We start from the raw sequence: 57671 nt of genomic DNA on the forward strand, positions 1-57671 counted from the left end.
ATATTATTGTTTTTAATTAAACGTTTATATTTAACTTATATTAAATCCCATATTATACTTTTTAAATATAGCCTGTTAAATTATTAATACATGCTCCCTGGTTTATATAGGTTTTTAATTTAAATTAGGATGGTATTTCCATCTGTTAATACTCTATATCAGGCATGAAAACGTTGCTATTAGTTCCTTTTTAGGGTTATTTGACATCTAAATATGAGATTTAAGAGAAGGTTAAACAGCATTCTCATGCTAAGCAGGTTAAGTTTTCTTTTACCTGTTTAATTAACTATAAACAAGGAAACAAGATGAAAAAAACGTTATTAACAATAGTATTATCCGCTAGTGCTTTCTCCGTGTTTGCTCAAGATAGTAACACTAATGGCAGTCTCTTTGTCCAAGAAAAGTGGATTAACTTACAAACCAATGATACAGATTTAACCAAAGTGCAAGCCGCTTGTCAGGCTCATGGCAGTAATTATCATGTACCAACTTGGTCACAGGTCAATGCATTTAAACGTGAATTCAATAATGCCAATCAAGAAAGGCTTCGTGAGAAAGATTCAACCAAATATGATCAGCTACGACAATTTTTATTTGATACATTATTAGCTGAGCAAGTTGGCTATAGCCATCAGAGAAAATTCGCTACCCCATACTTTTTAGTTAACAATTTCAACACACCACATGAAATGAATATTGAGCTCAACCGGAGTCGAGCGAAAGTTAATTATGCTTCTTTAGACCCTGAACCTGCGGTGAATCCTTTTACATTCGAGCCTGATAGTTCTGAAGATTCACTCAATAATGCACTCAATGCGTTTCTTGTTGAATTGGGCCGCAATAAGTGGGAAGAAGATCAGAGGGAATTGGAAAAGAACCGCAATAAAAATTCTGTGTTAAATATGTGTGTACGCATTGATGCTTAATAGATGATTTAAAATCTATTAGGCAAGTATTAAGGCTATTGGTGCAGGTTATGTACTGATAGCCTTGATATAAGTGAATCTGTAAGTTTATATATCATTACTAATGTCTATTAGATAATTATTTTCTGTTTAAGAATCATGGCAGCTGGTACCTTTTTATGATCCGTCAGTCTACTCCTTACTTTTCTGTACTTAGCCTCTTGACTGGTTGACGCTTTAATGTTTAATAAATATCATGAAAGTGAATATGATCATTGGAAATGATAATTTGCCGATATTTATTGCTCCTACTGGCCTACCGCGCTGTACCACACATATGACGAATGACGACTTAAAAGACTCTCAGCCATTTCAGGTTAAGACGGTATCTAATAAGACTAATCAGCTATCTTCACCGCATCCTCTAATGGAAAAGCCAAATAGAGATCCATCTAAACCTCTGATCAAGGCTTGTGGTTCTTTCTCGTCGATCGAGACTGGCGCAGCCATTTTAGATCAGTTGGTCAACAAAGTAGCAAGTAAAACAGGTATAGTTAAACGGCATTTTATCCCCATCCAAGCAGTTGCCCGAAAGACTCAGCAGATCATCGCTTTTCGTCCCGTCGACCCTATGTCAACAGGACTTATTGAAGAGGGTTATCCAACCAAAGGATTTGCAATCAAAGGAAAATCTTCCAATCATGGCCCTCAAGCGGGGCTTATTTGTGTCGATCAGAGGTTTAGTAAGCTTCATATTACGTTACGAGATGACGATGATATGCGTCGAAATCAGATCATTAAATATAATGAGAGCGTAGAAGAATGTTTAGAAAGCGGAGACGCTGTTTCTGTGAGTTTGACTCTTTCTCAAAAACGTTTTGATTGGTTAGAAAATAACAGAGTGTTCAAAGTTGAACAAGAGAATAATGAGAGTGGTGTTTTCACATTAATCTCTGAAGGCCTAAACTATAAGGCAGAGAAAAAGGGTGACTATTTTGAGGTTTCTTATAAAGGTGAGCCTCTTAAAGTGCTTGCCGATCCTGTAACCAGACAGCCACTGACTGCCGATTATGATCTTATGTTTATTGCGCCAAAAGCAGAAAATCTTGATTTGGCAAAAGACGACAATTTACCCGTTAAGCGGGTGCATTTTTCTGATGTATCTACAATGTACAAAGCTAGGTTTAAAGAGAAAGAGGGTGAAGACTTTACTCCCAAACAGTTTTTTGCCAAAGAGGACGAAACTAAAGGGAGTTTTGGCCAAGCAATTGGAAATGCGACGCCCAGAATAGCTAAGATGATCGATATGCTCAATGCGGCAACTGTTGGCAAAAAAGGTAATCCTGTTGTCCATCACAGCACGGACTCAGCCAACCCATATACAGATACGAATTCTAACTACCCAATTACTGTATTTATGCCTAAAGGGTTTGCAGGTTACGACTCTATCCACATAATAGAAAGTGCCGAAGAGTTTGCTGAGTTTGTAAAGCAGGCAAAAACTCATGGTTTTGCAGTACCAAATAATCCGAAATGGGAGCGTAAGGTCTCTCAAGCGAGAAGCTCAAGCTTTGAACAGGCATCGCAAGCTATCAGTCAACTTTTACAAACCCGTAAAAAAAGTAGCACCTAAGAGCTTCTTATACTGATCAAATGACCTATTATTTCTAAGCCAAACGACCCCGCCATAACGACTTTAATCTTAGTTCCAGCTATAGTAATGAAATAGCAAGATGCTGTGAGAGATAAAATGAAAATATGGCTTTTAGGGTTACTTTCTACCTTGATGATTATGCCTGGTATTGCCTTGGCTCAAAAAGATAATTTAGTTAAAGTTGCGATTGGTGATATTTATAAAGGGTCACCGCTGGAAGCGGATCTCAAAAACATATATCAAGCTGCTGGTATTGAAGCTGACTTTACATATTTACCTAATGAGCGAGCTATTCAATCGGTTATATCTGGCCAATATGATGCTCTTGGTCTTCGTATCGATACGTTAGATAAAGAAGAAAGTCTCATTAGAGTCAATGTGCCTTTGCAAGCGATGAGCGTTCATTTACTCTCTGTGAATGGAGATTTTTACCAAAGCTTAGATAACGTAAGCGATAAAACCTTAGTCTCTATTTTAGGAGCTCGTTATTCAGATATGGCTAAGAGCTACAAAAAGCTTCATCTTGTCCAATCGGAACAACAGGCGGCGTTAATGCTCACTAAAAAGCGAGCAGATGTGTGGTTAGCTGCCTATTGGAGTTACCTTAACATAAAGGACGAATTTCCAGATATCAAAGTGGCCAGCCCCTCTATCCACAAACAATACTTATACCATTATCTGAATGTCTCAAAATCGCATCTTATCGAGCCACTTGAAGTATCTGCTAATGCTTTTAACCAGGCCAGATCATTTGATAAATAAAAATTATTGTATCAGCAGTTAAATGTGTTGAACTAGATAGTTGGCAGTCTGATATCTTTTGATCTAACGCAACCTATAGTGTTAGAAAGACAAATTTTTCTGGAGTAGTGGATGAAAATACCGTTCCTAAGGTTATTGTTTACCGCGTTATTGTTCTCAAGTGCTGTGTTGGCAAATACAGGAGATTCGGTCAAAGTCGCGATGGGAGATATATACAAAGGTTCCACACTAGAACGTGATTTGAGAATTATATACAAAGCTGCAGATATTGACGTTGAGTTTATATATTTACCTACTGAGAGAGCAATCCAAGCTGCGGCATCAGGTCAATATGATGCGCTTGATCTTCGTATTGATACATTAGATGAAGAAGAAACGCTTGTTAAAGTTGACGTACCAATCGTTGTGATTGATGTCTATTTACTCTCTATTAATGATGACTTTTACCCGAGTTTAGATGACGTTAAGGGCAAAACCTTGGTCTCTATCTTAGGAGCCCGTTACTCGGATATTGCAAAAGTTTATAGGAAGCGTCATCTGGTAAAATCAGAAAAACAAGCGGCCTTAATGCTTACTTCTGGAAGAGCGGATCTATGGTTAGCACCCCACAGAACTTATCTAAAAGCAAAAGAAGAATTTCCTAATATTAAGATCGCGAGTCCGTCAGTATACAAACAATACTTATATCATTATGTTCATGATTCAAAGTCACATCTTGTCGAGCGGCTTGAAATGTCGGTAAAAGCATTTAACCAAACGAGATCGGTCAATTAAGATTAACGGTATACTAAAGCTTTCCATATGAGCAGAATTTGGTCAGTAGCTATACTTGCTATTATCAGTTTTGACCTATGGATATAATGATGAAAGTCTTAGTTGTTTTATTTGTCATTAATGCATTGTTTCCAATAAATAATGCCTTTGCTCAAGACATAGAGGTTATCAATATTGCGATTGGAGAGAGCTATAAAGGGGAGAGTAAAACGACAAAGTATGGCATGACGGTGGAAGATGTCATTACTGCTGTGTACAAGGGGGCGGGCATTCCTTATACAGTGACTTACCTACCTGACGAAAGAGCAATCCAATCGATAATAACGGGTCAATATGATGCTTTAGACTTACGAATTGGCCAGCTAGATAATGAAGCGGGCTTGGTAAAGGTGAATGTTCCGCTAGAGCAAATCAAAGTACACTTATTTGCCAAAGATGGAAGTTATTACCAAACACTAAATGATGCCAAAGATAAGATAATCGTGACTATGCATGGCACCAAGTATATTGAAGTTCTTAAGGATTATAGACGTTTACATCGGGTGTATTCTGTTGACCAAGCCGCTCTTATGCTCATGGCCGGTAGGGCTGACGTCTGGCTAGCTCCTTTGCAAAGTTATGCGTTTCTTTCAAAGCAATATCCTGACATCAAAATTGCCAGCCCCCCGGTAGACACGGAAGATTTATATCATTATATTCGTTTGACCAAATCACACCTCTTGCAGCCACTAGAAGACTCAGCAAGAGAGTTCATCCAACTTCATTCAGCGGAATCAAATTGATATTCTCTGAATAAAAACGGATGAATCTAATTTAATGTAAGAGAAGTTCGAGTTCTTTATGTATCCTTTAATCGATATGTTCGCTTATCTTCAGACCACAATGGCCCATACGATAACGTTGCTTTATGCCAGAATCATAGACAAAGTCATTATCATGGCTGACTAATAAAAAACCGCCCTGATAATGACGTAATGCGTCGGCTAACATTGTTTTTGAATCTACATCGAGATGGTTGTCGGGTTCATCTAATAATAGGAAAGGGTGATTAGTTTGATGACTGACAATCAACATGCTCAGTTTCATCTTTTCGCCGCCACTTAATACCTTTGAGCTTTTAAATACATTGTCGCCTCGAAAGCCAATCCCAGCTAATAGTGTACGTGCTTCACATTGGTTAATCCCTTCAACTTGCGAACATAAATTATCTAAAACTGATAATGTTTGGTTAATGTTATTTAAGTGTTGATCTAAATAATAAAAGCCACCGCTCGTGTTTATCTCTCCCTCAGAGAGAGGAACCTCACCTAATAGTGTTTTTAGTAAAGTGGATTTACCACAACCATTACATCCTTGGAGGTAGACTTTATCCCCATGAAAAAGTTGTAGGGTTAACTTTGCAGTGTTACCAAATGCGAGTTTACCGTCTAGAAATAAAATCCTAGTTTTCAAAGTTTCAGAGTATTTGATTACATTGAATCTCTGGTTTTTCCATTTATCTTGTTTGGCGGAGATTTGTAGTTCTTGACTTCGAAACTGTTCTTTTCTGAGTTGCGTTAATTTGCTGCGGTTTGATGCACTATTTTCTGCCTTTTCTTTCATACCATTAAGTAGCATTTTGGCTTGGCTGCCACTTTTACGTAACTTATTGCTTTTGGATGCCCTTTGTTGTGCTTTCTCAACGTTTCGTTGAGCTTGGGCAGTAAGGTGTTTTTTTTGTCGGTCAATGTTAGTTAGCTGTCTCTCAATAGCTTTTTGCTCACATTGCTTCTTTTCTTCAAAGAAATGGTAGTTACCTCCAAATACTTGTAAACCAGTATTTGATAGTTCCCATATTTCGTCCACTTCGCTGAGCAGTTTTTTGTCATGACTAATGAGTAGGATGGCGCCTGGAAATCTTTGCATGGAATCGATAAGCCATTGTTTAGACTGTTTGTCTAAATGATTTGATGGCTCATCTAAGATAAGAAATGCATTATTTTGTTCAAATAGTTTCCACAGCATTAGGCGGTTGAGTTGACCTCCGCTAAGCTCACTGCAAAGGAAATTAGGGTCGGGTGGAAGCCCAAGTTCAATTAATTGTTGATTAAGCTGTAACTCTAGCTCCCAGTTCGGCCCAATTAAATCAAACCATTTTTGCAAGCAACTACCCATTTCAACATGTTTGAGTGCTTCTAAAACGTGCTGTTTATCTAAGTACTGGGCGATGGATATACCACCATTTGACTTGATTGATGGCTGCTGGTGGTACATCGAACAATTCGAAGGTGCTATTAGGGTACCACTTGATGGTGCCATTTTTTTTGACAGAATTGATGCGAGAATTGATTTTCCAATACCATTACGTCCAACAAGACCAACTCTGTGTTTGTCCATAGTGCATGAAATGTTTTTAAACAGATTGTCGCCATTGGCGAATGTATAACTAATATTGTGAGCGTGAAAAATGGCCATAAATTGCCTCCTGTAAAACAGGAAAAGCATGCATAGCGACATATTTTAAGCACCTATCGTAGACTCGTTTTATCCGTTGGAAAGATAAAATTGCTGTCACAGACAAGTAAGAAGCAAAGAAAAGTATATACGTGAGCTACGCCTACTAATTCCTGTAAATCCAATAGTTAAATGAAATGGATAACAGGCTTAGTTGTTCATTGGCGTGGCTCTTTTTTTGGAATGATGCCGTAATTGTACCCATCTATTGGATTTGAGGTCAATAGTTTGAGTTATACATAGTTGGCTTGGTTACGCAACTATGCTGAACTACGACTAAACTCATATTTCAGATCACTGCGATTTATATGAGGGAGAAATGGGCAAGCAATGCAATGATTCTGATGAGTTACTGCCTATTATCGAAGATGTGTCTGAAGCGGATGTTGACACTACACAGACTCGATATTGGAGAGTGCTGATCGTTGATGATGATGAAGAAGTTCATCATGCGACAGAGCTAGCTTTAAAGGATCTCATTGTCGAAGACCGTCCCCTTGAGTTACTTCACGCTTACTCTGCCAAACATGCGAAATCTATTCTCTGTGATGAAGCTGATATCGGGGTGATTTTACTCGATGTGGTCATGGAAACTGAGCATGCTGGTCTAGAGCTCGTTGAAATGATTCGTGATGAGTTAGACATGCATGCTTTGCGGATAATATTGCGGACTGGGCAGCCAGGCTATGCTCCTGAAATGGAAACCATCCAGCGTTACGATATTAACGATTACCGAACCAAACCAGAGCTGACTCGCATCCGGCTCTTTACTATTTTAACTAGTTCCATCAGAGCCTATAACCAAATACGCAGCCAGCAAATCATGCGTCAAGGGCTTGAAAAGGTAGTTAAGGCGAGCACGGAATTGGCCCATTTACACGGAATGCAAATGTTTGCTGAAGGTGCCGTTAAGCAAATTAGTGCGATTATGCAGATAGAGCCTGATGGTTTGATTTGTGCGCAAGAAACTCAGGACGATAAGGTTGTAGGGCCGATCATTATTGCTGCATCAGGTCGATACAGTAATTTTGTACAAACTTCGTTGGACACACTTGATTCTGAGCATATCAGAAAGTCAATCATACAGTGTTTAGAGACCAAAACGAGCCTGTTAGAGCAAGGTTTAACCTTATACTTTTCCACTGAACGTGGTCGAGGTGTTGCAGCTTACGTTGACGTTAGAAGACCGCTGGAGAACATCGACAAGCACTTACTTGAAGTCTTTTGCGCTAACCTATCGGTTGGCTTTGATAATGTCATTTTGTATAACCGTTTGGAGGAGCAGGCGTTTAAAGATCCGCTGCTTGATATCGCTAACCTAAACAGTTTGCGAAGGTATCATTACACTGGAGTTTCTCGCGATGACTTTGCCCGTTTGGCGCTTATCGATATTGATGATTTTTCATCGTTTAACGATAGTTTTGGTCATTCTGCGGGTGACGGCCTTTTAGTCAGAGTTTCAATACGTTTACAGAAACATTTCCCTTATTGCTTTTTAGCTCGTGTTGGCAGTGATGTTTTTGCTTTACTTGGTTCGCATAGAGATATTATCAGCGACCGAATTATGTCACTGTTTGAATCTAGTTTCACTGTTGACGAGCAGCCTTTCAAGATCACCGCAAGTATTGGTATTGTTGACATGATGGATCAAGACTTTGATCCGTCAGTGCATTACAAAGATGCCCAAGTCGCACTAAAACAAGCCAAGTTGTACAGCAGAGGTGGTGCGGTGAGTTTTTCTGCTGATATGGGACAAGATGCTCGCGATAGAATGCATTTACTCGCCGAGCTAAAGCAGGCGCTTAACGACAATGCTTTGTTTATGACTTATCAGCCCAAATACAAATTAGCAACATTAGAGCTTTCAGGTGTTGAAGCTTTATTACGTTGGCGAAATAAAGAAGGGGTGCTTGTTCCACCAGACCAATTTATTCCATTAGCAGAGCAATCAGGTTTGATGGTTAGTATTGGAGCTTTTGTTCTCGAACATTGTTGTTTGCAATTTCAAATGCTTAAGCAAGCTGGTCACACACAACTCACCATGGCGATTAATGTTTCCCCAACTCAAATAGAAGGACCGGGGTTTGTCCAGCAATTACGGCAGACGATGAAGCGTTATAATATCGAGCCTGAGACGGTCGAGTTAGAAGTCACAGAAACGGTTGTAGCAAAAAACATTTCTGAGCTTTGTAAGGTATTGAATAAAGTTCGTCAGTTAGGATGTAAGATAGCTATTGATGATTTTGGTACGGGTTTTTCTTCGTTGAGTGTATTGCACACTTTACCTGCTACTCGCTTGAAAATTGATCGCGCTTTTGTGGAGGGAATGTTACAGGATGACAGTATTGCTAAAATGATAGTGAATCTTGGGCAAACTTTGGGCATGGAGATCACTGCAGAAGGTATTGAAAATAAATCACAGCTTGAGAGGCTAAAAGGTTTTGGCTGTGAAGAGGGACAAGGTTGGCTATTTTCTAAAGCAATGATTATGGAAGAGCTACTCAATTTTGCTCGCCAAGTAGAAAAGTAGAATAACCATTGGATAAAGACATGAAGGATCTGGCCCCAAATAATGATCAAATGAGTGCTGATGGATTAATTCGTCGTCATAAATACATGCTTTATGGAGTTCTGGTCTTAATACTATTCCTCACATTAGGTAATGCACTCTATTTGAGTAAAGAAGTTCGCATTCAGGAAATCGATAAGTTGGAACATAAAGCGCTTGAAATTATGGTTGCGCTTAATAAGACGCTTTCGGTTTCTTTTGACCATGTCGATAAAATGCAAAATGGTATTCAAAGTGCATATCAGTATCCAGCACTTATTCCAAGTCAGTCTGCACTCAGTTTCCTTGAGCAAAGTACTAGAGGGTCAGTAAAAAATGCTCCTTGGGAAAACCTGCCTTTAAAAATGAGAAAAGAACTTGGCCAACTGTACGTTCGAACCAATATTCGTGACTATTCTTTTGATTTACGTGCACTTTTAATGATTGTTCCTGAAATCGTTTCGACACACTCTCAACATAAAGATTTTCAGTGGAGCTATTATTATGATGGTGAACAAGCTCTTACTTACCTATACCCTTGGTTGAGTTATAGAGATCTTATCGCAGCCACTGAAACTGAAAATATGGACCAGGCGATAGATGTTATCTACCAAGCAGGTGGAACGTTCCCGCTCGATCTGGTTCATCCGGACGAAAACCCAGAGAGAGCGAATGTATGGACGACGCCCTATATGGATGCTGGTGGCAAGGGAATGATGGTGTCATTATTAGCGCCAGTATACGTTCAAGAACGATTTATTGGAGCGGTCGGTACAGACATCACTCTTAAATTATTAGATACCATCTTGACTAAGCAGCCGATTAGTATTGCTCGTTTGGTGGTTATAGATGAACAAGGGTTGGTCATTGCTGATAGTGGCGGTTCATTACTTAGTTCGACGGAAGTAGTGACGCAAGAGGGAGTCTTGAAATTAGTGTCTGAAGGTGAGGCGCATCAAGTGAGGCATGGTTACCTCCACAATAGAGACAAAGGGTATTGGAGCTCTTACCTCTTGCCTAATACACCGTGGAGACTGGTGCTTGAAATCAGTGAGGATGAATTGAGTGGTCATATCTTTGAGGTTGTCAGTCCTCATTTGATTATGGCTACCATCTTTACGGCGCTATTGCTATTTGTGGTTTTGTATCAACATTGGCATTTTAGCCAGCCAGCAATGCGTTTAGCACAGTTTGTAGAAGGTTTACCTGATAACCATAATTTATCCATACCTAGGATTCCGGAGCGTTGGCATTACTGGTTTGAACGTGCAGCGACTACGGAGAATGATCGTCGTGAATATTTGCAAAAGACTAAGCAGCAAACCATTGAGCTTGAACATAGAGTTGATGAGCGTACCGAAGAACTCCAGAAAGCCCTTGAAGTTTTGAAAGCGACTCAAGAGGAGTTGGTAAGGTCAGAAAAACTCTCTGGTCTTGGATCCTTGGTGGCTGGTATTGCTCACGAACTTAATACACCTATTGGTAATGCTATTGTGGTGGCCAGTAGCTTAAAAGAGTTCAATCATATATTTATCCAATCAACCAAGGAGGGAATTAGGCGTTCGGCTCTTGACACCTATATTGAACAAAGCGGCCAATCAGCAGACAGCATCGAACGCAACTTGAAACGTGCTGCCGAGCTTATTTCAAGCTTTAAGCAAGTGGCCGTCGATCAATCCAGTTACCAACGTCGCAGATTTGAATTAGACGAAGTCCTTCATGAATTAAGAATTACCATGTCTCCAAGTTTATCTCGAAGCCAAATTATATTAAGTGAAGAATGCCCTCAAGAGATTAATATGGATAGCTATCCTGGGCCGCTTACACAAATCTTGATGAACCTATTGTCAAACGCTTTGGTTCATGCATTTACAGACCATGATCATCGAATAATTGAAATTAAAGGTCAGAAAATTGAAGAAAATGCGGTTATTACTGTGACGGACAATGGCCAAGGTATTGCACCTGAGCATATTGGCAAAGTCTTCGATCCATTTTTCACTACACGGTTAGGGCAAGGTGGCTCAGGGCTGGGCTTGAATATTGTTTACAACTTGGTGACTGACTTGTTGGGCGGAGATATCAAGGTCACTAGTGAGTTGGGGCAAGGGTGCTGCTTTATCTTGACTTTACCGCTGGCGGCACCAGAAAAGCATGACCCTGAGGTGACGAATGAGAATTTGGTTTAGATGGAGTAGGTTTACTTCTTCTGATATGAAAGAGAAAGGCCTATTGTTCAAATAGGCCTTAGCTTGTTTAAGTTTGTTCGGATCGATACTGCGAACGACTGGTCAGGCGAATCCATAGTCTTTTGTAGGTTGGATAAGTTCCGAGGTTCTCGTTTAGATGTCGGTAGTTGACAATCTCACCGAGTTTAATTCGGTTTAGGTAATCTTCTACTTCACGCTTGACTAATGGTGCGAACAAATACAGGCCAAGTACGTTTGGTACAGCAATTAAGAATACCAATGCATCAGAGAACTGAAGTACAGCATCAAGATGGATCATACTTCCAAGAGCGACAAAGCTACAAAACATTAGCTTAAATAAAAGCTTCGTAGACGTTTTTTCACCAAATAGATAGGTCCAACCTTTTAGTCCATAGTAAGACCAAGCAATAGTGGTTGAAAAAGCGAACAACAAGGCAGCAATGGCAAGTGGGTAGGGAGCCCAGTGAATATGATGAGCAAATACGGCTGAGGTAAGCTCAATACCTACAAGATCGCCGTGGATTAACCCTGTTGGATAAGCTGTTGAGATGACAACCAGTGCACTCAAAGTACAGATAAAAACAGTATCAATTAACGGTTCAAATAATGAGACTAACCCTTCTGAAGCTGGCTCATCAGTTTGTACTGCTGAATGGGCAATAGACGATGAACCTATACCAGCTTCATTGGAGAATACTGCTCTTTGGAAACCGACAATGAGTGCTCCAACCGCACCGCCTGTGGCACTTTCCAAGGAAAAAGCGCTGGAGAATATGAGAGCAATAGCGTCAGGTAAGTGCTCCACACTCATGGTGAGAATAACACAAGCTGAAACCACATATAGGATTGCCATAATCGGGACAAGCTTAGCGGTTACTTTCGCAATTGAGCTGATACCTCCAAGGATAACCAAAGCCACTAAAACAGCCATGATAACTCCAAATAGCCACCCTTTGTCGGCAAAGAAACTTTGGCTTTCGCCAGTGACAACCAGCAATTGCGCATAAGCTTGATTTGATTGGAACATGTTACCAATTCCCAAACATCCTATTACCAATGCAAGAGCATAAAATCCACCTAAACATTTACCCAAGGTCGGATAATTTCGGCTTTTTAAGTAATGCTCAAGGTAATACATTGGGCCACCTGAAATACTTCCATCAGGATTTACTTTACGATATTTGACCCCTAGGGTGCATTCGACGAGCTTGGTAGACATACTTAGAAAACCAGCCAAAATGAGCCAAAATGTTGCGCCTGGTCCGCCGATAGTAATCGCAACGGCGACGCCACCAATATTACCTATCCCCACAGTACCAGAAATAGCCGTTGCTACAGCTTGAAAGTGGGAAATTTCACCTTCTGCTTTTGGGTTAGTATAGTCTCCACGTATTAACCGAAATGCAGTCCCTAGACCTCTTAAATTGACAAAATTTAGATAGAAGGTAAAAAAGACAGCGGCCAAACTTAGCCAGAGAACAATGATGGGTACGGAATAGCTAAATATGCTGATTTTGTAAAAAACAATCGAAGAAAGTTGTTCAGCAATAGGGGAAATAAAGGAATTAACGTGCTGGTCGAAATTAGGAGTCTGCTCGGAATTAGTTGCAAAAGATGGAAAAGAAAAGAGAGACAATATTATCCAGAATAGTGCCCGAAGGCCGTGATTGGGTGGATGTACGTGCATAGCTTAAAATCCTAGCGTTACTGAACGGCATAAGAATACATCATAGATAAAAGGTCGGATTACTATTAGAGCCAGAAGTATGTTAAAAATGGTGCCAATAAATTAACAAGTTGTTGATAATTATAACAAAATGAAGCATCTATTTTACATTAAGTTTGGCAAGGGTTCCAGTCTACAAACCCAGATTAAAAATATGATAACTACCAGTATTCTCGATGGTCATATTACGTCTGGTGAAGCTTTGCCTTCGTGCCGAGAGTTGGCGAAAGCCCTTGCAGTTTCACGAAATACCGTTGTTCTTGCTTATGAAAAATTAATTGAGGAAGGTTACGTAATTGCGATAGAGAGAAGGGGTTTTTTTGTTCACCATACCTATGGTGAAAATTCAGTAGCAACACACTCTGCTTTACCATCAAATGCGAATGATGTTGATTGGTCGAGTAAATTTCGTTTAGTGCCTTCTGCGCAGGGACTTATGCATAAACCTGATATCTGGAGGCAATGCGAATATCCATTTATCTATGGGCAACCCGATCCGCAGTTTTTTCCTGTAAGAGAGTGGCGAGAATGTACTCAGCGAGCGACACAAAGTTTGCAAGCTAAAGAGTGGTTGCAAGACCGCGTGGATGAGGACGATCCTTTGCTCATCGATCAACTAAGGACCCGAATTCTTGCTCGTCGTGGGGTGCGCTGTAATAAGAATGAGATTTTACTGACAGTAGGAACGCAACATTCCCTTTATTTATTGAGCCAACTTCTCGGCGGGCAGGGGGTTCGTCTAGGCATAGAAAATCCAGGATACCCTGATGTTCGCCATATATTTGAGCTTAACCAAACGGAACTTCAAGAATTGGATATAGATAAAGAAGGTTTGGTTATAGATAAGGCAATTGATAGCTGTGATTATATCTTTGTCACGCCCAGCCATCAGTCACCATCAACGGTGACATTACCATTGGAACGGCGACTTAGTTTATTACAAAAAGCAGCGGATAATGATCTGGTGCTGATTGAAGATGACTATGAATGCGAGCTTAATTTTTATTCTACCCCTACCCCTGCTTTGAAAAGCCTAGATAATGATGGTAGGGTAATTTATGTAGGCAGTTTGTCAAAAACACTAGCCCCTGGATTAAGAGTTGGCTATTTAGTTGGTTCAGAGTCACTTATTCGGGAAGCTCGTGCGCTTAGGCGTTTAATGATGCGTCATACCCCAGCTAACAACCAGAGGACTTTGGCGCTTTTCCTTGCTGGTGGATACCACGATACATTGGTCCACAGGCTGAGGGTACGATATTCTGAGCGTTATGAAGTGCTAAAAAGCGCTTTACAGGAATTTTTGCCTCAGGTTTCTATTGCTCCTTCAGTTGGAGGAAGTGCTATGTGGCTCAAAGGACCAAAAGGATTAGACTGTGTTTACTTGCAACAAGAAGCGATTAAACTAGGTGTTTATATTGAGACAGGAACACAGCATTTCCATAATCTTTCCCACAGAGACTACGAATCAAATCGTTTTTTTCGTTTAGGTTTTTCATTGATAAAGACGGACCGCATACGCGATGGGGTCCGTCTTTTAGCTCAAGCGGTGGAGAGGGCGTTAATTATGACGACAACGCTGGCATAAAGAGGCTCTCTTCGACCTCAGTTAGCGCTTTATCAATGCTTTGTGCGATGAGGTCGATTTCGTATTGTTGAGTGACTAAAGCAGGGCTTAAACACAGTGTATTATTGAGTGTTTGGAACGAACGATTTGTTCTACCAATAATCACCCCCTGTTTTAGGCAACTTACCGCTACAGCGGTACTGATGCTTTCATCGACGGGCTGTTTTGTGTCTCTATCTTGGACCAGCTCTATACCAACAAATAGGCCTTTACCACGTACGTCGCCAATAATTTGATGTTTTTTCTTCAACTCCAGCATTTTTTCTTTTAAGTATTCACCTTGAATATACGCGTTGTCGATTAAGTTTTCTTTCTCAATTATTTCTAGGTTAGCAAGGGCAGCAACAGGGCCTGCTGTACATCCACCGAAGGTAGAAATATCGCGGAAATAATCCATGCGGTTAGTGGTATCTTCATCATGGATCATTTGGTAGACCTGTTCAGTGGTTACTGTACATGAGATAGCCGCGTAACCTGACGCCACACCCTTAGCCATAGTTACGATATCAGGTTGAATATCATAGTGTTGATAGCCAAACCATTTACCAGTACGCCCTAAACCACATACGACTTCATCGATATGAAGTAGGACGTTGTACTTACGACATATTTCTTGGACTCGTTGCCAGTATCCTGCTGGTGGCTCAATAACGCCCCCTCCAGCGGTAATAGGTTCGAGACAAATAGCACCAATAGTCTCTGGCCCTTCACGAAGTATTACTTGCTCGATCTCATTAGCTGCTTTGAGACCATAATCTTCAACATCTCCCCATTGTGAGCGATATTCACAGCAGTGAGGTACGCTGACGAACCCAGGTACAAACGGGCCATATTGATCGCGCCTCTCTTCTTGCCCTGTTGCGCTCAGGCAAGCGATAGTTGTACCATGGTAATCGCGCTCTCGGTAAAGTATTTTATGTTTTTTACCACCGTATTTTTTAGCGGCGATTTGTCTTACCAACTTAAACGCTTTTTCGTTAGCTTCAGAGCCTGAATTAGAATAGTAAACACGGCTGAGTCCCGGCATTTTCTCAAGGAGTTTTTCAGCAAATAACGTAGCGGGAATATTACCTGCGGTTTGTGCAAAGTAATTCATTTTGACCAATTGATCGCGCACCGCATTGGCGATCTCTTCACGACCGTAGCCAACGTTAACAGACCAAACGCCACCCGAAACTGCATCTAGATACTGTTTGCCATGAATATCCCAGACATACATACCTTGACCTTTTTCGATCATCATAGGCGTTGCTTGGTGAGGTTTCATGTGGTGCCAGACGTGTTCAGTATTACTGTTAATCAGTGATTGGATATCTATGTCTTTCATCATCAGCCTCTTAAGGTTATCACTTTCGTTATTGCTAAACTTTGGTGGTTGATAAAATTATTATTCATGTTTATTCATCACACCGCAGCGAAAGTTGTATATTGTGGTCAAGTTTACTGACCGATAGTGTGTGATGAATAGAGCCAGATATAGGCATATTTTAAGTCCAGCCCTGGTACCAAAAAAAACATCTACTGGCTCTACGTTCGTTCTCTTATGTCACATAGAGTTACCTTTCTGTTAATGGCTAGGCAGCTAAAGAAGTTATGGACATTATTTCTTTATCAACCACAACGCTAATTCTTGCTACCTTAGTGGTAGTGATTGCTTCGGTGTTATCCAGTTTGACTGGCAGTGCTGGTGGGATCTTGATGTTCTCAGGTATGAGCGTATTCATCCCAGTTAGGCCTTTGATTGCTATTCATGCTTCAATTCAAATTGTCGGTAATGGGATTAGAGCTTGGCTACTTCGGGGTGAAATCTCAGCCAAAATGTGTGTGCCGTTTTGTGCTGGGGCTTTGTTTGGAGCAGCACTCACTACGCGACTTCTTGTCGAATTAGTGAGTGATTTATTTGCTCTATATCTTTTGTTAGCACTGATTGCATACACTTTATTCAAACCTCAAAAATTGCCAATGTTAAAAATTAAGGACAAGCATTTTTTTTGGGTTGGCTTAGCTGCTGGTAGTTTAGGAATTATAGCGGGTGCGGTTGATCCTTTACTCACGGCATTTTTTATGCGTGATGATTTGTCCAAAGAGAGTATTGTTGCCAACAAATCTGTGATGCAACTATTTGTACATTTGACAAAAATCCCCGCATTTCTTTACCTAGGATTTTCATTTTTTGATAATGCGGGACTTATTGTAATTTTTGCTTTGGCTGCCTTTTTGGCGACAAAGCTGGGAGTGTATCTACTAAAGAAAGTAAATACCGCCTTATTTTTGAGATTGATGTGGTGGGCGCTTTTTGTGTCTGGTGGACAGCTCACTTACCAAATTATCTCCATACACCTTAACTAGAACATAGGAAAGACTTATGACATTGGCTTATCAGGTAAAAAACCCCTACACCCAAGAAAGCATTGGTCAATTTCACTTTAGTACAAAAGATGATATTGAAAACTGTCTGACCATCCTTCGTAAAGGACGTAAAACGCAGTCAAATCTAAGAGCTTTTCAACGTTCGGACATACTGCGTAAACTTGCTGGATTATTAGAGAGTAATGCTGAATCTTTAGCAAAAATAATCACGCAAGAAACGGGGAAAACTATTGCAGATAGTCGAGTAGAGCTGACACGCGCTATTAATACCGCTATAGCCTGTAGTGAAGAAGCAAGGCAAATTCAAGGTGAAGTGTTAGATTCTGACGCGTATGCGCCTGCTAGAGGTAGAACAGGTGTTGTTCGTTATACTCCAATTGGAACGGTACTGTGTATCACACCTTTTAATTTCCCTATTAACATAGCCATGCACAAAATTGGTCCTGCTTTTGCTGCCGGTAATCGCATTATTTTAAAGCCAGCCCCAATTAACCAAGGTTCGGCAGCTAAGCTGGTGGAACTATGTTATGAAGCAGGTATTCCGAAAGAGGTGTTGCAGCTTGTGGTGCCGGATATTGATGAAATGGCTGGGCTAGTTAGTCACCCAGAGATCAATGCAATTAACTTTACTGGAGGTCACCCTGCAGCTGAAGCTATTGCCGCTCACGCGGGCTATAAGAAGATGTTGTTTGAATTAGGAGGCAGTGATCCTTTAATCGTTATGCCAGATGCTGATCTTGCTGCTGCGGTGAATGCTGCCATTCAACAGCGCTTCGCTACGGCAGGGCAACGCTGTACTGCGGCTAAACGTTTGTTTGTTCATAAAGATGTTTACGGTGAGTTTCGCGATTTGCTTGTCAAAGCCAGTAGTGAACTTGTCGTAGGAGATCCTAGCAAAGAAGAGACGTTTGTTGGCCCATTGGTTAATGAACAGTCTGCTATCCAAATTCAGGCAGTAATCGATCAGAGTATAGAAATGGGAGCAAAAGTGCTTCTTGGTGGTCATAGAGAAGGTAATGTTGTTTATCCAACTATATTAGAAACTGTGCCTGATGATAGCCCTGTAATGAGTGAAGAAGTTTTTGGCCCTGTTATTCCATTACGATCGTTCGATGGCATAGATGAAATTATTCCAGTGATAAATAGTAGTGATTATGGACTTCAGGCTGGAGTTTTTACTCACGATATGAGAACAATAGATAGGCTATTCGATGAACTGGATGTTGGAACACTAGCGACTAATGATGGACCAGGATTTAGAGCAGAACATTTTCCATTTGGAGGTGTGAAGCATAGTGGAATCGGACGAGAAGGTATTAAATACGCAATAAGAGAAATGTCCGTTACCAAAACCTTAGTTCTTTAAAGTCCCTTCTCCCCCAATGGCGCGGTAAAAATTTTTCAGCCGCGCCATTTTTACAGCATTGCCCCTAATGCTTGGTCGCCTTCCTCCTCTTCTATTATATTTTTAAATATCAATAAGTTATATTTTGATACAAACAATAATTTAGATATAATCTTTGTTTATTAAAGATCTTTATATAGAGTATAAAAATTAGGAGGAGCTATGATTACAGTCAAGCCATTTAATGTTATAAGCAATGATGAGCGAGGAGAAACAAAGTCTTTTAAAGTAAAAGACTATGGGGAGTTTATTTATATTACAAGGAAAAAAGGCTCATTATGTGGTAATACTTACCATAAGGGACAGAATGAGGGTACTAGATTAAAGACTTTCGTATTATTACAAGGGGAAGTGACAGTTCATTATCGTCATATTAACTCTGAAAAGTCAGAAAGCCTTAAAGTAATCGCTCCATCTGTAATTGAAATAGAGCCTTTGATTGTTCATAACATGCATGTGGAAAACGATATTGTAATCCTAGAAAATAATTCCATCAATGATATTCAAGAAGATGTTATTAGGGAAACTGTTTAGTTTTTTATTTTAATTACTGATAGAATATCAAATAAAATCAAACATAAATGCTATTACAATAAATGGAATTTATTAGTAAGTATAATAAATTCCATTTATTGCATCTATCGATTTAATTAAATAATGTATTTTCGTCTTGTATCACAAAAATAAATATGACCTCTATTGTGTATTAATTTTGTGGGGTAATTTGTCCGCGATTTATAAGAGGAAATAATAATGATGAAAACAAGAATAGCAACCGTTTGCTTTTTTACTTGCTTAGCTGCCAATGTACAAGCGGAAACCCCACAAGTTGTCACAGATACTTCTCCAGAAGGTGTTTTCAGTAAATTTGAATCGGAGAATCAGATTCGTGAGAGTATGGAGGAAAATGGATATACCCAACATCGTTGTGGTGTTGAATCCATTCGACAAAGTGCGCCTGTTCAGCAACAAATAGATATACCGCATAGCCAGTTCCAATGTTTTTATTCAAAACCGGGGCTTCTACCTACAGATGAGTCAGAGCTTGCTTATTGGCATTTAAACATTCTTTATAGCCATGACACTGGCTTATACAAGTCAGGTAATGAGTATACTGACTATTATCAAGTGAATGTTTACACTCACAAGCCAGCATATCTATTCGATGCCGGTCCACACTACTATAAACAGAGAGCACGTATACAATCACAGGGAATGACTGTTGGTGAATGTAACTTGCAGCAAATTTACTATTTCATGAAACCACAAGAAGCTACATATCTGTCTCATGTTGCGACTTGTCCAGTATATGGTTCTGAAGGTGAAGTCTCAGGAAATATTCAGATAGATATAAACTACACTTCGGCCAACATGGGGTATAGCGAAAGACAAGTGACTTTTAATTCTCTTTAATAAATACGCCTGAGACATTACAAAAAAGTGGGGGTTAGCCCCCACGATTGTTTATGTATTATAATAGGTTAGATTCTTTCACCTGAAGGGCTAACGTCACCACATTTTTTAAACATTAGGCCATAGCTGTGAGTGAGCTTTCCATCTATTGTATCTAATGTAATTAAGCCACTGTTTTGACGTGCATTACGATTATCAACTTTGACTTCAGACTTTATAACAACAGGCTCCGTTGCATTACAAGAAGACCAAACTAAGCTTTGTAATCCAATACGGTCACTGATCTGGTAGTTGTCTGAAATAGGCCCAGTAAACGCCGAACTTAACCTTGCTTCCTGACGTTCACCTGCAAAGAAGTAAGTAGAAGTTTGTTGTGCCATAACATGTTCATCAAGATCAGCATACCCTCTGTAGTTTACATCCGCTAGGGTGAATGCATAACCATTAGGAATACCTAATACTGCAGTAATTTGACAGTTTTTGCGATTTTCTCGTCTTGAAATGTCGGGTCCTGCTTCGGCAATATATTCGTCAAAACCAAGAACAAAGGACTTACCATCAGGTGCAATAGTTGAAGATACGGTACCAAAAGGGCAACCACTACCTGAACTCTGTAAGCTTTGAATAGTAACTTGAGAAGGATCTAATTGGGCAAGTTCAACTTCTGCCAAAACATTGGTGGCCAATAATGTGCTGGATGCAGCTAGTAATGTAAGAATAGACAACTTCATTTTCAATTTAAACTCCATTTTATTGATAGTGTTAATTTTAAAAATCACTTTAATTCAATGACTTATACTGGAGTTGGTAGACTAGTTGAAAATTATATAAAAATCTTATTCCTTAAGTTAAAACATTTGTTTTTTTTATGAAGTGAGGCTGAAAACTCAGTTTACAGCCAAGTAAGTTATGTAAGTTGTTGATTACAAAAAAGAAAGGCATTCATTCAAATAAATGAAAACTCAATCACCTACGGTAAATTGTGCACTAACAGCAAAATGATCAGATAAATCCCAAACTCCCCACATGTCTTCTTGGAAATTACGCGGCAAGTTAATCTTACTGGAGCTATCAATAATAGAGCCGTTGTCTACAAATAATAAATAGTCAAGGCGTTCTCTATCTGACTCATCGCTGTAACTAATATGTTCGTTGAGGTATGGATCAAAGCTGTAAAGTAGGGCACCTTCTAAGGGAGGTTCAATTACATTAAGCACTCTTTTCATTTGTTCAAAATCGAGTGGGAATTTTTGTTTGGCTATATTGAAGTCTCCGCCAATAATAATGGGCTCATTGCTAGGTAGATTAAGTTGATTGATAAAAGAAAATATTTCACTAATCTGGAGCATTCTTACGTTCCTATGTCCTTGAGAGTTCCAAGCTCCGAGGTGAACGTTAAAAAGGTGATAGGGATATCTACCTTTCATAATTTTTGTATATAATATTCCCTTGTCTGCTGAGCAATCGGTACCTTTACAGTTAGCAAAAATATGTTGAGCCTGCTCAACTATTGGGTATTTGCTAAAAGTGAGTACACCACCGTCATAGGTATTACTACCGCCACCATCAAGTTTGTTGCTTGTGTAAGGGAAATAATTTTGCATAGTCCAGCGGATATTTTGTACATTTTCATATCGGAATAATTCCTGCATAAATACGACATCATTATTATTTATCATTCTTGAACTGGCGATTAAAGTATCTCTTACTCCCATATATTTACCAATATAACTTAGCATCCAAGTATTATATGTGAGTATACTCAGGCTATTGTTCTCAGTTCGTCTGGGTATGCTTTCTATTATTTTGTCAATAACCAGTGTGATTTTGTCATACCCACCGGTATAGCTTGCCTTATAGTAGTATTGATAGGAATTCTTGAAACTTGCATGGATATTTCTATCAGTATGAAGATCGCCTAGTTCTATAGTGTCTGGATCTGCTAATGTATAAGATATATTGGAACCCCAAAAAGTGCCTTCTAATCTTATAACCAATGACAGCATTGTTTCACCAAGAAATGTGTATATGTCATATTTTTTTCCTGATTTAACACCTGAATTACGGCTTAGCTCTGCAACATAGGTTAATTTATATGGCTGTAGAGGACCTACATTTTTCTTCTGCCAAAGACTAGGTTGGCCTACGATAGTTAAGTCAATATCTTCTGGGGTATTATTAAGGATATAAATACTTGTATCTGCCTGAGATGTAAAAGTTAACATTAATAGTATTGTATAAAGTGCTAGTGTATTTTTCATTGCTGACAAATTATGATTATTATTTTGTTTTAAGTATTTTCCTATTGAATATGAAAATTTCTTATCTGATCGATTGATTTTTGTTACATATAGCCATTTCCTATAGAAAAAATTGAACAATGCTCTCATTAATTAACTCTAATCTTATTAGAGTTTTTGGAAAGTTTGGCACAATTATATTAGCTGAATGTCTCATCCATAGTTACTTGCCAGCATAGGATCTACTCTTCGACAATAATTTCTCAATAAGTACTGAATAGTATTTCGTTTCAAATAGAGTTGCAAAGGTTAAAAATGAATACATATGCAGTTTAATCTACTTTTTTTCTGTTGAGAAAAGTAGATTAAAAAATCATGGTAACGCTATTTTCAATTAATTTAGGATTTTTAAGCTTAATTTTAATCATATTCAGGTATTTTTCTGATTGATTTGAAATTAAAAAATTCATTAGTCATAGATTAATATTCTGTGATTAGAGTTTGAATTTATTTAAATACATGATTTGTAAGTAAATGTTTTATATATAAATTAGGAATTAGTGAGAGGATTTTTTGCTAGTTTTATTCACGGTTTAAGCAATTAATGCTGGTTATGGATTGATTTGAACGATAAATATCATCAATCTACGCTTCGTTGAAGTTGGAATATCTACACAACTTTTTATATAAAATCTAACGGAGTAGAATTTGAAAATGAAAAAAATCATCACTTTATTATCTGTTTCGGTACCTTTGGTCGCCGTAGCAGACGATGCAAAAATTGAACAATTCATGAAAGCATTTCACGATAATCCGCAAGCAGTAATGGATAGTTTGCCTGAGAAAGAAGGTGAAGAATATGTGACTATGAGCGCTGAAGATATCGAGCTAATAAGAAATGAAATGCGTGAGACAGTAATGGATAGAGCTGAGCCGATGCTTGCTCCTCGCTTTGCCCCAAACCTAGGCAACGATAATCCAGCACGTTTAGTTGATGTTGGAAATGCTCTTATTCGTAATCTAGTCGAATTGGACAACGCAGCGCCAGATTCAAAAAAGCTCTCAGTTCAGCCTTGGTCTGATACATATTGGCCACTATATTCCGGAGCCGCGGGGTGGCGATATGCAGATAGAGAACTTTATGCTTCAGATTGGCAAGAGTACTATGATTTTTCACACTCAATTAAACCTGTAGATAGCTATTCAAATGAGCAGCGTCATCTCCTTTCACCTGCAGAAAAATACGACTTATTGGTTGGAGATAAGAACTTTACTCTAACTAAACGTTCGTGGGATTCAGGCAAAGGGTATTATGATTCTCAAGGCCGAGTTGAGCGCTGGATGGGGCTTTGCCATGGCTGGGCTGCTGCAGCATACATGCTACCACGTCCTGAAAAATCAATTAACGTTCTAGATGCCAATGGCGATATGCTAAAGTTTTACCCTTCTGATATTAAAGCCTTAGGGACTTTATTGTGGGCTGAAGCGCCATTTAACACCCGATTTATTGGTGGTCGTTGTAACATTAAAGATCCGGCAAAAGATGAAAATGGTCGAGTAATTGAGCCAGATTGTGTCGATAACAACCCAGCAAGTTGGCACTTATCAGTTCTTAACCAGATTGGTATTACTGGCCGCAGTATGATTATGGATGCGACTTATGATTACCAAGTATGGAACCAACCAATCTTGGGCTATAAGGTTAAGTATTTTAACCCACAAACTAACCGTACATCGAATGACCCGGCAAGTGTTACTATCGCGATGGGTGATTATGAGAAAGATAAATTCACTAAATATCGTTCGTCACGTGCTGTATCTGTTGTTGGTGTGGAAATGGTTGTTGATTACATGGTCGAAACCAACCCCACACATAGAGACTATGATAAGCCACGGTTAGATGGTGTTTCGCGCGTAAGATATTATTACGATTTAGAGTTGGATACTTCCGGTAACGTAATTGGTGGTGAATGGTATCAGAATCGTCACCCTGATTTCCTATGGACACCAACCCCTCAAGCTGTTGCAAAATCTTATTATGATGGTCGAGGTAATTGGGATGTGACTCAATCTGTCCCTTCAAGCTGGCAAACTCAGGCACCAAGAGCATCACGCCATACTCAACCTATGACATCAATTGTTTCTGCTCTTTTTGAAGCTTCTTCAAGTAATGAGAAACCAGCAGAGGAATGGAAGCAACTTTCTACGCAAGGGAGTCAATGTTTGGACGTTGAAAATGGTTATGGCACTCCTGGTGCGAAAGTTTATGGTTGGAGCTGCCATATCGGTGATAACCAGCAGTGGCAACTAACATCTTCTGGTCAATTGATTAGTAAAACAGCACCAGGAATGTGTGTTGATCAGATAGGCGGCAATATTACTATGGAAGAGTGTAGTGATCGCCCGAACCAAAAGTGGCACTTTGATAACGGTCAACTTAAGAATTCATTAGATAATGCTCTAAAGTGGAACGATAACACTTGGCTTGTTGAAGCTGATGTGAGTGGTAGCCAGTGGGTTTGGAAATAAACTTTAATTAAAATATTATCAACAATGGAGCTCTCAAGAGTTGAGAGCTCCATATTCTTTATTGATAACAACTTCCCTCAAATAACCAATACCAGTAATAGTTGTATGGGTCTGCTCCCCAGCTATCTTGAATGGCGGTGAAACGATTACCCTGATATTGAATCTGCATACCTTGTGGATAGTAATCATTCGATGACCATTCACTCAAAGCTGAACAAGTATCTTGTGGTTGAGGTTGTGGATCTTGTCCATCAAGGTAGGCACTGACACCGACATAAGCGTCAGACGATCCTGTAGCACCTTTGACCATAATGTATATATGCGTCTGTCCGACTCCGCTGAAGCCACAATATTCACCATTATCTGCATTTGTTGATGAACAGTCATAGTCATTTAGTGAAGCGCGTCTATTAATTGCCACATACATATCTACGTTTCCATAACCGTTGTAAGTCTGAACCCATATATCTTCACTAGGAGCATTCTCTAAAATAAAGTGCTGTTCATCCTTACCATGTGGATCGATAGATTCAGGTATGTTGATTACTAAATTGGTAATATCTGGTGTTGGTGTTGGTGTTGGTGTTGGATTGGGCTGGTTTGACGTACAATTTGTTACTTGAACACCCACTTGCGCAAAAGCACTGTGAACAGCTGAACTTTCATAGCCAAGTTTTTCTGCTGCTTTACAGACGCCCTCTGCACCCTGCTGGAAGTTAGAATTTGCTTGCCAATATAATTGGTTAGCCGTTGCATAGGCAATGAACGCTTTTTGGATGTCCCAATTTGGGCTTGTGGCTAAATGGTAAAAAGCCTTATTGAAAATACCGGAGCTGTGGTGAACATCAATGCCATTATAGTATTGGTTGATATGATCGATAGAAGTCCCGTCTTTGCTTGGTTGTATAAAGTATCTCATCGCATCGGAATACTTCATTACATGTTCACCCATCTTCCAATTAAAACTTCCGTTTACATATTGGCTAAGCGCAGCAGCTGCAACATCCGAGAAGGATTCGTTCATTCCTCCGGACATGCCACGATATTCTAGGCCAGAGTTTTGCTCTGTAAAACCGTGGCTGACTTCATGAGCTATGACATCCCAAGTTGCAAGCGGGTACATTGATTGGTTGCCATCACCAAATGTCATTTGTCGTCCGTCCCAAAAGGCATTACCGTAACTTGTCCCATAATGTACGCGCATCGTTAGCTTTTGTTGTATTGGTTTAGTGTTTAACCAATCTTTATACATATCGAAGACTCGTTGACCAAAATATTGTGCATCATTCATTGGAGCGTATGCACCATTGACAGCTCGAGTACTGTTGGTGTTGCAGTTGAACCGATGAACTTTTCCTCCGAATTGTTGGTTGTTCATATCAATGGTTTTGACGTTTTGGCTGTCCATCTGACAGTATTGGTTGACTTCAAAACCGCCATAATGTGTTGTTGGGCTGAAGTAATATTGGCCGCTTTTTTGGTTACCTCCAGGCCCTTCGGCTTCGATAAATGCTATGCCTTCCCATTGATCGAGGGTTTCACCCGTTTTCGCATCGATTAATGTAATAGGCCTCGAGGGAGCCATTCCTTTTATTTGCACAAGATCAACTTTGTAGACTAAGTGAGCTACCTGTTGTGAGTCTTGCCAGATCATCAGATTAGCTCTTGGTTCACCCATTGTTTGTGAGGCAAAGCCTTGATTGGTGTTCTTTACCAGCTCTATAGCTTGATTGGCGCTAAACATAGGCAGAGTAGAGTCAATGTCTGTATCAATGCCAGTGAGAACTTGTCCATCAATGGGGGTGATATCACCTTGATCTGAGAGCTGAGCAACAATGGATTTGCCGTACACTGGAACACCAAAATGCAGTTGCTGCTTCCGCAGTAGAGTGGTGGAACCTGCTTGCACATAATTGCTGTCTGAATACGCTAATGGTTGATTATATGGTGAATAATTTTTAGACCTTGATTGATTGAGTACATGAGAGAGATCGACTTGCGAGTAATCAACAATGTTTGCTGCTTGAGAACCAAATGCTATTGGTAGCAACAGAAGTAAATTAACATTACGCATACTTCACCTTTATAATTATTTCAGTTAGTTGGGGTAAAAAGTGCGTGTCCAGATTAGTGGTGATTGAGAATAAAAATAACTGCAATTGGTTTTATATGTGTTATCGGTTCAAAATGTAAATTTTATTAATATTACGAATGAGATATTGGTTCTAATATAGAGATTTATTATTATTGTTTAGTTATTAATTTTTCATTAACGTGTTGTTATTGAATGCTTATAGGGTCAATTATCGGTTTTCAAATAGTGGTTAAATAAAGGCAGGCGAAAGTGGCTAAATTGTTACTATCATTTGTGTGTCGAAAATCATCGGGGTAAAAAGTCTGTTAAAAAAGACGCTTTGTGATGCCTATGCAACATGTTAATTGATACCATGGAGGAACTAATGAATAACTATGTAGTCACATGGCTACACAAATAATAATTGGAAGTTAAGTATGGCTAAGTCTTGGCTAATAACAATTGCGAGTGTTGCATTTCTTGGTGGTGGTATTTTTGTCTACTTGCAATCTTCGGTGAAGCCAGAAACATTGCCTACTTTGATAGTAGAAAAAGGGACGATCGAAAAACAGGCAATGGCTGTGGGGAAAATTGTTCCTTCGCATGCGATCTCAATTAAATCTCCAATCGAAGGTATCGTTGGAGAGATATACGTTCAAGTAGGGCAAGTGGTTAAGCAAGGGCAGCCCCTAGTGAAAGTGAGCCCCAACCCGACTCCCCAAGAGTTGACGGATGCTTCTACCAACTTGATGCGTAGTGAAGCTGAACTTGAATCGGCTAAGCAAAAATTGGCAAACTTAGCCAAGTTATTAAAGCAAGGAGTTATTCCGAGTAACTATGATGAGTATGTTAGTGCTCGCTCTGAGGTTAAGTCTGCTAAAGCGGATGTATTGCAAAAGCGCCAAAATTTAGAGTTAATTCAAAGTGGGGAAGCGCTAATTGGCGATAAGCACTTAACTTCTACTCTTGTAGCGCCCATCAATGGTACGGTTCTTAATCGAAAAATAGAAGTTGGGGAGCCGATTATATCAACGGCATCAAGTCAAGCTGCCTCTGAGCTCATGTCGTTGGCTGATATGAATAGCGTGATATTTAAAGGTAGCGTGAGTGAGCATGATGCAGCGAAGCTCAAGCCAGGAATGCTAGCAACACTATCGGTTGCACCTTATCCAGACCTTGAAATCCTGGGGGTATTGACCAAAGTTGCCATTCAGTCGGAAAAACTAAATACACCAGATGATACGAATACGTCTAAGAGCTTTGATAATGGCTTCGAAATAGAAGTAGGCGAGCTCCGGATTCCTGACAAGATTACTTTGCGTTCTGGTTTTTCATCAACAGCAAAAATTATCCTTGAAAAATCTCAGGATGTATTAACTCTGCCAGAAAGAGCCCTCAAGTTTACAGGTAATACTCCCAGCGTTTTAATTTCAGACGGTTCAGATGAAGGGTTTCACCAGCAGAAAATCGTGTTGGGTTTATCGGATGGAATTAATGTTGAAGTGCTCGAAGGGGTAAGCTTGGGTGAGGAGATAATTGATAATAGCATGATGGGAAATAATCATGACTAGTCGATATTTTTTAAGCCGAGTGAGTGTCCTATTTGCTCTCACTTTCAGTTTCTCTTGTTTTTCTCTTACGATGGAAGAAGCTTGGCAGTTATCAAAAACAAATGCTCCTGATTATGAAATAGCGCATATTGATGTACAGATTGGAGAAACGGTTGTTTCATCTGGTCAAAGTGCTTTACTTCCATCTCTTGATGCAAGTGCTTCAGCGAATTGGAATCAGGACACCGATAACACCGATTCATACAGTTTAGGTGTATCTCAAACTATCTGGGATAGCAGTTTGTGGTCAAACTTAGATAGTGCGCAGGCAAGCTACCTAAAAACTAAGCTCGAATTGGCTAAAGCAAGAGATTCTTTGGCACAGCAAGTGTTGTCGACCTACTTGCAGGTTGCAAGTGCTCAAAGTGAGTTACTACTGGCAGAAAATAAGTTTGCTGAAGGCCATAAGCTGTTACAAATTATTGAGAAGCGTTACCGCGCTGGTAGAGTGACATCGGTAGATGTTGAAGAGATAAGAGCCAATCAAATCTTAGAACGAGCGAATATTCTTGAAGCTAAGGGTAACTTGCAAACTCAAACTGCAGAGCTAACGGCCCTTATTAATCAAATTCCTGACCAAGTAGAACAAATTTCGACCGACTCTCTTTCTGAACCACCAATGCTGGTTAAATCTGAACATCAGTGGTTAAAGTTAGCCAAGGATCATAGCCCAGAATTGTTGGCAGTAGTACAAAGTATCAAAGTTAGTGAGTTTGATCGTCAATCAGCTCAAGGTGGATATTATCCCACTGTTAAGGGTAATTTGGGATACAGTGACGATGATAGGTACTCAGATGGTGAATTTAATGCAGGTTTAACGTTGAACCTGCCAATTGACCTGAATGGGTCAACACGGGCAAACGTAGAAGAAGCATCACTCAATGTGCTTAAAGCTAAGCAAGATAAGCGCAAAGTAGAAATTGACATTGAGAAACGAATTAGGCAGCAATACACCCAAGTCAGTATAAATTGGGATCGTGTATTGATTGCTAATGATCTCGTTGAATCGAATGCCAAAGTTCTCAGTAGTAAAGAGAAGCTATATGATGCAGGTAAATCAGAAGCGTCAGATGTTATTAATGCTCATAACAGCTTCTATGAAGCAAAAGTTAGCCTAGAGACGAATTTATATAGCTATTGGTTAGAGAGGATAAGTCTCTTATATACGGCAGGTCAGCTAAATGACGAGACGATTTTGACCATCTCGCAGGCCTTGCAATTATGAATGTTCTGCTGCTGCAAACCTGGCAGACAATCGTTGCCCATCGAACTAAAAGCATCTTGGCCGTCGTCGCCATTTCTTGGGGCGTTATTTCAGTTGTGACCTTAATGGCTCTAGGAGAGGGTTTTTACCGCCAACAAAGTCAGTCCTTTGCATTTATGATCAATGATACTCAAATAGCTTTCCCTTCAAGGACAAGTAAACCATGGCAAGGGATGCCAGCACGGCGAGAAATTAGCTTGTCACAAGACAATGTGGATCAGCTTAAACAGATTAATTTTGTTGCGGATGCATCTGCCGTTTATGCAAAATGGGATGCCAATGTTTCTAATATGTTGGGACAAGAGATCACATCCAATGTTGCTGGAATCGGTTCAGGCTATTTTCCTTTGAGGCAACGCAGCCTTCAATTGGGCTCTAGAAACATTTCTCCAAGTGACATTAAAAATCACACCAGAGTAGCGATCATTGGAGATCAACTTGCTCAAATGAGTGCGCTTAGTGTGGGTGAGGAATTGAAAGTCAATGGGATTACTTTTCGGGTGATTGGTATTTTGGATGATGAAAGCAGCGGTATTTCATTTGGTGACAGTCGCAGAGTATTCATTCCTCAAACCACTTATCGCGAACTTTGGAATGATAAAATTTGGATGCTATTAACCAAGCCTGCTTATGATGTTGAAACCACTTTTTTTAGGCAAAATATTGTCGCATTTTATGCTCAACAGCTCCATTTTGATCCAATGGACCAAGACGCGCTGTCTTTTATTGATATGAGCGATAGTTCTGATGTCATCATCAGTATCTTGAGAGGTATTCAGATTTTTCTCGCAGTTAGTGGTGCCATGACTATGGCAGTAGGTGCTCTCGGTGTCGCGAATATTTTGTTTTTATCGGTAACTGAAAGAACAAGAGAAATTGGTGTTCGACTTGCAGTAGGGGCAACTCCAAGCGTAATACTTACTCAGTTTATTTTTGAAGGGTTAATCCTCGTCGCCATAGGAACCTTTCTGGGCCTAATGCTTTCCTTGGGCTTAGTTGTAGTCTTATCAATGATGAACTTACCAGATTGGATAGGTGAGCCTGTTGTCACTCCACAGTCAATTTTAATGGCGTTGTTTGTGACTTTTTGTCTTGCATTGCTTGCTTCCTATTTTCCCGCAAGGCGGGCATCTCGATTGACGCCTGTTATTGCATTAAGTGCCAGAGTTTAACTTATGTGGCTACCAATAAGGCAAATTTTTCAAGAAATGGCGTCTGAAAAGCTGAGATTGGCTTTAACCATTCTTGCTGTTGCATGGGCAACTTTATGTATTGCGGGCATGTTAGCTGTTGGTGAAGGAATCCGCCTTGGTGTAATGAAAACTGCTCAAAATGGTAATGGAAACCTGATTTATCTTACAGGAGGGATTGCGACTAAGGACTTTGGCCGTTTTTATAATGGTAAGTCACTGAAGCTAAAAATAGACGATGCTGAAGTTATACGTGCTCTTCCAGAAGTAAAGGCTGTAGCCCCAACGGCAGAATGGGAAGAGGATATTACTGTCGGCGATAAGAGGACATGGCGTCAGCCACTTGCGGTAGTGAATGAATTTAAGTCGATGACTAATCTACGGCCTCTTGCAGGAAGCCGCTGGTTTAATCCTATTGATCAGCAAGAGCAGCGCAAGGTTGTAGTGCTGGGCTATTCACTCGCAGCCCAGTTTTTCAATCCAGATGAACGTGAAAGCTGGTTTGATACTGTGACGCTCAAGGTAAATCCAGTGGGTGAAAAAGTCAAAATCGGCGATGAGGAATTCACTGTAATAGGCATTTTGAAAAAAAATAGTGCCAATATAGAACAAGGCGATCCTATCGATTATTCGAGTTTTGTCCCTCTTTCTACATGGAGGCGCTATCATCCTGACGGTGACATTTTGGGGATTAACGTTGAACCTTATCAGTGGGCTGTTCGCACTAAGCTTGCTGACACTATACGTCAGGTTTTGTCTCGCAAGCATGGGGCAAGTGTTGAAGATGCACAGGTTGTTCAAGTAGAAGATATGTTTCTTGACCAAAAAAGTATGCGAAAGTTTCTTGTGGGTTTACAGAGCTTTTTGGGCATTATTGGGTTTGTAACTCTAGCGGTAGCGGGGGTAGGAATCGCCAATGTTATGTATGCGATGGTAAAGCGTTCGACGCGAGATATTGGGGTCCGCATGGCTGTTGGGGCAACACCTACCGCGATTCGCTTGCACTATTTAGTTCAGTCATTAATGACGATGTCGATAGGAGGCACTCTTGGGTTCGCAGTAACTTATCTGCTTGTATGGGCTATTGCCGCGATTGATCTCGAAGGGAACATGTTTTACGAACACCTTGGTAGTCCAGTGCCAGAGTTATCTTGGTTGGTGGTGGCAATTGTGATTGTAACTTTGATTATTACGGGTGTTGTTTCCGCGTGGTTACCAGCTAATCGCGCCGCAAAAGTGACCCCGATGGAGGCTCTGCAGAGTGAATAACCTAGAGATTAATGCAGATATGGCTGAGAATATATTAGTTAAACTCACTAATATATGTAAATTCTATTCGAGTGGTGAAACTGAAGTCAGAGCGTTAGATGGAGTTGAACTCAATATTGCTCAAGGTGAGTATTTATCCATACTAGGACCGTCAGGTTCTGGCAAATCGACATTAATGAACATGATTGGTTGTTTAGATAAACCAACACAAGGACGTTATCAACTCGATGGGCAAAATGTGGCTTCTTTCACGAGCAATCAACTCGCTGCGATTCGTAACCAGAAAATTGGCTTTGTATTCCAAAGTTTTAACCTACTAGAGTATGCGACAGCGATTGATAACGTGGCTCTTCCTCTGGTCTATTCTGGTATCCCAGCGAAAGAGCGTAACCGACGTGCTGCTGAGTTACTTAAGCAAGTAGGGCTTGGCGATCGAATGGATCATAAGCCTAATCAATTGTCTGGAGGACAGAAGCAAAGAGTAGCGATTGCTAGGGCATTGGTTAATGACCCACAAATTATTTTGGCTGATGAACCCACAGGTGCTCTTGATTCAAAATCTGGGGCAGAAATTGAGAGTTTGTTTAACGATCTGCATGCACAGGGTCGAACATTGATTATTGTTACTCATGACAATGCCTTGGCTGAACGTACCAAGCGGGTGATCACCATTAAAGATGGACAAGTCATCGCTGATAGAAAGTCAGCCTCTGGAGTAGCATAGCCAATCATATGTTGAGCTAGCGTAGATTAAGCACTGTACTGACTAATTTGGATATTGGTTTTTTATCAAAGATAGCTGATAGTTAAAGTTAGGTGATGGGCCGTGAATCTGATTTACGTATAGACTTTTGGAATCAAACATATAGTGATTCATCTCTTTATCCCAAATCCCTATATACCAATGATCGGAACTAGTGCTGTTGAATTTGGCAGCAAGCTCAGTTGCCCATGTGTTCTTTGCGATGTTGCTGTTTGTAATTATGAACTCAAGATCATGTTGCTCGTGGCCGTCTTGGTTAAATATACGCAAGCGTATGGTATCTCCTACTTCGACAGGGCCAAAACCCTGTGGAATATAATAGTTGAGCACGGATAGGTTTTCGATTGGCTTATTGGTTGTAAACGAGTTTAATTTTGGCTGAGCTTTATCAGTAGTAAAAGAAATATCGCTGCAGTTATAAAACCCTTCTCCTGCAGGATCTTCACGTTGCCATCGGGTAAATAGAATAGCTTCCCCACTTCGGTTGGGGGGGAAATTAATCGTTATCTCATAGTTGTTTTCTGAATTAACAGTAATATTCCCAGCTGTGTCAACTAATTCTAAATCTGCCCATGTTAGTGGTCGAGTATCATCATAATCACTTTTACTTAGGTAGAACTCCCAATACGATGGGTTGTGAGGCGCTGTAGCATGAAATATAAGTTCTAGCTGGTGACTTGAGTTGAGTGAAATAGGAGTCTTTTGCCAATCGGGGGAGGCTATATTTAGTCCGGACTTAGCGTGGTCGCCTGCACCGCATAAACTACCATCTTTTACCGCTGCTTTGACTTGGTCCATATCCCAATACTGACTGACGTTAATCGCTATTTCGTTACGTTGGACAAATTGATAAGCGCCAGATTTATCGTATGCTGCCTGACATGCAGCGTTTGGAATGCGATTATCCCAAAAGCCACCATCGAGGTAACAAATATTTTGTCGAGCGTTTGGATATTCCACCCAACCATGTGCATAGACACCGAATGAGCTGAGCATAAAAAGACTTGTAATGGCAATGTCGAACGTCATACAGGGTTTCATAATATCTCCTTGCAAGTATTATTTATGGCCTGAAGGCATAATAAATGTGCGTTTAACGATCTCAACCTAGCAGTAATATCGATATTATTTAGTTAAAAATAAATTTAACATCATCTCGTGATGTTGATATACAACCTTGTGCCCATAGTTGCGGAAACATCTGTAGGAAAGCCTTATCACTTTCGAGTCACTTCAAATATTTGATGTTATTGGCGAGGTCGTTGCCCCAGTAATTAAGAGGCTCACATAACAAATTTTCGAGTAGATAAATTTGATAGGGTTAGGCAGATTCTTTGCAATTGAAAGGGCTAACAACTAAAGCTTAATAGAGCTCGGTTAACTAACAGTCAGCAAGGTTGTGTTATGTTTAAAAACTTGTCTTTAAAGAATAAGCTAGCCATGTCCGCGGGTGTGGCCATTATCTTTGGTGGTTCTCTGGTTGAGCTACTGTCTTTTCAAGCATCTTTACAACGTTTAGATATCGAAGTAACGCAGCGGCTGGAGAGTTCTACTGCGTCTTATAACCAATATGTATCTGATTGGATCGAATCAAAAGAACGCGCGTTAACGTCAATTGTACCGGATGTTAATATGAATGACATTATTAGCAATCTTAAGCAGGTCAAAAATTCTGCCGGACTTGATAATGTCTTCCTAGCCTTTCCGGATGGCTCTCAGAAAAATGCAAATGGTGTCGTGCTGCCCCCAGGAAATGATGATCCTCGAAAATGGGGCTGGTATATAAATGCGATGAAGACACCGAGTCAGGTTTTTATGGATAACCCAACTGTAGCGGCAGCAACTGGTGCAAATGTTGTGTCACTCGGTGGTGTGGTTAGTTTGGGAGGAGGGCGAGTTGTTCTAGGTGCTGATGTTGAAATTACAGATATCATTTCTGGGTTGGATAAGGTCATATTACCAGGTGAGGGATACATGTTTATTGCTAATCAGCAAGGCAATGTTTTTACTCATAGCGATACTAAATTGCTCAATCAACCCATTCGGCAACTTGGTTTAGACTTTGAAGATATTAAAAGGGCCATGAACTCTGGTAATGATATATTCACTGAAGTTAATGGTGAACTTAGTGTTGTGTATGCTTCTCCAATCAAGGGGACATCGCTTATTACCGTCACTGTGCTTAATCGTGAATCTCTGGTCTCCCCTTTACACAGCGCCATGTGGGGGCAAATCGTGGTGACAATATTGGTTGTCATTTTGTGCACATTTCTGTTCAACATTCTGTGTGGCATCTTGTTTAGACCATTGACAAGAGTTTCTAATGCATTGGAGCAGATAGCTCATGGTAGTGGTGATTTAACCCAGAGACTTGATATTGATAGTACAGATGAGGTTGGACAGTTGGCCAATAACTTCAACATATTTGTTGGTAGTATGCAGAGTCTGATTAGCCATATTCGTGAGCAATCTGATAGCTTATCACAACAATCAGAGGTCAGTAATCGACGCGCAAATCGTAATGTTGATGAGATAAATCAACAGCAACAAGAAATTACAATGGTAGCGACGGCTGTGACGCAAATGGCATCAGCGACTACTGAAATTGCCTCCCATGCGGAGCAGACGGCGCAGTCTGCCCAAGATTCTGCTAAAAACACCGAAAATGGTAGGACTGTGGTGCTGGAGAATAAGAATTCGATTCACCGTTTAGCTAAAGAGCTGCAAGAAGCAAGTAATGTTGTTGGTGAATTAAACCGCCACTCTCTGGAGATTTCAACTGTGTTAGCTACGATTCAAGGTATTGCTGAGCAGACTAACTTGCTGGCACTTAATGCAGCTATAGAAGCCGCAAGAGCAGGTGAACAAGGAAGAGGGTTTGCTGTTGTGGCGGATGAAGTCCGAGTGCTTTCGCAACGAACACATGATTCAACTGAGGAAATTAAAGCAACTATAGATACTTTACAAGCTACGACCAGCAATGCAGTTAAGCTAATGGAAAATAGTTCAGATCTCGCAACCCATTCTGTAGAAGATGCTGATAAAGCGAGCGTTGCTCTTGAAGAAATTAATACTTCAGTTCAGAACATTAGTGATATGGCGACCCAAATTGCAACTGCCGCAGAAGAGCAAACTCATGTCACCAATGAGGTAACGCAAAACATCACACTTATCAAAGAAGTTGCTGATCAATTGGTTACTAGTGCTCAAGAAAGTTCTGAAGAAGCGGGCTCTGTTAAAGCTCTTTCTGGTGAATTGATAATAAAAGTATCAACTTTTAAGCTCTGATTTCAAATATTTTTTAATCTATCAAGGCACTCTATGAGTGCCTTTTTATTTATCCTTAAAAAACTAAAGTGTAAATTTTTTTTTACTAAACGATAAATATGAAATTTGTTGCTTCTTGGTTTTAAGCGCATAAGGTTGATTTTGGGACTATTCAAATAAACCTAGAAAGGGACTTACCAATGAACACACATTTAGGTAGCGTTGGGCTGGTTTTAGCTTGTATTAGTTCACCAGTAGTGGTGGCTGATACTGCAATCCCTGTGATTGCAGATGAAGTGAAATACACTTTGTCACATGCTGAGTTAAAAGGGATATCTGGCAATGAATTAACTAAAACTGTTAAGCATAAAGGTGCCTCCTTTATAAAACTTCACTTTAAACAACTCTCTTTACCTCGAGGTGCTCTTCTGAGAGTTAAATCACCTACAACTGGAGAGAAGGTGGAGTATAACGCAAGCCAGATTGATTGGTTTGCTCAGTCGATATCAGGGGATTCTTTGGTTATTGAATTAGTCGCCAATTCAAAAGGTCATTATGGACAATTTGAGCTTGATTACTATATGGCGGGCAGGGATACAGCTGAGCAAGAGGTTACGATGCTTTCAACCTGTGGAGTTAATGAACGCCGAGATGTCGCTTGTTGGGAGGATACACATCCAGATAAAGTTGCTTGGAGCTCTCCTGTAGCTCGTATTTTGATCAATGGTAGAAGCTTATGTACGGCATGGCGAGTGGGTCCAAATAATCATATGTTTACCAATAATCATTGTGTCGAAAGTGCATCAGAATTGAAAAATACCGAGGTATGGTTTAACTATCAGCGTACAAGTTGTAATGGTTCCAACGCTATACCTGTCAAAGTTATGGGAAATGAAATACTGAGTACGGATTACACCTTGGATTACACTCTTTTTACAGTTGATGATTTTTCCAAGATTTCATCATTTGGTTATCTTGGCTTAGATGCCTCTGAACCTGTTTTTGGTGACGGTATCTATATTCCTCAGCACGGAGCGGGTAACCCTAAAGAGTTGTCGATTGAAAGTGATAAAAATGGTTCAGGTATGTGTCAGATTGACTTAGCTTCTGCCAATGGCCGAGGCTCTAATACAGACACTGGTTATTTCTGTGACACAATTGGTGGTTCTTCTGGATCACCAGTATTAACAACCTCTAATAATAAAGCAATCGCGTTGCACCACTTTGGTGGTTGCGAAAACCAGGGGGTAAAAATCAGTAAGATTTGGCCGAAGGTTTCGAGCTACTTTGGCAATGTCTTACCTGATGGTTCAGTAGGACAGCAGCCTCCAGGTAATGATATTACAGAGTTAAGTTTGGATACTCCATTATCTGATCTTTCGATGGCTAAAGGTGAAGAAAGAATGTTTGTTCTTCCAGCTGCTACTAGGACTTCAGAAGTAATAGTTTCTATCGTTTCTGGCACAGGGGATGCTGACTTATACGTGCGGTCTGGGCAGCAGCCAACCACAAGTGTCTACGATTGTAGACCTTATCGTTCGGGGAGCACTGAATCTTGTGATGCTGTGAAGGTCAACGAAGATCTTTACATTATGCTTCGTGCTTATAGCAGCTTCTCCGGCGTGACACTTTCGGTGGGCAAGAAGTAAAAGAAATAGCCAAGGGTGCTCAGGCACCCTTTTTTAATACCCACTTAATGACATAAGTGTGACAACTAATGGAAACACTCTGGTGTAAATGGAATTATTCTCAAAAAGTAAATAATTATCCTAAATTTTGAGTGTTTTATAAAACTCCATGGAGGAGATAATGAAATACACTAACGCGTTTTTGGCTATAGCACTTTCTGTAACTGCGACAAGTGTTAACGCAGAGGATAAAGTATGGATATCGATAGGCTCAGATGCCTCAAAGGCCATTGCAAAATCTGGTGCTACGTCTGTTTTACCTGCATCCTTAGCGACGAGTGGTAGAGTGTGGGTAGGCCAGGTCGATGAAACTCAATTGGCTGGATTATCCCATGACATGCATGAAGAACATCATCGTTGTGGTGGTTACATGGTCCACCCCTCTTTACAAAGTGCGATGGCCGCAAGTGCCACGCCTGATACATTAAATACCTTCACTATTCCGATGCTATCTCAACAAACGTTGGTCTCTCCTTGGCTTTCACAAGTTAATTCAGCAGAAATTACACAGACTATTCGATCATTGATGAGCTTCAATAATAGGTTCTATACCACTACGTCTGGCTCACAAGCATCAGATTGGATTGCAAATGAATGGAGAACGTTAACTACTGGGCTTGCGAATGCAAATGTTACACAGTTTTCTCATTCCGGATATAACCAAAAATCAGTAATTTTGACTATTGAGGGAACGGAAAGCCCTGATGAATGGATTGTGATGGGTGGTCATTTAGATTCAACTATCGGCCCCAGAACTAACGAGAACTCAATTGCACCAGGCGCAGATGATGATGCATCTGGCATCGCTAGTGTTACTGAGATTATCCGCGTATTGTCGGAAAACAACTTTGCTCCCAAGCGTTCGATGGCATTTATGGCTTATGCTGCAGAAGAAGTTGGCTTACGAGGTTCACAGGATATCGCTAATACTTATCGGTCGCAGGGGAAAAATATTGTATCGGTATTACAGTTAGATATGACCAATCATAAAGGCTCCGCTCAAGATATTGTCTTTATATCTGATTACACAGATAGCAGTTTGACTCAGTTTTTGACCAATTTGCTTGATGAGTATTTGCCGTCCCTAAGCTATGATTATGATCGTTGCGGATATGCCTGCTCTGATCATGCATCTTGGCATAATGCAGGTTATTCAGCGGCAATGCCGTTTGAGTCTAAGTTCAGTGATTCTAACCGCAAGATCCATACCTCTAGAGATACTCTTGAAAATTCTGATCCAACAGGTGCTCACGCGGCGAAGTTTACAAAATTAGGTTTAGTCTATGCAGTTGAAATGGGTAATGCTTCAGGTGGAAATCCTCCGACAGATAATGTATTGCAAGATGGTATACCAGTAACTGGATTGTCTGGCTCCTCAGGCAGTGAACACCAGTTTGTTTTTGAGTTAACTGCGCAAAAAACGGTCGACATAAAAATTGCTGGCGGTACTGGTGATGTAGATATGTATGTTAAATATGGTTCAAAGGCGAGCAAGCAAAATTGGGATTGTCGACCTTATCGGTACGGGAATAGTGAAACTTGCACCTTCGCTAGTGGCTTACCCGGAACATTCTATGTGATGTTAAATGGCTACTCTTCATTTACTGGAGTGACGTTGGAAGCTTCAACTCGCTAATGTATCCATGGATGGTTATAAGTAGTACCATCCATCCACCCTATGGAAAATTATATTCCAAATAAACTCCCCCCAAATCAAACTCCCTCAAATCCTAATTTTCACGGGCAAATAGCATTAGATATAAACCATCAAAATATAATATTTGTTGCATATTTTTGTCATGTGAATATAAGGTAGTGCTGGCTGGATGTATTGATGGTTTTAATGTGGTAAAAGTCTCAAAATGCACCTAATTTGGCGACTCAACAACAATTAAAATAACAGACCTGATTGCATCCTTACGTTGGTTTATGTGCTCGTATATGTAATGAGGAAGCGCAATGAATATAGGTTTTAAAACTCGTATCTATCTTGGGGTTGGATTACTAGTAACGATTTCTCTCATCGTTCTTGGCACCTTAAACATACTTTCAATGAAAGAAAAAATGATAGCAGGCTTGGTCAGTGAAACTCAGAATAAACTTAACTTTCATGTGATTGAGCTTGAGCAAATGATGCATTTTCGTATTAATGCTATTACGTTAGGCGCTAAGCAGTTTGGGACGAATATAACAGATGCTGAAAATCATAAACTGGTCACTTTGCTGGCACAAACAGCAGGATTTGCTAATGTTATCGTCACCTATGAAGACGGTCGTAATTATATGTCGATAGAGGGAAGTAATACCTTCGACTTTCGTAATAGAGATTGGTACCAAGCTGCGAAAATAGCCTCCTCTGTTACTTTAACTGATATCTACCAAGATAAAGTGACAGGCGAAAAAGTGGTGAGTGTGACCATGCCAATTCAGCAAGATGGTAACGTGATTGGTGTTCTACTTGGTGATATTCAGCTTGGAGAGATTATTAGTACCGTTAGTACTATGCGTTTCGCTGGGGGAGCAGCAACACTAACGGATAGAAATGCAGTATTTGTCGCAAGTGATGATGCAAATAATATTGGAAAAACACCATCACAAGTGAGCAGCGATTATACCGAAATGGAGCAGTTATTTTCTAATCAACACAATGGCCATTTATCTTTCCCTTATCTCGGAATTCAGTTTGATGGATATTTCCAAAGAGTTAATCTGACTAGTGATATGTATTGGACTTTAATGGTTTTTGTAGATCAAGCAACGGCTTTGGTTGAAGTAGAAAGAGAGGTGCGAGAAGCAATTCTTATTGGATCATTACTGTTCATAGTCAGCTTTGGTTCCATTTTTGTCATTGTTCACTTTGCGTATAAACCTTTACTTATCCTTAAGGCCGCGGTGTTTGACCTTTCTCAGGGTAATGGCGACCTAACTCAGCGTCTTGAGGTGACAAGCCATGATGATCTGGGGAAAATTAGCCAAAGCTTTAATGATTTTGTCCAAAGTCTACAAAAAATGATGCTGAATATTTCTCAAGCAAGTGAGAATATATCAACTAATCTAGTTGAGCTTAAAGATACAGCAAAGGACAATGAGTCTAAACTGCTTATCCATTCGAGTGAGACTGAACAAGTAGTGACCGCGATTACTCAAATGAGCCAAAGCGCTCGTGCCGTTGCTGAGAATGTTCACCAGTCAAATCGAATAACTGACTCGACGAGTATGAAAGCCCAGTCATCTTTAAATATTGTCAATAATGCGGTCTCAACCGTTAGTACGCTGGTTACAGAGGTGGATGATATGGCTGGGCGAATTATCAGCATGAGAAAAGACGCAAACCGTATTAGTGAAGTGCTTACTGTTATTGGTGAGATTTCGGAGCAGACAAATCTACTCGCTTTGAATGCAGCGATTGAGGCTGCCAGGGCTGGAGAACAAGGACGTGGATTCGCTGTTGTTGCGGATGAAGTTAGAGCCTTAGCGGCAAGAACACGTAACAGTACCTCTGAAGTTTCAGAGATGTTGAGTCAGTTGCTCGATGGTACAGAGCGAGTTGTGAGTGCTATGAAAGTGACTAAAGCACAGTGTCAGTCAACCGCAGAAAAAACCTCTGAGGTATCAGAAAGTCTGGGGCTGATGACGAATTCAGTAAAAGAGATTGACGACGTGAGTACCCAGATAGCAGCGGCAACAGAACAGCAAAGTACGGTCGCGGAAGAGCTTACTAAAAATATGATGTCTATCAGAGAGATCGTTGATTCATTGGTGACTAGTGGCCAGCAGACTGTGACATCAACCGAGTCATTAAATGAATCAAACTATGAGCTTGAAAGGTTAGTGGCAAATTTCAAGTTAAGATAACCCCTGATTTTTATTGATAAAACTGCGTCCCAACATACTAGGTGGCGCAGTTTGACCTATTCTATAAATAGGAAACAAATCCGGAGCGTCAATATGGTCAAATATATTCGTCAATGGGCCATGGTACTTATCTGTCTCTTTTCGTCTGTTGCAAGCTCTGAAACGGTGAAGTTATTGGAATTGGATTGGTCCAGTCAGCGTGTATTGACTCATGTATTGGCCGATATCTTAGAGTCTAAAAACGTCAAAACAGAAATTATTGCGATTCCATCCACACCACAATGGATGTATCTCAGTACGGGAAAAGCGGATATCCAAGTCGAGGTATGGGAGGGGTCGATGGGACCTCAATTCCAGTCTTTGCTACACAAAAAACTGATTGATGATGGTGGCACTCACAAAGCGCAGACACGAGAAGAGTGGTGGTATCCGGACTACGTAGAGCCACTATGTCCGGGTTTACCGGACTGGCGTGCTTTAGAAAAGTGTCATGCAATTTTTTCTGAGCCAGGAGAACAATTCGGTACTTTTTATACAGGACCATGGGAAAAACCTGATAATGCTAGGATACGCGCATTACATCTTAATTTTAAAGTGGTAGTACTTCCGGATGGTGATGCAATCAATGAGAAAATACATCAATACATTTCTCGTAAAAAGCCACTGCTTATTTTTAACTGGACCCCGAATTGGGTTGAGTCAACATACCCAGGAAGTTTTGTTGAGTTTCCGCCTTATCATAAGGCATGTGAAGACGATCCAAAATGGGGGATGAATGATAAATACCCTTGGGATTGCGGAAACCCAAAAGGAGGGTGGTTAAAAATAGCGATATCTACTGGGCTTAAGGCGCGTTCACAATGTGCTTATAGTGCTGTCCAGAAGTTCCAACTGACCAATAGTGATGTCGCTTTGGCTGCCGCTCTGGTGGATATAAAACATTTGGACATCCCAAGTGCAGCTAGAGAGTGGGCTGCCCAAAGAAGCACTTATGTCCAGAAAATCAAGCAATCGATTGATTGCCGATAAATCCAATTATTCCTAGCGTCTTGGTAGAGGTTGCGATCTAAAAAGCAGTATCACTCTAGGGGCATAAATACGTCTTAACCGGTAATACCGATTTAGAATCTTTTGGTGAACGTAAATTACCACCAGCAACCTGGTGAAACATGTTAAAAACACATCGAAATGAAGTCTATATATTATTTTTTTGTTTTCCTATTGTTAATTAATTTTTTAATAAACGAATCGATAAGACAATTAATAGACACTTTACTATACATGTTGATACTGCGATTTTGTTCAAGATAATTAAAATCCTTAATGAGCGGGAATCTATATCCTGAGTAATATTTTTTTCAAAATGTTGCATGGATCGGAGAATTAAGCGGATTTTTGCTACATTTTTATGGCAAATCGGGTGGAGGATTGATAATGTGTGCTGCAATCTTCGTAAGGTTTTAGTGTTTTGTTCTTAATTTTTACACTAAATAATTCTAAATCACTCTTTAATATAAGTAGACTTACGAAGACGTCATGGATGCAAATTGAAAAAATCGGAGTTTACGCATGTACAAGAATCAGATCACTCAAGCTCTTCTTCTTGGGGCAAGTTTGGCAGTTGCTGCCACTTCTAGCTATACTTTCGCCGCAGATGTTCCATCAGGCACTAAATTAGCAAAAAAGCAAGAATTGGTACGCGGTAATGGTGCGGAAGTATCTTCACTTGACCCTCAAAAGACAGAAGGGGTTCCTGAATCAAATGTGTTGCGCGATTTGATGGAAGGTTTGGTTATTCAAGATGCTATGGGTAAAACTATTCCTGGTGCTGCTGAATCTTGGACAACCGAAGATAACAAAACATTTACCTTCAAAATTCGTAAAGATGCCAAGTGGTCAAATGGCGATCCTGTCACTGCGTACGATTTTGAATACAGTTTCAAAAGAGCGGCTGATCCAAAAACAGCTTCTCCTTATTCGTGGTATATCGAATACGCCAAAATTAAAAATGCCAGTGATGTCATTGTTGGTAAGAAAGATAAGAATGAGCTTGGTGTAAAAGCAGTGGATGCTCAAACCTTAGTCCTAGAAACTGAAATCCCGCTGCCGCACTTAGTGAAAATGCTGGCTCATACCACTATGTATCCAGTACACAAAGCAACGGTTGAAAAATATGGAGATAGCTGGACCAAGCCTGAGCACTATGTATCTAATGGCGCCTACACCCTTAAAGATTGGGTTGTAAATGAAAAGATAGTCCTAGAACGCAATAAAGACTATTGGGATAATAGTGATACTGTTATCGATAAAGTAACCTATCTTCCTATTGAAAGCCAGAATGCAGAGATGAATCGCTTTCTCTCTGGTGAAATACATATGACAGACGAGTTGCCAAATGAGCAGTTCCGTCGTCTTGTTAAAGAATACCCGCAAAATGTCGCGGTTTCTCCTTACCTTTGTACCTATTACTACGGTTTTAATAACAAACGCCCACCATTTGACGACGCTCGTGTACGCAAAGCATTATCTTATACCATCGACCGAGATATTGTGACCAAAGCTATCTTAGGTCAAGGCCAATTACCGGCCTATGGTCTGACTCATAGTGGAATTACTGGGTTCTCACCTGACGCACCAGAATATGCGAAAATGACACAAAAAGAGCGAGTGGCTCAAGCAAAAGAGTTGCTCACAGAGGCTGGGTTTAATAGTGGTCACCCGCTTGATTTTACTTTGCTCTACAATACGGATGATAATCATAAGAAAATCGCCGTTGCGGTACAGTCAATGTGGAAAAAGTCGCTTGGAAGTTTTGTGAGTGTCAAACTTGAAAATCAAGAGTGGAAAACGTATTTAGAAAGTTCTAAACAGGGAGATTTTGATGTTCGCCGCGCCGGATGGTGCGCAGATTATAACGAAGCATCAACCTTTCTAAGTGTGGCCATGACGGATAACGGACAAAACGATCAGAAGTATTCAAGTGCTGTTTACGATAAAGCGATGAATGATGCTGCAACTGTTGCGAAAACTGATGAGGAACGTAACCAATTTTACGCAATGGCGGAATCACAATTAGCTAAGGACATGCCGATCGCGCCAATCTATGAGTATGTAAAATCACGTCTAGTTAGTGCTCAGATTGGAGGATATCCCGAGAAAAACCCTCAGGATAATGTCTACTCGAAAGACCTATACCTTATCAAAAAATAGTCTCTGAGTACCGAAACCCAGTGTGCTGATAGCTCGTGTTATTGGCACACTGTTTTTTAGATGTGAGTTGTATTATGTTAAAGTTAATTTTCTCTCGAATTCTCGAAGCAATTCCGACCTTATTGGTGTTGATTACCGTCTCATTCTTTTTAATGCGTTTTGCGCCTGGTAACCCTTTCTCTTCTGAAAAGACACTTCCTCCAGAAGTGATGCAAAATATTAATGAGAAATATGGTTTAGATAAGCCTGTATTTGAACAGTACACCACCTATTTAGGTAACATCCTACAAGGTGACTTTGGACCATCTTTTAAATACAAAGATTATAGCGTGAATGAGCTTGTGTCAGATGCTCTACCAGTGTCAGCTAAGGTTGGGACCTTCGCGTTTATCTTTACTGTGATAGTGGGGGTATTCATTGGCACAATAGCGGCGCTTAAGCAGAATACTTGGCTCGACTATACTATTATGTCGACCTCGATGATTGGTATTGTGCTACCTTCTTTTGTGTTTTCTCCCGTGCTTATTTATGTCTTTTCTATTTGGCTAGGGTGGTTTCCTGCTGGAGGTTGGAATGGCGGAGCAGTGCAATACATGGTGCTTCCTGTTCTTGGTATGTCATTTCTTTATATTGCAACCTTCGCTCGTATTACGCGTGGTTCGATGATTGAAACCTTAAACAGCAACTTTATTCGTACTGCTCGGGCAAAAGGATTAAGTTACCGCTACATCGTCGTCAAACATGCACTCAAACCGGCACTTCTTCCTGTTGTCTCTTATATGGGGCCTGCTTTTGTCGGCATCATTACAGGGTCAGTCGTCATAGAAACCATATTTGGTTTACCGGGTATTGGAAAATTATTTGTCAATGCTGCTTTCAACCGAGACTACTCGCTGGTAATGGGGATCACTATTTTGATTGGTTTCTTGTTTATTTTATTTAATGCAGTGGTAGATGTTTTGCTGGCTATGATCGACCCGAAAATTCGCTACTAACAAGGAAGTTGGATGTATGTTAACCAAAAAAGAAAACCTAGAAGCGATAGAAAAATTCTCTGAAGAATTAGAAATCCAAGGTCGTAGCCTATGGCAAGATGCTCGCATTCGATTTATGCGTAATCGAGCAGCGATGATAAGTTTATTCATCCTGTTTATTATGACGTTAGCGGTGATTTTCTTACCAATGATTGCCCCCTATACCTTTGATGATACTGATTGGTATTCGATGCATGTGGGACCAAGTGCTGAGCATTGGTTTGGTACTGATAGTTTGGGAAGAGACCTTTATGTAAGAACCTTAATTGGTGGTCGAATTTCACTTATGGTTGGTGTGATGGGGGCATTTGTCGCTGTGCTGATTGGTACTTTATATGGCGCAGCTTCTGGATTTATTGGTGGTCGAACCGATAGAGTAATGATGCGCATACTTGAAATTCTTTATGCCGTGCCCTTTATGTTTTTGGTGATTGTCTTGGTCACGTTCTTTGGTCGCAATATCATTCTTATCTTCGTGGCGATTGGCGCAATTGCTTGGCTTGACATGGCGCGCATTGTACGTGGTCAGACTCTGAGTCTGCGTAGCAAAGAATTTATTGAGGCAGCGCACGTGTGTGGTGTGAGTAAGTGGAAAATTATTACTCGTCATATTGTACCGAATGTATTGGGTATTGTTGCTGTTTACTCTACGTTGCTGATCCCTAGTATGATTTTAACTGAATCTTTCCTCTCATTCCTTGGTCTTGGTGTTCAGGAACCGATGACAAGTTGGGGCGCCCTTTTGCAAGAAGGGTCGCAAACAATGGAAATCGCAATCTGGCAGCTGTTATTTCCTGCCGCATTTATGGTCGTGACTTTGTTCTGCTTTAACTATGTGGGTGATGGTCTGCGCGATGCGCTGGATCCAAAAGACAGATAATGAAAAGCACCAAATTATAAGATCTATAAAAGATTAAGGAAGCAATGATGAGCTTGTTAGATGTCAAAGATCTGCGCGTCGAATTCACCACGCAAGATGGTATCGTCACCGCAGTTAACGATTTAAATTTTTCCCTCAATCAAGGGGAAACTCTGGGTATCGTTGGTGAATCCGGATCAGGAAAATCCCAAACCGTTTTCGCCATTATGGGGTTATTGGCAAAGAACGGAATTATCACAGGTAGTGCTAAGTTTGAAGGCAACGAAATTCTCAACTTGCCAGAAAATGCGCTCAATAAAGTGCGAGCTGAACAGATCGCAATGATATTTCAAGATCCCATGACGTCACTTAACCCTTATATGAAGGTGAGTGACCAGTTAATGGAAGTATTAATGCTGCATAAAGGAATGGGTAAAGCGGAGGCATTTGAAGAGTCTGTCCGTATGCTTGAAGCGGTCAAAATTCCAGAAGCTCGCAAACGTATTACGATGTACCCGCATGAATTTTCAGGGGGCATGCGGCAACGAGTGATGATCGCCATGGCTCTGTTATGTCGGCCTAAACTGTTGATCGCAGATGAGCCAACAACTGCTTTGGACGTGACGGTTCAAGCACAGATAATGGATCTGCTCAATGAGCTGAAAGATGAATTCAATACTGCAATCATCATGATTACTCACGACTTAGGTGTCGTGGCGGGTTCGTGTGACAAGGTACTGGTGATGTATGCTGGCCGGACGATGGAGTATGGTACGGTTGATGAAATATTCTATAACCCAAGTCACCCCTACGCGGAGGGGCTGTTAAAAGCAATCCCTCGATTAGATGCAGAAGGTGAAATATTACCGACTATTCCAGGCAACCCGCCGAACTTACTTCGTCTACCTCAAGGCTGCCCTTATCAAGAGCGTTGTCACCGGGTAATGGATCGTTGTAAGCAAGATGCACCTATTTTGACGCCATTTGGTGATGGCCGTCAGCGTGCGTGTTTTTCCAAATGGGAGGCTTGGGCAGAATGAGCGAAAATAAACCGTTATTATTGGATGTAAAAGATCTTAAAGTTCACTTTAGTATTGCGTCAAAATCGCTTTGGCCATGGAGTAAAGCGTCTAATTTGAAAGCGGTTGATGGTGTCAATATTCGCCTGTATGAGGGTGAGACACTAGGCGTTGTTGGCGAGTCAGGCTGCGGTAAATCGACGTTTGCACGCGCTATTATTGGGCTAGTGGAAGCGACCGATGGCGATGTTATGTGGCTTGGCCAAGACCTGACTAAAATGCAAGAGGTTCAGCGCCGAGAAACACGGAAAGATATTCAGATGATCTTTCAAGACCCGCTTGCGTCGCTTAATCCGCGCATGACGGTAGGGGATATTATTGCTGAGCCATTGGAGACATTTTACCCACAACTTGATGCAGAAGAAGTTAAGGATCGCGTCAAAGCCATGATGGCGAAAGTAGGGTTACTACCAAATGTCATCAATCGTTACCCTCATGAATTCTCAGGGGGCCAATGTCAGCGTATTGGGATTGCGAGAGCACTGATCCTAAAACCTAGAATGATCATTTGTGACGAACCTGTATCGGCTCTGGATGTATCGATTCAGGCTCAGGTTGTTAACCTTTTAAAAGAACTGCAAAAAGAACTCAAACTTTCTTTGGTGTTCATTGCTCACGATTTGTCGGTGGTTAAACATATCTCTGATCGTGTGCTGGTCATGTATTTAGGTAATGCGGTAGAGTTAGCGGAGTCGAAAGCATTGTTTGCCGACCCTAAACACCCCTACACACGTGCATTGATGTCTGCCGTTCCTATCCCAGATCCAAAGCTTGAACGCAGAAAAAAAATTGTCATGCTAGAAGGCGATTTACCGTCTCCGATAAGTCCTCCTTCTGGTTGTGTCTTCCGTACTCGGTGCCCGCAAGCGAATGAGGCATGTGCCAGCACTAAACCGACCATCCAAGGTAATGATGTTCATGCTGTTTCCTGTTTGCAGGTCAGCATATAACGCCACTTAAACCCAGTAAATGTTTCAATAGCGGATTCAAATAATTCGAACAACAAAGCCAACTTCTTCTTCTTCAGATTAAGTTGGTTTTTTTTATACTTGGAAGAATTATCGTTTTTGAGGAGTAAATTATGGGTAAATTGGTTGAAGGGGTATGGCAAGACATTTGGTATGATACCAAGTCAAGCAATGGGAAGTTTGTCCGTGAGGATGCGGGGTTTCGCTATTGGATAAAAGATCATCCTGAATCCAGGTTCATTCCAGAGTCAGGACGCTATCACTTATATGTATCGCTTGCCTGCCCATGGGCACATCGAACGTTGATCTTTCGTAAGCTTAAACAGCTCGAAAAACACATCGAGATTACCGTGGTGAGTCCTGACATGATGAATCAAGGTTGGACAATGGCGATACCTGAACCTTTGTTTGGTTACACCCGATTACATCAAATGTATACCCAGGCTCAAAATAACTATACAGGGAGAGTTACTGTTCCTATATTATGGGACAAAACACATCAAACGATTGTAAGTAATGAGTCAGCCGACATCATTCGAATATTCAATACTGAGTTTAACAACATTACAAACAATAGCGATGATTACTATCCTAAAAAGCATCAGTTAGCTATCGAGGAGTGGAATACTTATATATATTCCAACATTAATAATGGGGTTTATCGTTGTGGTTTTGCAACGACTCAAGAGGCCTACGAAGAAGCTTTTGATAACCTATTTAATGCACTTGATCACCTTGATAACTACTTAGCGACCAATCGTTATCTTATTGGTGATGTGTTGACTGAAGCTGATTGGCGGCTTTTCACCACCTTGATCCGATTTGATGCTGTCTATGTAGGTCACTTTAAATGCAATAAAAAAAGAATCGCTGATTACACCAATCTTCATGGATATATGAAAGAACTTTATCAAATAAAAGGTATTGCTGATACGGTCGACTTCTATCATATCAAGCGTCACTACTATTATAGTCATACTGGCATTAATCCAGTGCAAACTGTACCCAAGGGGCCAGATCTTAGTTTAGATTCTGCTCACGGCAGGGAAGGTATTTAATCAGAAACGGCAACGATTTGATTACGCCCTTGATTTTTTGCTTGGTATAAAGCGATGTCGGTTTCTTTCATTGTGTCGTCGATGGCGACCCTTCCGTCTTTGACAATCAGCTTGCTCAAACCGCCGCTAAGAGTTACGTATAAGCTATCTTCTGAAATCGGGATAGCAGTTTGACTCAACGCAACCCTGACGTCATTAGCCATTTCGAGTGCTTCCTCTATGCTGTTTGAAGAGAAAATGGCACAAAATTCTTCACCACCTACTCTGTAGAGAGATTCTTTGCCTAGAAAATGAGTAATACTTTGAGTGACAGTTTTAAGAACTTCATCTCCAGCGGCGTGTCCATAAGTGTCATTGACTTGTTTAAAGTGATCTAGATCGAAGTGAATCAAAAAATGATCCCGGATAAATTCATGTTTATTGGCGGTATCGTTTTCTAACGCTAATCGATTTTTGGCACCGGTTAATGGGTCTAATAACGCAGCATTACTGAGTTCGTTTCTTATTTTTCTTTGAACATCTTCATGGACAAAAGATATAGCCCAAATAAGAAAGTAGGGAATAGTAAAGTTAAATAGAGTATAGGCAGTCGAGTTAACAAGGGGAGGATATGAAGCGAGAATGAAGACGGCAGCAATATAGAAAACCAAAGTTGCCAGAGAAGCAGCAAAGCGGTTAAAGAAGATATGGTAAAGCGCTGGGAAACAGAAGGCCCAGAACACGAGAACAGAGTAGCCACCTGCAAAGGCGAGACTGTATGTGAGAATAGCAGTGAGGCCTGCTATTAAAAGAACGGAGTGCCAAGGCCTATGTCGGCCATACTGGATGGATAAAAAAATATAGATACAAGCCAGTGTGTAGATAGAATCTACAAGGCCAAATTTTGGTAAATCCAAAAAAAAGAAGTTGGTAATGGTAAATCCAGTTCCTATTGCCGCTAAGAAGAAGCTGGTGATCTTAAGGACATTCTGTTCAAGAGAAGCTTGTGAACTGAGTAAGTTAGATCGCATTTTAAACCCCAAACAGATGTTTTGGGTAAAGTGTAGCAATAAAAAAAAAGCAGTTGCGATAGCAACTGCTTTTTCATAGAAATAACCAGCTTAGTTGTGCTCTTGATCTGCTTGTATTGCGGTCAGCGCTATAGTGTAGACAATGTCATCGACGAGTGCACCGCGTGACAGGTCGTTAACTGGTTTACGCATGCCTTGTAGCATTGGTCCAATGGAAACAAGGTCCGCACTACGCTGAACGGCTTTGTAAGTTGTGTTGCCGGTATTTAGGTCTGGGAATACAAATACCGTCGCTTTGCCTGCAACAGGTGAATTAGGTGCTTTAGATGCTGCTACGTTTTCCATAATTGCAGCGTCATATTGCAAAGGACCGTCGATGATCAGATCTGGGCGTTTCTTTTTAGCTAACTTGGTAGCTTCACGCACTTTATCTACATCTGCACCTTTACCTGATTCACCAGTCGAATAAGAGATCATAGCTACACGTGGCTCTATTCCAAAAGCAGTGGCAGAGTCAGCTGATTGAATAGCGATTTCTGCTAGCTGTTCCGCGGTCGGATCGGGATTAATTGCACAGTCACCATACACTAGCACTTGATCTGGTAGAAGCATAAAGAATACTGACGATACAATGGATGCGTTTGGTGCAGTTTTTATGATTTGGAATGGTGGCACGATAGTATTGGCTGTCGTGTGAACTGCACCAGAGACTAATCCATCAACTTCTTCATTTTCAAGCATCATAGTGCCCAAAAATACAGAATCTTGTAGCTTTTCTCGGGCTACTACTTCTGTCATGCCTTTTGTGCCTCGCAACTCAACCAAACGGGCGACATAGTTTTCTCGGATGGCTTCTGCATCTATAATCTGCACACCGGTACTCAGCTCAACACCTTGCTGCTCTGCAACTCGTTTGATTTCTTTTGGATTACCAAGAAGTACACATTCTGCAATTCCACGCTCAGCACAAATAGCGGCTGCTTTAACTGTTCGTGGTTCATCACCTTCAGGAAGTACAATACGTTTAGCTGCTTTGCGAGCAAACTCAGTTAATTGATAACGGAAAGCTGGAGGGCTCAATCGGCGGGACTTTTTCGTCCCTTCTGTCATAGATTCGATCCAGTTACCATCAATATGACCAGCAACATGTTCGTTGATAAACTCGATACGTTCTTTATCGTCGGCTGGTACTTCGATACTAAAGCTTTGCAGGTTTAGCGAGGTTTGCCAAGTATTACCCTGCGCTTTAAAAATTGGTAGACCAGAGTCAAATGCTGGTTTGCAAAGGCCAGTGATTGAGTCAGGGATATCATAGCCGCCAGTTAGTAATACCGCACCAATATCGACCCCATTCATTGCGGCAAGTGCAGCTGCAACAATCACGTCTGGGCGATCTGCAGAGGTAACCAATAAAGAGCCAGGTTTAAAGTGCTCAATCATATTAGGTAAAGAGCGAGCGCAGAAGGTGATGCTTTTGATTCGACGGGTGTTGATATCACCCTGATTGATGATGTCAGCTTTCAGGTGTTTTGCCATATCAATTGCACGGGTAGCAATCAAGTCAATACTCCATGGAACACAGCCAAGTACACGAATAGGTGAAGTGTTAAAAATTTCCATCACCTTCATTTCATTTTGCTGCGCACTGTCTGCATCATCGAAAATTTCAGAAAGGTCTGGACGTGTGCGTCCAGCATCATCCACAGGAGCATTGAGCTTATTAATAATAACGCCTGAGATGTTCTTGTTCTTGGTCCCACCAAAGTTTGAGCAAGCAACTTCAATGCGGTCTTTTAGCTGTGCAGGGTTATCTGTACCTGGCGTTGCAACGAGAACAATTTCTGCACCCAGTGTAGCAGCAATCTCTGCATTGACCTGGTTAGCAAATGGATGTTTTCGTGTTGGGACTAATCCTTCAATTAAAGTTACATCTGCATCTTTATTGATTTGATTGTAGCGTTCGACAATAGTTTCGAGTAGCTCATCCATGTTGTCATTGCCAATCATATGCTCTGTAACTGACATGGCTAATGACTGTCCAATTTTCATGTCGCTATTGTGAGCCACAATGGTGGAAGTCAGATCAGGTTGGTCGCCCCCTGAACGAGGTTGACAAATGGGCTTATAAAAAGAAACCTTAACACCCTTACGTTCCATAGCACGTAGCACACCCATGCTGACGCTAGTAAGGCCAACTCCTGCGCTAGCAGGGATAAGCATAATAGTACGAGACATTCGTAGAATACCTTTTGCTATTTATATCAAAGCTTAACTATTATTCCTCTTGACTGAATAGGAGTTAAGCCCCTAAAAAGAATATCGGCTGACTTAAAAGTCAGCCGATGAAGTTATTTAAAGACTTGCTAAACGTGCTGTATCTTCAGCGATTACTAGCTCTTCGTTGGTGGAAATAACCATCGCTGGGATTCTACTGCTGCCAGTAGTGATAGTTCCTTCGCCACCGAAACGAGCTTTAAGATTAGCTTGTGAGTCTACTTCGATTCCAAATATGCCTAGTCGGTTCAGAACCATTTCACGGATAGGGCCAGAATTTTCGCCAATTCCACCTGTGAATATGATGGCATCTAATCGACCGTCAAGCGTAGCCGTATAGCCCGCAACATATTTTGCTAAGCGGTGACAAAATACATCCATAGCACGTGTCGCTTCTTCTTTGGTACCATAGTTGTCTTCAACAAAACGGCAATCTGACGTTACTTCGGTCAATCCAGCTAGCCCAGATTCTTTGGTTAGCATGGTGTTGATTTTATCTACTGAGTAACCAAGTGTATCGTGCAGATGGAAAATGATTGCTGGATCGATATCGCCACAACGTGTTCCCATGACTAAGCCTTCAAGAGGAGTCAGGCCCATAGAAGTATCGACAGATTTTCCATTCTTTATTGCACACACTGAAGCACCATTTCCAAGGTGACAGTTGATGATATTTAGTTCAGTTTCTGGCTTGCCTAAACGGTTTGCGGCTTCACGAGCAATGAAAAGATGAGAGGTACCATGCATGCCGTAACGTCGAATGCCTTGTGTTTTGTACAGATTATATGGAAGGGCATATAAGTAAGCCTCTTCAGGCATTGATTGATGGTAAGCGGTATCAAAAACAGCAGCCATCGGTAGATTAGGGAAAGCTTTTTGAGCTGCTTTAATACCAATAATCGCGGCTGGATTATGAAGTGGTGCAAGTGTTGCACAATCTTCGATTCCCTGTAAAACATCAGTGTCAATCAGTGCCGATTGGGTGAATTTCTCTCCACCATGTACGACTCGATGACCAATAGCTTTGAGCTGCTGAGCAAGTTCTGGTTTGGAAGCAAGGATAGTTTCAACAATGAAGGAAAGAGCTTCATCGTGCGCTGCGCCTTCACCTAGTTGAGCTTCATGCTTACCATCAAGTTTCCATTTTATACGAGCTTCCGGAAGATGAAGACATTCCGCGAGACCTGTTAAGTGCTCGTTACCATTTTTGGCATCGACAATGGCAAACTTAAGTGAAGAACTACCGCAGTTTAAAACTAAAACCAGCTTAGACATGAGTGGCTACCTGTAATAATCAGTTAGAATAAAAATTAATCAAAAGAATAGACGACGCTCGATAAGCTGCATACTAATCTTGAGTAAAAAGTCAATTTCCATATTTAAAGACAGCGGTGAAATCGTTCACTGCTTGCGCATCCACTGCAGAAGGGTCTCGATAGTTGCTTAAATGCTAAATAACAGCAACAATGAGAGAGTAGGCCTGTAAAGGATAACGATAATGGTCAATAATAACAAAAAAATTTGAAATAATATTAATTTTTGTCAATTAATTACGACTTAATTTTAATTATTAAAATTTTTTTTGGCTATTGTGGGTAGGTTAGTGTAGTGAGAGAGCCCTATGAGTAACAAAGTCAGTTTAGTGCATAACCTTCGGGATGGACAAAAGTATATGGATGCTTGGCCTATGCGCAAGGAACTCAATTTTATGTTCCCTGAACAGCGCATTATTAAAGCCACCAAATATGGCGTTAAAGTTATGCCCGCTATTGCGGCGATAAGCGTGTTGACGCAGATGGCGTTCAATAACTATCAATCTATGCCCCAGGCTGTCATTATTGCCTTGTTTGCGATAAGTCTTCCAATTCAAGGAATGTGGTGGCTTGGCAGTCGTGCGAACACGCGACTTCCACCTGCATTGGCAGGCTGGTACAGAGAAATACACCAAAAGATCGCTGAAAGTGGTTTTGCTTTGGAACCAGTAAAAAACAGGCCAAGATACAAAGAATTAGCACAAATCCTCAACCGTGCATTTCGCCAGCTTGACAAAAGCTCGTTAGAGCGATGGTTTTAGGCTTCAGAATTGGACATTTCGCCCATTAAAAAAGCGCGCACCGAAGTGAGCGCTTTTTTGTTATGTGTTATCTAAGCTTAAGGCTAGTTGAACATCTCAATGGCACTAGCAGGCTCGATGTACTCAAGCTCAAAGCTTTCAGCGACTTCTTTACAAGTTACTTTACCATGAATAACGTTCAGTCCTTCTAAGAAACCTTTATCTTCAAGAAGCGCTTCACGATAACCCTTGTTTGCGAGCTTAACAATATAAGGGAGAGTGGCATTGTTTAGTGCGAATGTTGAAGTACGTGCAACAGCTCCAGGCATATTGGCAACACAGTAGTGAACTACGTCATCAATAATATAGGTAGGATCTGCATGAGTTGTTGCGTGAGAAGTCTCAAAACACCCGCCTTGGTCGATCGCTACGTCAACCACAGCCGCACCAGGTTTCATTTTGGCAATGTGTTCTTTAGTTACTAGTTTAGGTGCAGCTGCGCCTGGGATAAGTACTGCGCCGATAACAAGGTCTGCATCTAATACATGTTTTTCGATTGCATCTTCAGTTGAATAAACTACTTTTGCTCGGCCTTGGAACTCCTCATCTAAGCGACGTAGTGTATCAAGATTACGATCTAAAATAGTCACATCAGCACGCAGACCTACAGCCATACGAGCAGCATTAGCACCGACAACACCTCCGCCGACAACCACGATTTTTGCAGGTTCCACACCAGGAACTCCACCAAGAAGAAGACCACGGCCCCCGTGAGACTTCTCTAAAGTTTGTGCGCCAGCTTGGATAGACATGCGGCCTGCGACTTCAGACATTGGTGCAAGTAGTGGTAAGCGACCCATATTATCTGTTACAGTCTCATAGGCTATACAGACAGCTTTGCTCTTGATTAGCTCTTCGGTTTGTGGAAAATCTGGTGCTAGGTGCAAATAAGTAAATAATATTTGCCCTTCACGGAGCATTGCTCGCTCAACAGTCTGAGGCTCTTTAACTTTTACAATCATTTCTGCTTGCGAAAAAACGTCAGCAGCGGTAGGAAGAATGGATGCGCCTACAGAGATGTAATCATCGTCGGAAAAACCGATGCCCGAACCGGCATTGGTTTCGACAAAAACCTGGTGACCTTGAGATATTAGTTCGCGAACGCTAGCTGGGATCATTCCAACTCGGTACTCATGGTTTTTGATTTCCTTAGGTACGCCAATGATCATCCTGACTCCTCATTTTATATTGGTTGTATTAACTATAATGGTTGTATTCACTATGTGTAGGGTAATTCTATCGAATTAATATCTAGTATAGATACGATTGAATAAAATTTGATACTGAATATTAAAAAGTTGTAGTATATTTTTTTGCAAGGAAGTAATAAGGTGGAATAAAAAATGGCAGACAACAATAAGAAGCCGTCTAAGGATCTTGACCGCATCGATCGCAATATTCTAAATGAATTGCAAAAGGATGGTCGTATTTCAAACGTTGAACTTTCTAAACGAGTTGGTCTTTCGCCAACGCCTTGTTTAGAACGTGTTCGCCGTTTGGAGCGTCAAGGGTACATAACGGGCTATACAGCCTTGCTCAATCCGCAGTTTCTCGATGCGTCACTATTGGTTTTTGTTGAAATTACGTTAAATCGTGGCGCACCAGATGTGTTTGAACAGTTTAATGTAGCAGTGCAGAAGCTTGACGATATTCAGGAGTGTCACCTAGTTTCAGGTGACTTTGACTACCTGCTAAAGACCCGAGTATCGGATATGAGTGCGTACCGAAAACTCCTTGGCGATACGCTTTTACGACTTCCTGGAGTTAATGACACGCGAACTTATGTCGTTATGGAAGAGGTGAAGCAAACAAATCAATTAGTGATTAAAACCCGCTAAGCTATATGTATTAGCGAAGGCCTTTCGGTATTCTGACTTAAGGCAATTGGGTTTTTAGTCCTAATATGATTAAATCAATAGTCCGAGGGGCGTGGCTTCTCGGACTATTTTTTTTCTTACTATACTGGCTAGTGATTGTTTGCCGCAAGTGAGTGGCATACCAACAGTCAGTACCAAGCATTTGATAAGTGGGTTATGTTCAAAGACAGTAAAAACAAAGTTGAAACCATAATTAAAACTGGAGATGAGTTACAGTCGTCACGTCTTGATGCTCCCCAGCGCCTCAAAGAGTGCAGCTTTATTGTGAGTGTATTGACTTCCATTTTGGTGTCGGTGTCATTATTTACTTTTAATCCAGCAGATCCATCATGGTCTCAGACAGCATGGGGAGATGATATCCATAATGCAGGTGGTATTGTGGGAGCATGGTTAGCGGACACTCTGTTTTTTACCTTTGGTTCTTTGGCCTACCCAATACCAATTATTGCTGCGGTTACTGGTTGGTTTTTTTTTAGGAAGCGTGAAGAAGGTGAGTCTATTGACTTACTTTTGTGGGGTAGCCGATTACTCGGATTAACTGTGTTGATTATGACCA

At 40.8% G+C, this 57671-nt stretch carries 43 protein-coding genes (1 of these 43 running past the window's edge); 32 read left to right on the top strand and 11 right to left on the bottom strand.

What is annotated here, in order from left to right:
- Positions 1-305 precede the first annotated feature (305 nt).
- The 5 genes from KO511_RS13720 to KO511_RS13740 all read left to right on the top strand — a co-directional run bounded on the left by KO511_RS13720 (position 306) and on the right by KO511_RS13740 (position 4877).
- Positions 306-926: a hypothetical protein gene (locus KO511_RS13720; RefSeq protein WP_215987983.1), complete on the top strand. Its 621-nt coding sequence runs from the start codon at positions 306-308 to the stop codon at positions 924-926.
- 247 nt (positions 927-1173) lie between these two features.
- Positions 1174-2538 (top strand): CyaA/EF/ExoY family adenylyl cyclase toxin, encoded by a 1365-nt coding sequence (locus tag KO511_RS13725; protein WP_215987984.1) that lies wholly within the window; start codon positions 1174-1176, stop codon positions 2536-2538.
- A gap of 117 nt (positions 2539-2655) precedes the next feature.
- On the top strand, positions 2656-3321 hold the full coding sequence (locus KO511_RS13730) for a transporter substrate-binding domain-containing protein (RefSeq protein WP_215987985.1): 666 nt from the start codon (positions 2656-2658) through the stop codon (positions 3319-3321).
- 111 nt (positions 3322-3432) lie between these two features.
- Positions 3433-4095 (top strand): transporter substrate-binding domain-containing protein, encoded by a 663-nt coding sequence (locus tag KO511_RS13735; protein ID WP_215987986.1) that lies wholly within the window; start codon positions 3433-3435, stop codon positions 4093-4095.
- A gap of 86 nt (positions 4096-4181) precedes the next feature.
- Positions 4182-4877, top strand: a complete 696-nt coding sequence (locus KO511_RS13740) for a substrate-binding periplasmic protein (RefSeq protein ID WP_215987987.1) — start codon at positions 4182-4184, stop codon at positions 4875-4877.
- A gap of 67 nt (positions 4878-4944) precedes the next feature.
- On the opposite strand, the gene KO511_RS13745 is transcribed toward KO511_RS13740, so the two are convergent.
- Entirely contained in the window at positions 4945-6549 is a 1605-nt protein-coding gene (locus KO511_RS13745) for an ABC-F family ATP-binding cassette domain-containing protein (RefSeq protein WP_215987988.1), read from the bottom strand.
- A gap of 358 nt (positions 6550-6907) precedes the next feature.
- Between KO511_RS13745 and KO511_RS13750 the strand changes: the two genes are divergently transcribed.
- Positions 6908-9118 carry an EAL domain-containing protein gene (locus KO511_RS13750; protein ID WP_215987989.1) on the top strand — a complete coding sequence of 737 codons (2211 nt, stop codon included), beginning with the start codon at positions 6908-6910 and terminating at the stop codon, positions 9116-9118.
- 20 nt (positions 9119-9138) lie between these two features.
- The gene (locus tag KO511_RS13755; RefSeq protein WP_252724373.1) at positions 9139-11325 is read left to right on the top strand and encodes a sensor histidine kinase; all 2187 of its coding nucleotides are present in this window, start codon (positions 9139-9141) and stop codon (positions 11323-11325) included.
- A 67-nt stretch (positions 11326-11392) separates the two neighbouring features.
- Here KO511_RS13755 and KO511_RS13760 read toward each other — a convergent pair whose 3' ends face one another.
- A complete protein-coding gene (locus KO511_RS13760; protein ID WP_215987990.1) occupies positions 11393-13033 on the bottom strand; it encodes an alanine/glycine:cation symporter family protein in 1641 nt (546 codons plus the stop codon).
- Between the two features lie 130 nt (positions 13034-13163).
- On the opposite strand from KO511_RS13760, the gene KO511_RS13765 reads away from it, so the two are divergent.
- Positions 13164-14657, top strand: coding sequence for a PLP-dependent aminotransferase family protein (locus KO511_RS13765; protein WP_289847792.1), 1494 nt, complete (start codon positions 13164-13166; stop codon positions 14655-14657).
- Here KO511_RS13765 and KO511_RS13770 read toward each other — a convergent pair.
- The gene (locus KO511_RS13770; RefSeq protein ID WP_215987992.1) at positions 14635-16026 is read right to left on the bottom strand and encodes an aminotransferase family protein; all 1392 of its coding nucleotides are present in this window, start codon (positions 16024-16026) and stop codon (positions 14635-14637) included. The genes KO511_RS13765 and KO511_RS13770 overlap by 23 nt on opposite strands.
- Before the next feature lie 263 nt (positions 16027-16289).
- Between KO511_RS13770 and KO511_RS13775 the strand changes: the two genes are divergently transcribed.
- From KO511_RS13775 to KO511_RS13790, 4 genes are all read left to right on the top strand, one after another.
- The gene (locus KO511_RS13775; RefSeq protein ID WP_215987993.1) at positions 16290-17045 is read left to right on the top strand and encodes a sulfite exporter TauE/SafE family protein; all 756 of its coding nucleotides are present in this window, start codon (positions 16290-16292) and stop codon (positions 17043-17045) included.
- A 16-nt stretch (positions 17046-17061) separates the two neighbouring features.
- On the top strand, positions 17062-18432 hold the full coding sequence (safD, locus tag KO511_RS13780; protein WP_215987994.1) for a sulfoacetaldehyde dehydrogenase SafD: 1371 nt from the start codon (positions 17062-17064) through the stop codon (positions 18430-18432).
- 201 nt (positions 18433-18633) lie between these two features.
- The gene (locus tag KO511_RS13785; RefSeq protein WP_215987995.1) at positions 18634-19005 is read left to right on the top strand and encodes a polysaccharide biosynthesis C-terminal domain-containing protein; all 372 of its coding nucleotides are present in this window, start codon (positions 18634-18636) and stop codon (positions 19003-19005) included.
- Positions 19006-19224: 219 nt separating this feature from the next.
- The gene (locus KO511_RS13790) at positions 19225-19884 is read left to right on the top strand and encodes a hypothetical protein (RefSeq protein WP_252724374.1); all 660 of its coding nucleotides are present in this window, start codon (positions 19225-19227) and stop codon (positions 19882-19884) included.
- A 68-nt stretch (positions 19885-19952) separates the two neighbouring features.
- Here KO511_RS13790 and KO511_RS13795 read toward each other — a convergent pair whose 3' ends face one another.
- Positions 19953-20615 (bottom strand): DUF4360 domain-containing protein, encoded by a 663-nt coding sequence (locus KO511_RS13795; RefSeq protein ID WP_252724378.1) that lies wholly within the window; start codon positions 20613-20615, stop codon positions 19953-19955.
- A gap of 231 nt (positions 20616-20846) precedes the next feature.
- A complete protein-coding gene (locus tag KO511_RS13800) occupies positions 20847-22274 on the bottom strand; it encodes a sphingomyelin phosphodiesterase (RefSeq protein ID WP_252724375.1) in 1428 nt (475 codons plus the stop codon).
- Positions 22275-22838: 564 nt separating this feature from the next.
- On the opposite strand from KO511_RS13800, the gene KO511_RS13805 reads away from it, so the two are divergent.
- Positions 22839-24653 (top strand): ricin-type beta-trefoil lectin domain protein, encoded by a 1815-nt coding sequence (locus KO511_RS13805; protein ID WP_215987997.1) that lies wholly within the window; start codon positions 22839-22841, stop codon positions 24651-24653.
- A gap of 58 nt (positions 24654-24711) precedes the next feature.
- Here KO511_RS13805 and KO511_RS13810 read toward each other — a convergent pair whose 3' ends face one another.
- Complete coding sequence (locus KO511_RS13810; protein ID WP_215987998.1) at positions 24712-26727, bottom strand: M4 family metallopeptidase; 2016 nt, start codon at positions 26725-26727, stop codon at positions 24712-24714.
- Between the two features lie 437 nt (positions 26728-27164).
- Between KO511_RS13810 and KO511_RS13815 the strand changes: the two genes are divergently transcribed.
- From KO511_RS13815 to KO511_RS13835, 5 genes are read left to right on the top strand one after another with little or no spacing between them, the layout of a single operon-like run.
- Positions 27165-28298, top strand: a complete 1134-nt coding sequence (locus KO511_RS13815) for an efflux RND transporter periplasmic adaptor subunit (RefSeq protein WP_215987999.1) — start codon at positions 27165-27167, stop codon at positions 28296-28298.
- Entirely contained in the window at positions 28291-29562 is a 1272-nt protein-coding gene (locus KO511_RS13820) for a TolC family protein (protein ID WP_215988000.1), read from the top strand. Before KO511_RS13815 ends, KO511_RS13820 begins: the two co-directional genes overlap by 8 nt.
- Positions 29559-30773, top strand: a complete 1215-nt coding sequence (locus KO511_RS13825) for an ABC transporter permease (RefSeq protein WP_215988001.1) — start codon at positions 29559-29561, stop codon at positions 30771-30773. The genes KO511_RS13820 and KO511_RS13825 overlap by 4 nt, the downstream gene beginning before the upstream one ends.
- A 3-nt stretch (positions 30774-30776) precedes the next feature.
- Positions 30777-32060, top strand: coding sequence for an ABC transporter permease (locus tag KO511_RS13830; RefSeq protein ID WP_215988002.1), 1284 nt, complete (start codon positions 30777-30779; stop codon positions 32058-32060).
- Positions 32061-32079: 19 nt separating this feature from the next.
- Positions 32080-32784, top strand: coding sequence for an ABC transporter ATP-binding protein (locus KO511_RS13835; RefSeq protein ID WP_215988032.1), 705 nt, complete (start codon positions 32080-32082; stop codon positions 32782-32784).
- A gap of 42 nt (positions 32785-32826) precedes the next feature.
- Here the strand turns inward: KO511_RS13835 and KO511_RS13840 are convergent, their stop codons facing one another.
- A complete protein-coding gene (locus tag KO511_RS13840; RefSeq protein ID WP_252724376.1) occupies positions 32827-33864 on the bottom strand; it encodes a lytic polysaccharide monooxygenase in 1038 nt (345 codons plus the stop codon).
- A 363-nt stretch (positions 33865-34227) separates the two neighbouring features.
- Between KO511_RS13840 and KO511_RS13845 the strand changes: the two genes are divergently transcribed.
- The 11 genes from KO511_RS13845 to KO511_RS13895 all read left to right on the top strand — a co-directional run bounded on the left by KO511_RS13845 (position 34228) and on the right by KO511_RS13895 (position 49841).
- Positions 34228-36111 (top strand): methyl-accepting chemotaxis protein, encoded by a 1884-nt coding sequence (locus KO511_RS13845; RefSeq protein WP_215988003.1) that lies wholly within the window; start codon positions 34228-34230, stop codon positions 36109-36111.
- 179 nt (positions 36112-36290) lie between these two features.
- Positions 36291-37739, top strand: coding sequence for a serine protease (locus tag KO511_RS13850; protein ID WP_215988004.1), 1449 nt, complete (start codon positions 36291-36293; stop codon positions 37737-37739).
- 160 nt (positions 37740-37899) lie between these two features.
- The gene (locus KO511_RS13855; protein ID WP_215988005.1) at positions 37900-39414 is read left to right on the top strand and encodes a M20/M25/M40 family metallo-hydrolase; all 1515 of its coding nucleotides are present in this window, start codon (positions 37900-37902) and stop codon (positions 39412-39414) included.
- A 323-nt stretch (positions 39415-39737) separates the two neighbouring features.
- Entirely contained in the window at positions 39738-41633 is a 1896-nt protein-coding gene (locus KO511_RS13860) for a methyl-accepting chemotaxis protein (protein WP_215988006.1), read from the top strand.
- A 93-nt stretch (positions 41634-41726) separates the two neighbouring features.
- Positions 41727-42662, top strand: a complete 936-nt coding sequence (locus tag KO511_RS13865; protein WP_215988007.1) for an ABC transporter substrate-binding protein — start codon at positions 41727-41729, stop codon at positions 42660-42662.
- Positions 42663-43202: 540 nt separating this feature from the next.
- Positions 43203-44843 (top strand): ABC transporter substrate-binding protein, encoded by a 1641-nt coding sequence (locus KO511_RS13870; RefSeq protein ID WP_215988008.1) that lies wholly within the window; start codon positions 43203-43205, stop codon positions 44841-44843.
- Between the two features lie 74 nt (positions 44844-44917).
- A complete protein-coding gene (gene oppB, locus KO511_RS13875; RefSeq protein WP_215988009.1) occupies positions 44918-45838 on the top strand; it encodes an oligopeptide ABC transporter permease OppB in 921 nt (306 codons plus the stop codon).
- 16 nt (positions 45839-45854) lie between these two features.
- Entirely contained in the window at positions 45855-46757 is a 903-nt protein-coding gene (gene oppC, locus KO511_RS13880; protein WP_215988010.1) for an oligopeptide ABC transporter permease OppC, read from the top strand.
- Positions 46758-46804: 47 nt separating this feature from the next.
- The gene (locus KO511_RS13885; protein WP_076585029.1) at positions 46805-47776 is read left to right on the top strand and encodes an ABC transporter ATP-binding protein; all 972 of its coding nucleotides are present in this window, start codon (positions 46805-46807) and stop codon (positions 47774-47776) included.
- The gene (oppF, locus tag KO511_RS13890; RefSeq protein WP_289847793.1) at positions 47773-48765 is read left to right on the top strand and encodes a murein tripeptide/oligopeptide ABC transporter ATP binding protein OppF; all 993 of its coding nucleotides are present in this window, start codon (positions 47773-47775) and stop codon (positions 48763-48765) included. Before KO511_RS13885 ends, oppF begins: the two co-directional genes overlap by 4 nt.
- Before the next feature lie 131 nt (positions 48766-48896).
- Complete coding sequence (locus tag KO511_RS13895; protein WP_215988012.1) at positions 48897-49841, top strand: glutathione S-transferase family protein; 945 nt, start codon at positions 48897-48899, stop codon at positions 49839-49841.
- On the opposite strand, the gene KO511_RS13900 is transcribed toward KO511_RS13895, so the two are convergent.
- The 3 genes from KO511_RS13900 to KO511_RS13910 form a co-directional block, all read right to left on the bottom strand.
- The gene (locus tag KO511_RS13900; protein WP_215988013.1) at positions 49838-50851 is read right to left on the bottom strand and encodes a GGDEF domain-containing protein; all 1014 of its coding nucleotides are present in this window, start codon (positions 50849-50851) and stop codon (positions 49838-49840) included. The genes KO511_RS13895 and KO511_RS13900 overlap by 4 nt on opposite strands.
- A gap of 90 nt (positions 50852-50941) precedes the next feature.
- A complete protein-coding gene (pta, locus tag KO511_RS13905; RefSeq protein ID WP_215988014.1) occupies positions 50942-53086 on the bottom strand; it encodes a phosphate acetyltransferase in 2145 nt (714 codons plus the stop codon).
- A gap of 117 nt (positions 53087-53203) precedes the next feature.
- Positions 53204-54400: an acetate kinase gene (locus KO511_RS13910; RefSeq protein WP_215988015.1), complete on the bottom strand. Its 1197-nt coding sequence runs from the start codon at positions 54398-54400 to the stop codon at positions 53204-53206.
- A 346-nt stretch (positions 54401-54746) separates the two neighbouring features.
- On the opposite strand from KO511_RS13910, the gene yfbV reads away from it, so the two are divergent.
- Positions 54747-55199, top strand: coding sequence for a terminus macrodomain insulation protein YfbV (yfbV, locus tag KO511_RS13915; RefSeq protein ID WP_171361480.1), 453 nt, complete (start codon positions 54747-54749; stop codon positions 55197-55199).
- Positions 55200-55282: 83 nt separating this feature from the next.
- Here yfbV and ald read toward each other — a convergent pair whose 3' ends face one another.
- Positions 55283-56407, bottom strand: a complete 1125-nt coding sequence (gene ald, locus KO511_RS13920) for an alanine dehydrogenase (protein WP_215988016.1) — start codon at positions 56405-56407, stop codon at positions 55283-55285.
- Positions 56408-56581: 174 nt separating this feature from the next.
- Between ald and lrp the strand changes: the two genes are divergently transcribed.
- Positions 56582-57076: a leucine-responsive transcriptional regulator Lrp gene (gene lrp, locus KO511_RS13925; RefSeq protein WP_125321135.1), complete on the top strand. Its 495-nt coding sequence runs from the start codon at positions 56582-56584 to the stop codon at positions 57074-57076.
- Positions 57077-57271: 195 nt separating this feature from the next.
- A protein-coding gene (locus tag KO511_RS13930; protein ID WP_215988034.1) for a DNA translocase FtsK crosses the window boundary here: on the top strand, positions 57272-57671 show its start. 2426 nt of this gene lie beyond the right edge of the window; the window shows 400 of its 2826 coding nt (coding positions 1-400); it begins with the start codon at positions 57272-57274; the stop codon falls past the right edge of the window.

It is taken from the genome of Vibrio hepatarius (assembly GCF_018860525.1).
Lineage (GTDB): Bacteria > Pseudomonadota > Gammaproteobacteria > Enterobacterales > Vibrionaceae > Vibrio > Vibrio hepatarius_B.

Excerpts from the sequence above, each read along its gene's own strand:
- KO511_RS13720 (WP_215987983.1), top strand. The coding sequence starts at position 306 with ATGAAAAAAACGTTATTAACAATAGTATTATCCGCTAGTGCTTTCTCC.
- KO511_RS13725 (WP_215987984.1), top strand. The coding sequence starts at position 1,174 with ATGATCATTGGAAATGATAATTTGCCGATATTTATTGCTCCTACTGGC.
- KO511_RS13730 (WP_215987985.1), top strand. The coding sequence starts at position 2,656 with ATGAAAATATGGCTTTTAGGGTTACTTTCTACCTTGATGATTATGCCT.
- KO511_RS13735 (WP_215987986.1), top strand. The coding sequence starts at position 3,433 with ATGAAAATACCGTTCCTAAGGTTATTGTTTACCGCGTTATTGTTCTCA.
- KO511_RS13740 (WP_215987987.1), top strand. The coding sequence starts at position 4,182 with ATGATGAAAGTCTTAGTTGTTTTATTTGTCATTAATGCATTGTTTCCA.
- KO511_RS13745 (WP_215987988.1), bottom strand. The coding sequence starts at position 6,549 with ATGGCCATTTTTCACGCTCACAATATTAGTTATACATTCGCCAATGGC.
- KO511_RS13750 (WP_215987989.1), top strand. The coding sequence starts at position 6,908 with ATGGGCAAGCAATGCAATGATTCTGATGAGTTACTGCCTATTATCGAA.
- KO511_RS13755 (WP_252724373.1), top strand. The coding sequence starts at position 9,139 with ATGAAGGATCTGGCCCCAAATAATGATCAAATGAGTGCTGATGGATTA.
- KO511_RS13760 (WP_215987990.1), bottom strand. The coding sequence starts at position 13,033 with ATGCACGTACATCCACCCAATCACGGCCTTCGGGCACTATTCTGGATA.
- KO511_RS13765 (WP_289847792.1), top strand. The coding sequence starts at position 13,164 with ATGAAGCATCTATTTTACATTAAGTTTGGCAAGGGTTCCAGTCTACAA.
- KO511_RS13770 (WP_215987992.1), bottom strand. The coding sequence starts at position 16,026 with ATGATGAAAGACATAGATATCCAATCACTGATTAACAGTAATACTGAA.
- KO511_RS13775 (WP_215987993.1), top strand. The coding sequence starts at position 16,290 with ATGGACATTATTTCTTTATCAACCACAACGCTAATTCTTGCTACCTTA.
- safD (WP_215987994.1), top strand. The coding sequence starts at position 17,062 with ATGACATTGGCTTATCAGGTAAAAAACCCCTACACCCAAGAAAGCATT.
- KO511_RS13785 (WP_215987995.1), top strand. The coding sequence starts at position 18,634 with ATGATTACAGTCAAGCCATTTAATGTTATAAGCAATGATGAGCGAGGA.
- KO511_RS13790 (WP_252724374.1), top strand. The coding sequence starts at position 19,225 with ATGATGAAAACAAGAATAGCAACCGTTTGCTTTTTTACTTGCTTAGCT.
- KO511_RS13795 (WP_252724378.1), bottom strand. The coding sequence starts at position 20,615 with ATGAAGTTGTCTATTCTTACATTACTAGCTGCATCCAGCACATTATTG.
- KO511_RS13800 (WP_252724375.1), bottom strand. The coding sequence starts at position 22,274 with ATGAGAGCATTGTTCAATTTTTTCTATAGGAAATGGCTATATGTAACA.
- KO511_RS13805 (WP_215987997.1), top strand. The coding sequence starts at position 22,839 with ATGAAAAAAATCATCACTTTATTATCTGTTTCGGTACCTTTGGTCGCC.
- KO511_RS13810 (WP_215987998.1), bottom strand. The coding sequence starts at position 26,727 with ATGCGTAATGTTAATTTACTTCTGTTGCTACCAATAGCATTTGGTTCT.
- KO511_RS13815 (WP_215987999.1), top strand. The coding sequence starts at position 27,165 with ATGGCTAAGTCTTGGCTAATAACAATTGCGAGTGTTGCATTTCTTGGT.
- KO511_RS13820 (WP_215988000.1), top strand. The coding sequence starts at position 28,291 with ATGACTAGTCGATATTTTTTAAGCCGAGTGAGTGTCCTATTTGCTCTC.
- KO511_RS13825 (WP_215988001.1), top strand. The coding sequence starts at position 29,559 with ATGAATGTTCTGCTGCTGCAAACCTGGCAGACAATCGTTGCCCATCGA.
- KO511_RS13830 (WP_215988002.1), top strand. The coding sequence starts at position 30,777 with ATGTGGCTACCAATAAGGCAAATTTTTCAAGAAATGGCGTCTGAAAAG.
- KO511_RS13835 (WP_215988032.1), top strand. The coding sequence starts at position 32,080 with ATGGCTGAGAATATATTAGTTAAACTCACTAATATATGTAAATTCTAT.
- KO511_RS13840 (WP_252724376.1), bottom strand. The coding sequence starts at position 33,864 with ATGAAACCCTGTATGACGTTCGACATTGCCATTACAAGTCTTTTTATG.
- KO511_RS13845 (WP_215988003.1), top strand. The coding sequence starts at position 34,228 with ATGTTTAAAAACTTGTCTTTAAAGAATAAGCTAGCCATGTCCGCGGGT.
- KO511_RS13850 (WP_215988004.1), top strand. The coding sequence starts at position 36,291 with ATGAACACACATTTAGGTAGCGTTGGGCTGGTTTTAGCTTGTATTAGT.
- KO511_RS13855 (WP_215988005.1), top strand. The coding sequence starts at position 37,900 with ATGAAATACACTAACGCGTTTTTGGCTATAGCACTTTCTGTAACTGCG.
- KO511_RS13860 (WP_215988006.1), top strand. The coding sequence starts at position 39,738 with ATGAATATAGGTTTTAAAACTCGTATCTATCTTGGGGTTGGATTACTA.
- KO511_RS13865 (WP_215988007.1), top strand. The coding sequence starts at position 41,727 with ATGGTCAAATATATTCGTCAATGGGCCATGGTACTTATCTGTCTCTTT.
- KO511_RS13870 (WP_215988008.1), top strand. The coding sequence starts at position 43,203 with ATGTACAAGAATCAGATCACTCAAGCTCTTCTTCTTGGGGCAAGTTTG.
- oppB (WP_215988009.1), top strand. The coding sequence starts at position 44,918 with ATGTTAAAGTTAATTTTCTCTCGAATTCTCGAAGCAATTCCGACCTTA.
- oppC (WP_215988010.1), top strand. The coding sequence starts at position 45,855 with ATGTTAACCAAAAAAGAAAACCTAGAAGCGATAGAAAAATTCTCTGAA.
- KO511_RS13885 (WP_076585029.1), top strand. The coding sequence starts at position 46,805 with ATGAGCTTGTTAGATGTCAAAGATCTGCGCGTCGAATTCACCACGCAA.
- oppF (WP_289847793.1), top strand. The coding sequence starts at position 47,773 with ATGAGCGAAAATAAACCGTTATTATTGGATGTAAAAGATCTTAAAGTT.
- KO511_RS13895 (WP_215988012.1), top strand. The coding sequence starts at position 48,897 with ATGGGTAAATTGGTTGAAGGGGTATGGCAAGACATTTGGTATGATACC.
- KO511_RS13900 (WP_215988013.1), bottom strand. The coding sequence starts at position 50,851 with ATGCGATCTAACTTACTCAGTTCACAAGCTTCTCTTGAACAGAATGTC.
- pta (WP_215988014.1), bottom strand. The coding sequence starts at position 53,086 with ATGTCTCGTACTATTATGCTTATCCCTGCTAGCGCAGGAGTTGGCCTT.
- KO511_RS13910 (WP_215988015.1), bottom strand. The coding sequence starts at position 54,400 with ATGTCTAAGCTGGTTTTAGTTTTAAACTGCGGTAGTTCTTCACTTAAG.
- yfbV (WP_171361480.1), top strand. The coding sequence starts at position 54,747 with ATGAGTAACAAAGTCAGTTTAGTGCATAACCTTCGGGATGGACAAAAG.
- ald (WP_215988016.1), bottom strand. The coding sequence starts at position 56,407 with ATGATCATTGGCGTACCTAAGGAAATCAAAAACCATGAGTACCGAGTT.
- lrp (WP_125321135.1), top strand. The coding sequence starts at position 56,582 with ATGGCAGACAACAATAAGAAGCCGTCTAAGGATCTTGACCGCATCGAT.